The sequence below is a fragment of the Bacillus sp. AFS059628 genome, assembly GCF_002571225.1.
Taxonomy (GTDB): Bacteria; Bacillota; Bacilli; order Bacillales; family Bacillaceae_G; genus Bacillus_A.
In genome coordinates, this window is sequence record NZ_NVEC01000001.1 from 1 (window position 1) to 57,671 (window position 57,671).

Annotated in this window: 66 protein-coding genes and 1 pseudogene (1 of these 67 running past the window's edge); 10 read left to right on the top strand and 57 right to left on the bottom strand. The window is 34.6% G+C overall.

The annotated features are described in order from the left end of the window. The 5 genes from COL05_RS00010 to COL05_RS00030 all read right to left on the bottom strand — a co-directional run. On the bottom strand, positions 1–289 hold a 289-nt coding region (locus COL05_RS00010), incomplete at its 3' end, for a DUF3885 domain-containing protein (protein WP_483861161.1). 50 nt (positions 290–339) lie between these two features. After that, entirely contained in the window at positions 340–1,431 is a 1,092-nt protein-coding gene (locus tag COL05_RS00015) for a serine hydrolase (RefSeq protein WP_098667146.1), read from the bottom strand. Positions 1,432–1,528: 97 nt separating this feature from the next. Further along, the gene (locus COL05_RS00020) at positions 1,529–2,164 is read right to left on the bottom strand and encodes a cupin domain-containing protein (protein WP_098667147.1); all 636 of its coding nucleotides are present in this window, start codon (positions 2,162–2,164) and stop codon (positions 1,529–1,531) included. Positions 2,165–2,325: 161 nt separating this feature from the next. Beyond that, positions 2,326–2,487: a hypothetical protein gene (locus COL05_RS00025; protein WP_000108701.1), complete on the bottom strand. Its 162-nt coding sequence runs from the start codon at positions 2,485–2,487 to the stop codon at positions 2,326–2,328. 65 nt (positions 2,488–2,552) lie between these two features. Next, positions 2,553–2,669 (bottom strand): hypothetical protein, encoded by a 117-nt coding sequence (locus tag COL05_RS00030; protein ID WP_033671625.1) that lies wholly within the window; start codon positions 2,667–2,669, stop codon positions 2,553–2,555. A 41-nt stretch (positions 2,670–2,710) separates the two neighbouring features. Between COL05_RS00030 and COL05_RS00035 the strand changes: the two genes are divergently transcribed. Continuing rightward, on the top strand, positions 2,711–3,133 hold the full coding sequence (locus tag COL05_RS00035; RefSeq protein ID WP_098667148.1) for a YfmQ family protein: 423 nt from the start codon (positions 2,711–2,713) through the stop codon (positions 3,131–3,133). Between the two features lie 48 nt (positions 3,134–3,181). On the opposite strand, the gene COL05_RS00040 is transcribed toward COL05_RS00035, so the two are convergent. Genes COL05_RS00040 through COL05_RS00060 form a run of 5 tightly spaced genes read right to left on the bottom strand, consistent with a single transcriptional unit; the run spans position 3,182 to position 8,973 of the window. Beyond that, complete coding sequence (locus tag COL05_RS00040) at positions 3,182–4,015, bottom strand: hypothetical protein (RefSeq protein WP_098667149.1); 834 nt, start codon at positions 4,013–4,015, stop codon at positions 3,182–3,184. A 20-nt stretch (positions 4,016–4,035) separates the two neighbouring features. Next, positions 4,036–5,298: an MBL fold metallo-hydrolase gene (locus tag COL05_RS00045; RefSeq protein WP_142337292.1), complete on the bottom strand. Its 1,263-nt coding sequence runs from the start codon at positions 5,296–5,298 to the stop codon at positions 4,036–4,038. Further along, the gene (locus tag COL05_RS00050; protein WP_098667151.1) at positions 5,295–6,965 is read right to left on the bottom strand and encodes an ABC transporter permease; all 1,671 of its coding nucleotides are present in this window, start codon (positions 6,963–6,965) and stop codon (positions 5,295–5,297) included. Before COL05_RS00050 ends, COL05_RS00045 begins: the two co-directional genes overlap by 4 nt. A gap of 12 nt (positions 6,966–6,977) precedes the next feature. Next, on the bottom strand, positions 6,978–8,003 hold the full coding sequence (locus COL05_RS00055; protein ID WP_098667152.1) for an ABC transporter substrate-binding protein: 1,026 nt from the start codon (positions 8,001–8,003) through the stop codon (positions 6,978–6,980). After that, positions 7,981–8,973, bottom strand: coding sequence for an ABC transporter ATP-binding protein (locus COL05_RS00060; protein ID WP_098667153.1), 993 nt, complete (start codon positions 8,971–8,973; stop codon positions 7,981–7,983). Before COL05_RS00060 ends, COL05_RS00055 begins: the two co-directional genes overlap by 23 nt. Before the next feature lie 162 nt (positions 8,974–9,135). Between COL05_RS00060 and COL05_RS00065 the strand changes: the two genes are divergently transcribed. After that, entirely contained in the window at positions 9,136–10,029 is an 894-nt protein-coding gene (locus COL05_RS00065) for a LysR family transcriptional regulator (protein WP_098667154.1), read from the top strand. Positions 10,030–10,069: 40 nt separating this feature from the next. Here COL05_RS00065 and COL05_RS00070 read toward each other — a convergent pair whose 3' ends face one another. Both COL05_RS00070 and COL05_RS00075 read right to left on the bottom strand, forming a co-directional pair. Continuing rightward, on the bottom strand, positions 10,070–10,594 hold the full coding sequence (locus COL05_RS00070) for a COG3014 family protein (protein ID WP_098667155.1): 525 nt from the start codon (positions 10,592–10,594) through the stop codon (positions 10,070–10,072). A 97-nt stretch (positions 10,595–10,691) separates the two neighbouring features. Further along, a complete protein-coding gene (locus COL05_RS00075) occupies positions 10,692–11,960 on the bottom strand; it encodes an MFS transporter (protein ID WP_098667156.1) in 1,269 nt (422 codons plus the stop codon). A gap of 118 nt (positions 11,961–12,078) precedes the next feature. Here COL05_RS00075 and COL05_RS00080 point away from each other — a divergent pair, with 118 nt between their 5' ends. Further along, complete coding sequence (locus tag COL05_RS00080; RefSeq protein ID WP_098667157.1) at positions 12,079–13,293, top strand: helix-turn-helix domain-containing protein; 1,215 nt, start codon at positions 12,079–12,081, stop codon at positions 13,291–13,293. A 66-nt stretch (positions 13,294–13,359) separates the two neighbouring features. After that, entirely contained in the window at positions 13,360–13,539 is a 180-nt protein-coding gene (locus COL05_RS00085; RefSeq protein ID WP_098667158.1) for an H-type small acid-soluble spore protein, read from the top strand. Positions 13,540–13,593: 54 nt separating this feature from the next. Here the strand turns inward: COL05_RS00085 and COL05_RS00090 are convergent, their stop codons facing one another. The 4 genes from COL05_RS00090 to COL05_RS00105 all read right to left on the bottom strand — a co-directional run bounded on the left by COL05_RS00090 (position 13,594) and on the right by COL05_RS00105 (position 20,365). Further along, positions 13,594–14,415, bottom strand: coding sequence for a class C sortase (locus COL05_RS00090; RefSeq protein WP_098667159.1), 822 nt, complete (start codon positions 14,413–14,415; stop codon positions 13,594–13,596). Positions 14,416–14,436: 21 nt separating this feature from the next. After that, complete coding sequence (locus COL05_RS00095) at positions 14,437–15,237, bottom strand: class C sortase (RefSeq protein WP_098667160.1); 801 nt, start codon at positions 15,235–15,237, stop codon at positions 14,437–14,439. A gap of 90 nt (positions 15,238–15,327) precedes the next feature. Then, entirely contained in the window at positions 15,328–16,989 is a 1,662-nt protein-coding gene (locus COL05_RS00100) for a SpaH/EbpB family LPXTG-anchored major pilin (protein WP_098667161.1), read from the bottom strand. Between the two features lie 40 nt (positions 16,990–17,029). Continuing rightward, entirely contained in the window at positions 17,030–20,365 is a 3,336-nt protein-coding gene (locus COL05_RS00105; RefSeq protein ID WP_098667162.1) for an isopeptide-forming domain-containing fimbrial protein, read from the bottom strand. A gap of 282 nt (positions 20,366–20,647) precedes the next feature. Here COL05_RS00105 and COL05_RS00110 point away from each other — a divergent pair, with 282 nt between their 5' ends. The 3 genes and pseudogenes from COL05_RS00110 (at position 20,648) to COL05_RS00120 (ending at position 21,950) form a co-directional block, all read left to right on the top strand. After that, the gene (locus tag COL05_RS00110; RefSeq protein WP_098667163.1) at positions 20,648–20,983 is read left to right on the top strand and encodes an antibiotic biosynthesis monooxygenase family protein; all 336 of its coding nucleotides are present in this window, start codon (positions 20,648–20,650) and stop codon (positions 20,981–20,983) included. Between the two features lie 2 nt (positions 20,984–20,985). After that, a complete protein-coding gene (locus COL05_RS00115) occupies positions 20,986–21,591 on the top strand; it encodes a dienelactone hydrolase family protein (RefSeq protein ID WP_098667164.1) in 606 nt (201 codons plus the stop codon). Beyond that, a pseudogene (locus COL05_RS00120) lies at positions 21,592–21,950 on the top strand (hypothetical protein). Positions 21,951–21,977: 27 nt separating this feature from the next. On the opposite strand, the gene COL05_RS00125 reads toward COL05_RS00120, so the two are convergent. The 19 genes from COL05_RS00125 to COL05_RS00215 all read right to left on the bottom strand — a co-directional run bounded on the left by COL05_RS00125 (position 21,978) and on the right by COL05_RS00215 (position 35,905). Next, entirely contained in the window at positions 21,978–22,376 is a 399-nt protein-coding gene (locus COL05_RS00125; protein WP_142337293.1) for a DUF5367 family protein, read from the bottom strand. Further along, positions 22,369–22,953 carry a TetR/AcrR family transcriptional regulator gene (locus COL05_RS00130; protein WP_098667166.1) on the bottom strand — a complete coding sequence of 195 codons (585 nt, stop codon included), beginning with the start codon at positions 22,951–22,953 and terminating at the stop codon, positions 22,369–22,371. Before COL05_RS00130 ends, COL05_RS00125 begins: the two co-directional genes overlap by 8 nt. Before the next feature lie 87 nt (positions 22,954–23,040). Beyond that, positions 23,041–23,211, bottom strand: coding sequence for a DUF3951 domain-containing protein (locus COL05_RS00135; RefSeq protein ID WP_098667167.1), 171 nt, complete (start codon positions 23,209–23,211; stop codon positions 23,041–23,043). A gap of 62 nt (positions 23,212–23,273) precedes the next feature. Then, positions 23,274–23,585, bottom strand: coding sequence for an AzlD domain-containing protein (locus COL05_RS00140; RefSeq protein ID WP_000425935.1), 312 nt, complete (start codon positions 23,583–23,585; stop codon positions 23,274–23,276). Then, on the bottom strand, positions 23,576–24,301 hold the full coding sequence (locus COL05_RS00145) for an AzlC family ABC transporter permease (protein ID WP_098667168.1): 726 nt from the start codon (positions 24,299–24,301) through the stop codon (positions 23,576–23,578). The genes COL05_RS00140 and COL05_RS00145 overlap by 10 nt, the downstream gene beginning before the upstream one ends. Continuing rightward, a complete protein-coding gene (locus tag COL05_RS00150; protein WP_098667169.1) occupies positions 24,294–25,130 on the bottom strand; it encodes a TrmB family transcriptional regulator in 837 nt (278 codons plus the stop codon). The genes COL05_RS00145 and COL05_RS00150 overlap by 8 nt, the downstream gene beginning before the upstream one ends. A gap of 17 nt (positions 25,131–25,147) precedes the next feature. Then, positions 25,148–25,858 carry an alanyl-tRNA editing protein gene (locus COL05_RS00155; RefSeq protein WP_098667170.1) on the bottom strand — a complete coding sequence of 237 codons (711 nt, stop codon included), beginning with the start codon at positions 25,856–25,858 and terminating at the stop codon, positions 25,148–25,150. Between the two features lie 142 nt (positions 25,859–26,000). Further along, positions 26,001–26,774 (bottom strand): flagellar basal-body rod protein FlgG, encoded by a 774-nt coding sequence (locus tag COL05_RS00160; RefSeq protein WP_098667171.1) that lies wholly within the window; start codon positions 26,772–26,774, stop codon positions 26,001–26,003. A gap of 42 nt (positions 26,775–26,816) precedes the next feature. Continuing rightward, on the bottom strand, positions 26,817–28,127 hold the full coding sequence (gene flhF / locus COL05_RS00165) for a flagellar biosynthesis GTPase FlhF (protein WP_098667172.1): 1,311 nt from the start codon (positions 28,125–28,127) through the stop codon (positions 26,817–26,819). A gap of 14 nt (positions 28,128–28,141) precedes the next feature. Then, complete coding sequence (flhA, locus tag COL05_RS00170; RefSeq protein WP_098667173.1) at positions 28,142–30,208, bottom strand: flagellar biosynthesis protein FlhA; 2,067 nt, start codon at positions 30,206–30,208, stop codon at positions 28,142–28,144. Positions 30,209–30,231: 23 nt separating this feature from the next. Then, on the bottom strand, positions 30,232–31,278 hold the full coding sequence (flhB, locus tag COL05_RS00175) for a flagellar type III secretion system protein FlhB (protein ID WP_001971997.1): 1,047 nt from the start codon (positions 31,276–31,278) through the stop codon (positions 30,232–30,234). Positions 31,279–31,288: 10 nt separating this feature from the next. Further along, complete coding sequence (locus COL05_RS00180; RefSeq protein WP_001055697.1) at positions 31,289–32,050, bottom strand: flagellar biosynthetic protein FliR; 762 nt, start codon at positions 32,048–32,050, stop codon at positions 31,289–31,291. 15 nt (positions 32,051–32,065) lie between these two features. Then, entirely contained in the window at positions 32,066–32,341 is a 276-nt protein-coding gene (locus tag COL05_RS00185; protein ID WP_001098085.1) for a flagellar biosynthetic protein FliQ, read from the bottom strand. Positions 32,342–32,374: 33 nt separating this feature from the next. After that, the gene (locus tag COL05_RS00190) at positions 32,375–33,133 is read right to left on the bottom strand and encodes a flagellar type III secretion system pore protein FliP (protein WP_001220586.1); all 759 of its coding nucleotides are present in this window, start codon (positions 33,131–33,133) and stop codon (positions 32,375–32,377) included. After that, the gene (locus COL05_RS00195) at positions 33,130–33,450 is read right to left on the bottom strand and encodes a hypothetical protein (RefSeq protein ID WP_000121176.1); all 321 of its coding nucleotides are present in this window, start codon (positions 33,448–33,450) and stop codon (positions 33,130–33,132) included. The genes COL05_RS00190 and COL05_RS00195 overlap by 4 nt, the downstream gene beginning before the upstream one ends. A gap of 12 nt (positions 33,451–33,462) precedes the next feature. Then, on the bottom strand, positions 33,463–33,822 hold the full coding sequence (locus tag COL05_RS00200) for a flagellar motor switch protein FliN (protein ID WP_098667174.1): 360 nt from the start codon (positions 33,820–33,822) through the stop codon (positions 33,463–33,465). A gap of 10 nt (positions 33,823–33,832) precedes the next feature. Beyond that, positions 33,833–34,819 carry a flagellar motor switch protein FliM gene (fliM, locus tag COL05_RS00205; protein WP_098667175.1) on the bottom strand — a complete coding sequence of 329 codons (987 nt, stop codon included), beginning with the start codon at positions 34,817–34,819 and terminating at the stop codon, positions 33,833–33,835. Positions 34,820–34,833: 14 nt separating this feature from the next. Continuing rightward, positions 34,834–35,058, bottom strand: a complete 225-nt coding sequence (locus tag COL05_RS00210) for a flagellar motor switch protein FliN (protein ID WP_000775712.1) — start codon at positions 35,056–35,058, stop codon at positions 34,834–34,836. Positions 35,059–35,119: 61 nt separating this feature from the next. Next, on the bottom strand, positions 35,120–35,905 hold the full coding sequence (locus tag COL05_RS00215) for a lytic transglycosylase domain-containing protein (RefSeq protein ID WP_098667176.1): 786 nt from the start codon (positions 35,903–35,905) through the stop codon (positions 35,120–35,122). A 256-nt stretch (positions 35,906–36,161) separates the two neighbouring features. On the opposite strand from COL05_RS00215, the gene COL05_RS00220 reads away from it, so the two are divergent. After that, positions 36,162–37,250 carry a flagellin N-terminal helical domain-containing protein gene (locus tag COL05_RS00220; RefSeq protein ID WP_098667177.1) on the top strand — a complete coding sequence of 363 codons (1,089 nt, stop codon included), beginning with the start codon at positions 36,162–36,164 and terminating at the stop codon, positions 37,248–37,250. A 240-nt stretch (positions 37,251–37,490) separates the two neighbouring features. Further along, positions 37,491–38,291 carry a flagellin N-terminal helical domain-containing protein gene (locus COL05_RS00225; RefSeq protein WP_098667178.1) on the top strand — a complete coding sequence of 267 codons (801 nt, stop codon included), beginning with the start codon at positions 37,491–37,493 and terminating at the stop codon, positions 38,289–38,291. A gap of 96 nt (positions 38,292–38,387) precedes the next feature. On the opposite strand, the gene COL05_RS00230 is transcribed toward COL05_RS00225, so the two are convergent. From COL05_RS00230 to COL05_RS00335, 22 genes are all read right to left on the bottom strand, one after another. Continuing rightward, entirely contained in the window at positions 38,388–39,335 is a 948-nt protein-coding gene (locus tag COL05_RS00230; RefSeq protein WP_142337296.1) for a DNA-binding domain-containing protein, read from the bottom strand. Positions 39,336–39,983: 648 nt separating this feature from the next. Beyond that, the gene (locus COL05_RS00235; RefSeq protein WP_000075958.1) at positions 39,984–40,892 is read right to left on the bottom strand and encodes a chemotaxis protein; all 909 of its coding nucleotides are present in this window, start codon (positions 40,890–40,892) and stop codon (positions 39,984–39,986) included. 120 nt (positions 40,893–41,012) lie between these two features. Further along, complete coding sequence (locus COL05_RS00240; RefSeq protein WP_000068317.1) at positions 41,013–41,498, bottom strand: hypothetical protein; 486 nt, start codon at positions 41,496–41,498, stop codon at positions 41,013–41,015. A 263-nt stretch (positions 41,499–41,761) separates the two neighbouring features. Further along, positions 41,762–42,097, bottom strand: a complete 336-nt coding sequence (locus tag COL05_RS00245; RefSeq protein ID WP_061680551.1) for a DUF3964 family protein — start codon at positions 42,095–42,097, stop codon at positions 41,762–41,764. Between the two features lie 51 nt (positions 42,098–42,148). Then, positions 42,149–43,462: a flagellar hook protein FlgE gene (flgE, locus tag COL05_RS00250; RefSeq protein ID WP_098667181.1), complete on the bottom strand. Its 1,314-nt coding sequence runs from the start codon at positions 43,460–43,462 to the stop codon at positions 42,149–42,151. A 21-nt stretch (positions 43,463–43,483) separates the two neighbouring features. Further along, on the bottom strand, positions 43,484–44,056 hold the full coding sequence (locus tag COL05_RS00255; RefSeq protein ID WP_001143481.1) for a flagellar hook assembly protein FlgD: 573 nt from the start codon (positions 44,054–44,056) through the stop codon (positions 43,484–43,486). Between the two features lie 3 nt (positions 44,057–44,059). Continuing rightward, on the bottom strand, positions 44,060–45,190 hold the full coding sequence (locus tag COL05_RS00260) for a flagellar hook-length control protein FliK (RefSeq protein WP_098667182.1): 1,131 nt from the start codon (positions 45,188–45,190) through the stop codon (positions 44,060–44,062). Beyond that, positions 45,183–45,593, bottom strand: a complete 411-nt coding sequence (locus COL05_RS00265) for a hypothetical protein (RefSeq protein ID WP_014893159.1) — start codon at positions 45,591–45,593, stop codon at positions 45,183–45,185. Before COL05_RS00265 ends, COL05_RS00260 begins: the two co-directional genes overlap by 8 nt. A 116-nt stretch (positions 45,594–45,709) precedes the next feature. Next, positions 45,710–47,014: a flagellar protein export ATPase FliI gene (gene fliI, locus COL05_RS00270; protein WP_098667183.1), complete on the bottom strand. Its 1,305-nt coding sequence runs from the start codon at positions 47,012–47,014 to the stop codon at positions 45,710–45,712. Beyond that, complete coding sequence (locus COL05_RS00275; RefSeq protein WP_098667184.1) at positions 47,011–47,697, bottom strand: FliH/SctL family protein; 687 nt, start codon at positions 47,695–47,697, stop codon at positions 47,011–47,013. The genes fliI and COL05_RS00275 overlap by 4 nt, the downstream gene beginning before the upstream one ends. After that, positions 47,684–48,688: a flagellar motor switch protein FliG gene (locus COL05_RS00280; RefSeq protein WP_000883361.1), complete on the bottom strand. Its 1,005-nt coding sequence runs from the start codon at positions 48,686–48,688 to the stop codon at positions 47,684–47,686. Before COL05_RS00280 ends, COL05_RS00275 begins: the two co-directional genes overlap by 14 nt. A 13-nt stretch (positions 48,689–48,701) precedes the next feature. Then, positions 48,702–50,276 carry a flagellar M-ring protein FliF C-terminal domain-containing protein gene (locus tag COL05_RS00285; protein WP_098667185.1) on the bottom strand — a complete coding sequence of 525 codons (1,575 nt, stop codon included), beginning with the start codon at positions 50,274–50,276 and terminating at the stop codon, positions 48,702–48,704. Positions 50,277–50,298: 22 nt separating this feature from the next. Next, complete coding sequence (gene fliE, locus COL05_RS00290) at positions 50,299–50,598, bottom strand: flagellar hook-basal body complex protein FliE (RefSeq protein ID WP_000701682.1); 300 nt, start codon at positions 50,596–50,598, stop codon at positions 50,299–50,301. A gap of 15 nt (positions 50,599–50,613) precedes the next feature. After that, a complete protein-coding gene (flgC, locus tag COL05_RS00295) occupies positions 50,614–51,027 on the bottom strand; it encodes a flagellar basal body rod protein FlgC (protein ID WP_000484673.1) in 414 nt (137 codons plus the stop codon). A gap of 20 nt (positions 51,028–51,047) precedes the next feature. Then, complete coding sequence (flgB, locus tag COL05_RS00300) at positions 51,048–51,518, bottom strand: flagellar basal body rod protein FlgB (RefSeq protein ID WP_142337297.1); 471 nt, start codon at positions 51,516–51,518, stop codon at positions 51,048–51,050. Positions 51,519–51,823: 305 nt separating this feature from the next. Next, positions 51,824–52,096 carry a flagellar biosynthesis protein FlgG gene (locus COL05_RS00305; RefSeq protein ID WP_142313467.1) on the bottom strand — a complete coding sequence of 91 codons (273 nt, stop codon included), beginning with the start codon at positions 52,094–52,096 and terminating at the stop codon, positions 51,824–51,826. Further along, positions 52,086–52,454, bottom strand: a complete 369-nt coding sequence (locus COL05_RS00310) for a flagellar export chaperone FliS (protein WP_001149509.1) — start codon at positions 52,452–52,454, stop codon at positions 52,086–52,088. The genes COL05_RS00305 and COL05_RS00310 overlap by 11 nt, the downstream gene beginning before the upstream one ends. Positions 52,455–52,476: 22 nt before the next feature. After that, the gene (locus COL05_RS00315) at positions 52,477–53,853 is read right to left on the bottom strand and encodes a flagellar hook-associated protein 2 (RefSeq protein ID WP_098667186.1); all 1,377 of its coding nucleotides are present in this window, start codon (positions 53,851–53,853) and stop codon (positions 52,477–52,479) included. Between the two features lie 20 nt (positions 53,854–53,873). Beyond that, positions 53,874–54,737 (bottom strand): flagellar hook-associated protein 3, encoded by an 864-nt coding sequence (locus tag COL05_RS00320; RefSeq protein WP_098667187.1) that lies wholly within the window; start codon positions 54,735–54,737, stop codon positions 53,874–53,876. Positions 54,738–54,778: 41 nt separating this feature from the next. Further along, positions 54,779–56,077 carry a flagellar hook-associated protein FlgK gene (gene flgK, locus COL05_RS00325; protein WP_098667188.1) on the bottom strand — a complete coding sequence of 433 codons (1,299 nt, stop codon included), beginning with the start codon at positions 56,075–56,077 and terminating at the stop codon, positions 54,779–54,781. 17 nt (positions 56,078–56,094) lie between these two features. After that, positions 56,095–56,547: a hypothetical protein gene (locus COL05_RS00330; RefSeq protein WP_098667189.1), complete on the bottom strand. Its 453-nt coding sequence runs from the start codon at positions 56,545–56,547 to the stop codon at positions 56,095–56,097. Between the two features lie 16 nt (positions 56,548–56,563). Continuing rightward, on the bottom strand, positions 56,564–57,028 hold the full coding sequence (locus tag COL05_RS00335) for a YaaR family protein (RefSeq protein ID WP_000946323.1): 465 nt from the start codon (positions 57,026–57,028) through the stop codon (positions 56,564–56,566). 147 nt (positions 57,029–57,175) lie between these two features. On the opposite strand from COL05_RS00335, the gene COL05_RS00340 reads away from it, so the two are divergent. After that, positions 57,176–57,671 carry the 5' portion of a hypothetical protein gene (locus COL05_RS00340; RefSeq protein WP_001020094.1) on the top strand. It continues 2 nt past the right edge of the window, so the window shows 496 of its 498 coding nt (coding positions 1–496); the start codon lies at positions 57,176–57,178; only part of the stop codon is in view: it crosses the right edge, with 1 base visible at position 57,671.

The following is a 57,671-nucleotide window of genomic DNA, read 5'->3' on the forward strand; positions in this document are numbered from 1 at the left end:
ATGGGCAGTTAATCCCCCACCTAACTTCTTTGCTTTCGCTTAATTTTGAGATGGGGGTCTTACTGCCCATTAAAGTGGGATAAATATCATCTTCTGTTGCATGTAAAGACTGAAATAAAGTAATGACTCTATTATAAACGCCTTCTAAATATGGGCAGTTTTCATAAATGTTATTGCAATCATAGTTCACACCTAATCTAAAGCGAATACCAATATCCCCATTATAAAATAGAGGTGGTCTAAGTTCTAAATTTGGAAACGTTTTAAGCATATACTCGTTCACCCTCATCTCAACACCTACCTTTAATAGCATCTTGTTTACATAATAAAATTATTCTATTATAATTTATTTTTGAATTCCTCACTTGTTATAATGTCTCGAATAAAATAATCTACATTATTTCTCAGCTTTTGATATGCAACTTGATCTTCTATCTCGTTAAACATAATGACAACTTCTACTTTATTCCCTTTCTTATCTGTAGTATACAAGCTTTTTGTCAATACGAATGCGGTAGAACCACCTTTTTGACCAGCATATTCGAACTTACTATTTTTAACTGTTCCTTTGAAAATGTTCTCGATTTCTTCTTGCATTGGTTTTGGAAAATGCTTTCTACTATTTATCTTTTCCATTATACTCATATAATCTTTAGCGTTTGCACCTACTAATCGATCTGACCAAATTCGCTGAAATTCCATATCTACCTTTAATGGGATATCCCGTTTTTTCCATTCTTCTTCGTCTTTCATCCATTCATGAATTTGTAACACATGTTTATTATACTCATCCTTTGACATGTTACGTATCATTTCTAACGATTGATTTTCTGGCTCATGAAGCTCTTTTTCTACATACCCTCTCATATATAGTGAAGCAGTATATGAAGTGAACTTGTCATGACTAGTAAGTTCTAATTCTTTTAAACTGTCATTTACCCTTTCTATTCCAAGCTTATCTAGCAAATATGTTGTATTTGCATTAGAACTATAATGAATCATTCCTTTAGCGACTTCTTCTAAAGCAATTTGTCCATTTTTCACTAATTCTCTCGTTTTGGCATCTTCTAACCAATCAGGATGCGCTCCACCGTCAGTGTTTTTAACATAATATTTTTCTAGCTCCTGCAATGAAATTTGTTCATCACGACTTATTTTTCCTTCTGACACTTGCTTAGCAAACTCAACTGCTATTACGATTTTTGCCATACTCGCTAATGGCAATTTTTTATTTTCATTTATAGAAGTTATTACTTCTCCATTTCTTTTAATAAATAATGAACATGTTTCATCGTCTTTATGTTCTTTTATGTACTTTAATACGTAATTCGGATCTTCTTTTGACAAATAGTACTTCATAATAACAAAGAAAGCTATAACGGCTACTATAATGACTCCTGCAACAATTCCTATAATCTTTAATATGTTCACAATATGCCCCCTTTACTAAATTCCCTTCTATATGATTATAATGAATATAATTACAAAATTATACAAAACAGAGTAACTCTTCCTAAAAAAGAAAGAGTTACTCTATTTCACATGATGTTATATGTCCATTTAACGTAACGACTATATTTGAGTCGCCACTTTCTTTAGCACCTTTTAGTCGATTTAAGTTAGGGGGACCAATGACAACTGACTCCTTAATTGGCGAAAGGTCCTTTCCTAATTTTTCTGCACTCACACCGTATGCAGCTTGAAATACTTCTGACGGTGTTAATCTAAGTATGTCTGATCCTTCTGCTGTTTCAAACTGATCGTTATTGAAGAACAAATGTAAGTGTACTTCTTCTGTTACCGCTGTGATCCAATGCCACCATCCCATTGGAATAAAGACAGTTTGCCCCGCTTTTACATGATAATTTTGCAATTGATTCGTTTCGGGATTTAAAATGGATGTAATTGCTTCTCCTGATACAACAACATCTAATTCCCACGCATTCGGGTGCCAATGTGGTTCCCGCATATGCCCTTTTGTCATAAACAAATCAACAAATGCTCCTCCTATCATCGCTGGTAACTGTGTTGACGTAACTTCATATGCAACGTTTTTCTCATCCCTTTTGAAAAAGACATTTTTTCTCGAATCAAAGAAAAGATTTGGAGTTCCTGAGCTTTTCTTTAAATTTTTATTATCTGGAACATAACCTGAACTACTCATTTTATCCCTCTTTTCCACTCCGAACATTTCTACTTTCACACTGTATCGTATGAAAAAAACGTATGAATGTGCCTAATCATTCACATAACAAAAAAACATGCCTTCATGATGAGAGCATGTTTTGTGATATTCTTCACATTATTTAGCTAAAAATAAACTTTTTACTTACCATGATGTAACATTAAATCACTAAGTTCTTCTTCAATGTGATTTAATTTCGCAACGCCTTCTTTCCATTTATGAATATAACGTGAAACCCCAACGAAAAACAAAACAATAATTGTGGAAAGAATAATACCATACACGATTGCTACAGTACTCATAGTTACACTTCCTTATAATTAGTAATGTGGTTATTAGTTATATTTTTATTATAAACCTTTTTCTTTTAAAATACTTCGATTTCAACTTTTTGTAACAAAATTGATTTTTCTAATATTTCGTTCGTAAAAACGGCATATTTTTCACAAATTATACAAAACTTCACCATATGTACTATTACCATATGAGTTATATTATTAAATAGAATAAAGGGGATGATATACTATGACGACTTGGTTTATTGTTATGTTAGTTGTATTTGGAGCATTTAAAATTATCGTTTCGAGCCTTCCTAACACTGTTATTGAATCCATTATTAGTAAGTACGAAACACACCCACAGCTTGAAGAAGGGAATGCGACTGTTACAATCAATGGAAATAACTTAGAAGGCGAACAAAAATCCAAAATTATTCATGATTTTAACGAAGGTTTATTTTTAGATCGCTATTACGCACCACCACACAATGAGGGTACGCCTTTAATTATCAATGCAAAACGTGGCAAAAAAGATTTTACATTTTATATTTATAGTCATGAAGAGCATGTTGATGTTGTAAAGCAACATAAAAAGAAGGTCGTTGCTTATAGTTTACGCTCTAAAAACCTCCAAAACAATGATATGTTCGTATCAGCTGATTTAGCTTAGTGCTCATATATAAAAGGAATCCATGGCATATGGATTCCTTTTTACGATTCACTGAAAAATAAGCTCTGTCTTCAAACTATCTTTCGGTAACAGCCATCCTTTTTGATCCAAGCTCTGTATTAATAATTCTCTTTGTTCTTTTGCAATACTTTCCTCCTTTGTTTTAAACGACACTTCTATTACGAAATCATCTTCGATTTTCCCTGTATGACTTAATGGCCAAACTTCAATATTCGTTTTAATATTTTCAAATTCAGCTGTATACCTTTTCATTAATACAGGCCCATAAATACAAGAATTTTTGAGCATTTCTTCTCCCCAATTCGTATACAACCATTTGTTCATTTTCCCTGGCAACTTTTCTATTAACATGTTTTGAGCAGCTCGTTCGTTTGGTAAATCAAGTACTCCATATCCTTTCGCACTGTAGCTTTTCTTATTTGAAATACTTAACGTTTTCTTCTCAAATCCCCAATCTATTTCCGCATCATAGTTATCGGTTTTACTATCAAATCCATCATTTTTAGCTACTTCTAGTGCATCTTGAATTACACCGTTTGGAATAGGATATCTTTTTTTATATGTTAGCTCAAAATCTTTACTAAATTCTTTCTTTCGAATTCTGGCAAACCAACCTTCCTTACTTAAATTTTTATTTACCGTATCTAAAAATTGCACTTGTATTCTTTCAGAATTGGTACCAGCCTGGAAATATTCTAGTACCTCTTGATTTATCTCTTTGTTATAACCTAATACTTGTTCTGGTTTTAATAATAACTTCACTTCAAAACTAGGTGTCATTGGACTGGCAGCAAACCCTTCCTTAACGTTATAAAGGAAACAACAAAAGAAAATGCTTACGAATACAAATACTTTTTTCATATACCTATCCCCTTTACATTTCAAATGACTTCTATACGTTCCATAGTAAGTGAATATACATTTTCATACCCTGCCGTGCTAAGCTTTTTCTGTAATCGATCCGTATCCTCTTTCAAAGCGTGTACTAACACCGTATGTTCTGGTAATAATGTATTTAACATCTCTTTCACATCTCTTATACTTTGGTGAACTTTATACGGTACTCGCTTCACCCTACATTCCTTATCTACACGTTCTTTCAAAACTTTTTCTGCAAAACTCCCTTTCGCAATTTGTCCAGTAAAGATAATGGAATTTCGCTTTTCATACCGGAGTTGTTCATAATATAACTGCGCTCGCTTCGTTTGCATATTCGCATCACTCATTACAACTATTCCATAACTATTTTGCGTACGGCTGTCATGATCCATAACTATTATGTTTCTTTTTAAACTCTCCATAAGCTCTTCAAGTTCTTCATTATTTTTGATCCAATCTTTATATACGAACATCTGTTGAAATCCATCCAAAATTTCTTGATCTACTATAATGGGAAATGCTTTATATTTTTCATATAAATACAATACGATATCTTGCGCCCTACCAAGGGGTGGCAATGGTAGTAATGCTATCCCTTTATTCCCCACAGCTCGTTCAATTTCTGTACATAGTTCATTTACTCGTTCATGTTGCGAAACATCATCAGTATGATAAGCGGCATCTACAATTGCAACTTTTATATCGCCACGCAATTTCTCAGGTAAATTAGCTCGCAATATGTTAGACTCTGCTGAATAATCGCCAGAATAAAATACATATGTATGACTCATATCCACTAAAAACCAAACAGCGCCTAATACATGCCCACTATACCCCCATTGAAAACGCAATGTAGGGGTAATCTGTATCCATTCATTCGGATTGCTAATCTCATCAATATATACATAATTTAAATCTTTAACATTTTGGTCGGTATAAGGTACATGCCATCCTTGCGCCAAATTGTAGTTTCTCCATTTTTCATAATAAGCAGGAAGTTGCTCCTTCGTATAACGAGTCGTCCAAATTTTTTTCTTATATCCATACTTCGCTAATAAAGGTAACCCCATCGTATGATCTTCATGAATATGTGATAAAAATACTGCATCTAAAAACGGTACAACTTCCCTATCTATTTTCGGATAACTATCCTCATATGATCGATTAATGCCACAATCAAATACTATTTTCGTCTCTTTATTTTTTACAAAGTAGCAGGAACGACCATATTCCCCCGCTCCTCCCCATACCTCTATCCTCATCATGCTACCCCTTTTCGTTTTTGCTCCATATGTTGTAGAAGTAATAAACATATTGTTGTAAGTCCAACTGAAACGACAGCCATCGCCATTCCAATAGATACTTCTCCTTGTTCAAATTGAGCAAAAATAAATGTTGCTGACGTTTCTACTGATGGAGGTAGTACGAGAAGTGATGCTACTAACTCTCTTATCGAGATTGTAAATGTCATCGCCCATCCAGCAAGAATACCCGGGATAATAAGAGGTAATATTATTTTTCTAAAAATATAAATATAATTTCCAGAAAAAATACTTCCTGCCTGCACGAGAGAATCATCAATTTGCCCGAGCGATGCTTTTACATACTGCACTGTATAAGGTAAAAAAAGAACGACGTACGTTACGATAACCATGACTGGTGTATTGTAAATTGACAGGGGCATATAGGGTGAATTCCAAAATAAAATAAGCCCCACAACCATTACGATTCCTGGTACCATGTTCGGTAACATCCCGCACATATCCAGCCATTTTTCAGAGGACTTTTTCCCCTTTCGAATCATAAGCGCCAAAAAGACGCCAATCATAACAGCAATAATCGCTGTTATAAGTGAAAAAAGAAAACTGTTCCATAAAGCTTCTAATCCTGGAGAGCCAATTGTAAACAATGCTTCATAATGGCTCGTTGTAAAGTTGTTAAACTGAAGACCCCCGCCTCTTAATTTCGATAATGATGCAATAAGTATAGAAAAATAAGGGATTCCAATTGATACAATTAATAAACCAATTACATAAACCCATGCTACAATGCGCGTAAATATAGACAATGTATATCTTTTAGATTTCACACCTTTTCCACTAACCATTGCATATGAATACCTTCGATTTAATACATTTTGCATATACCAAATGAGCATACATGCACTAAGCAATAAAGAAGATAATGCTGTTGCACTACTAAAATCAATCGGCCAACTCGAAATAAATTTATGAATCTCTGATGTTAACACATGAAATCCGATTCTCCGTCCGAATGTAGCCGGTGTTCCAAATTCAGCAATCGTCTTTACGAAAATAAGTAAAGCACCCATTACATAACTTGATACTAATAACGGCAATATTATTTTTCTTAAACGATAGGAAAAGCTTCCACCATGGACTGCTGCAGCTTCTTCTTTACTACTCCCAATTTGAAGTAATGTATTCTTCAACATGAAGTAAAGGAATGGGAATAAATGAAGACTCATAATTAAAACCATGCCACCTAAACTAAAAAATGAAGATGAAATCGTCTTTAGCATCGGGAAAAACTGTTCGAAATACCCGTTCGGTTGCATGAACAAAATCCAGCCCATCGATCCAATATATGGAGGTGTCATAAATGGAATCATAAAAATAATATCTAACTTACTATACTTTCCAACATCTGTTTTGCTCATAATGAACGCTAATGGAAATGCAAATATGGTTGCTCCTATTACAACGAGTACGCCTAAAAGCATTGAGTTTAGAAAAATCCCAGCTAATCCACCGCCCTGCATCACTTCAAAAGGCTTTAAAAAATTCCAACTACTATTTTCATATATACTAGAAAATAAAATGAGGAAAAGCGGAATAACGATTAACATCGCCACAAGTAACAACGCTACTGTCATTCCAACTTGTCTTACTGATACGAATCGATTTACCATGTAATCACCATCTTATTGAAATACTTTCTTAAATTGTTTTCCTATTTCATCTTGTTCTTTTTCAACTGTTTTCCAATCAATATGTAATACCGGAATCTCTTCAACATTTGGTCTATTTTCCGCTTTTATATCTGTTCTGCCTGGTAATAAGTACGCTTTAGCAACTTGTTTTTGCACATCATCTGATAATAAATAATCAATAAACTCTTTTGCACCTTCTACATTTTTACTATCCTTCATAATACCTGCTGCACGCGGGCTAATAACTGTTCCGCTTTTTGGATAAACAATATCAACCGGTTCACCCTTTGCTTTTGCACTGTACGTCATATAATCAACGCCCGCAATGACCATGTCTTTTGCACCTGTTACAACCGGATCTAACGCTTCTTGATTTGCCCCTGCTACTGTAACTTCATTTTTCTTAAGCTGTTCGAATAAATTCCATCCATCTTTTCCATTCTTTTTCACATATCCTGTTACAAAGTCTAAAGCTGATCCTGAAAGCGCTGGATCTGGAAGGTTCACTTTTCCTTTCCATTCCCCTTTTGTTATATCACTCCAATCTTCAGGCGCTGTCTTCACATTTTTTGTGTTATACACAATCCCTAACGCTGAAGCACTATATCCAAAATAATGTCCTTTATCGTCCGACCATTCAGAACGAAGCTTATCAGCTTGTTTCGCTTCTTTATACGCTAACGTTTGTCCATCCTTTTTTAACCCTTCCATCGCTGGTAAAGATGCAAGTACGACTACATCCACGACTGGCTTTTTCTTTTCGGCTTCCATTCGCGCTAAAATCTTACCAGTTGTTCCTTGAAACATTTCCACCTTTATACCCGTTTTCTTTTCAAAGTCCTTTTGAATTTTTTCTGCTAATCCTTTTGGTCCTGCACTATATACAACAATTTTCTTCTCATTTGTGTTTTTATTTTTGGCATCTGCACTACCTGTCTTTGAACTACACCCTGTTACTACAGCAGAAAATAATAAAGTACATACAAATAAAGACTTAAGCGAACAGAATTTCTTCATACGATTCTCCCCCTATATGATGAATACATTTTTTTGGCACATATAACGATACTGGTTTACCGATGCTGAATTTACTATTGTGATAAGCTGTCCATATCCCGAGTGCACCCATGTTTACTTTCATTTCATACCGTTCTCCTACATATGTAACGTGTTGTATTTCACCTGTATACATTTCGCACACTTCATTTTTTGTCCAGCTCACATGCTCTGGACGAACCATTTGTTTCCCCTCTACAAGCCAATTTGCCTTACCAACAAATTTTGCAACAAATTCATGAGATGGCTTCACATAAATGTCTTCTGGTTTTCCTTTTTGTAATACTTCTCCTTGTTTCATAACAATAATTTGATCTGACATTGACATCGCTTCTGTTTGATCATGAGTGACATACAATGCCGTTAAACCAATTGAATGAACGATATCCATAAGCTCTAATCGCATTTCTTCTCGCAAAATTGCATCGAGTGCACTCAGCGGTTCATCAAACAAAATAAAATTCGGTTTGGTTACAATTGCTCTCGCAAATGCGACACGTTGCTGCTGTCCACCAGAGAGTTCATGCGGATATCTTTTCTCCATCCCTTGCAAGCGAACTCGCTTTATTGCATCTTCTACTTTTTCCCGTAATTGATTCGTTTGCTTTGTAGCTCTTAAACTAAATGCAACATTTTCAAATACAGTCATATGCGGCCATAAAGCAAAATCTTGAAATACCATGCCGATATTACGTTCATGAGGAGATGTTTTAATTCTTTTAGTAGAAGAATACATGCACTTATCCCCAAAATATATTTCACCTTTATCTGGCTCTTCAAGTCCTGCAATCATTCTAAGTAAAGTCGTTTTCCCGCATCCCGAAGGTCCTAAAAGTGTGGTGAATTCACCTTGTTTCATAACAATTTGTAACGGTTTTAACGCCTTTGTTTTTCCAAAGTTCTTTTCTAATCCATGAATTTTAATATCCATCGTATCACCTCTCTCCCCTCACTCTTAACCTGCTTTCATTCTATCTGGAAGACTTATACTGAATGTTAATGTACTGTAAAGATTAAATTAAAAAACTTCTAATAAACTATTTATTTCTATAGATTTTTTCTATAGTTAAAATAAAAAAGGCGGCAACTCCTAATGAATCTCTTAAAATTAGAAATTGTAGTGCTTATTAAGAAATACAAAAAACTTACGATTGTTGCAGAAAAACTTGGTGTTAAACAACCTACTATTACATTCCATATAAAAAGCTTAGAAGAGGAACTAGGTGTACCTTTATTTGAATTACGTTCTGGAAGATATTTCTTAACGGAGGCTGGAGAGGCACTGCATCATTATGCCTGTAAAATAGATGCACTTATGAAAGAGGCTAGACGGGTCACGCAAGAGTTTAAAGATTTTCATAAAGGCGCTATAACAATTGGCGCTAGCTATGTACCAGCGACTTATCTTTTACCAGAAATCGTTTATCAATTTCAATGTAAATTTCCAAATATAAAAATAACACTTATGGTAAAAACAGCTCCTGAAATTCGAACGATGCTACAAAATCATGAAATTGATCTCGGTGTAATTTCCGCAGCACCGTTTGATGAATCACTTTTAAAACAGACGAATGTAATGCCTGATACACTTGTTCTTGCTTTCTCCAAAGAACATCATTTTTCAAAAAAAGAAAATGTATCATTACAAGATATCGAAAAGGAACGAATATTACTACATCGTAATCCATCTACTACGAGAGATTTACTTACAAAATGGATGTTAGCTCATAACATTACATTCCAATCTGAAATTGAATTAGATTCATTAGAAACGATGAAACAAATTTTAAAATATGGTAATGGAGTGGCTTTTATTTCTAAACTCGCTATTGAACAAGAAGTACACCGAAATGAACTATGCTATATACCCATCCCTGGATTTGAGTTTCAACGTAACATTTATACGATTCATCATGAAGACAGATGGAATTCTAAAATTATTTCTTTCTTACTTCATAACATCACTTCTTATGCAACAAAAAATTAAAAGGCTGTCGTTATATACGACAGCCTTTTAAACTATAACTCTATTTATTTTTCTTCGCTTCAATTTTTGCTTGCGCCTCTTCAGCCTTATCTAATGCTTCTGAAACTTTTTTCTCTTTTTCTTTCACATCATCTATACTATCGACAGCTTTAATAAGTTTATCGATTCCTTCTTCTTCTACTTTTCTCCGCTTGGCTACTCTTTCATTCACTTTCTTTTCTACATCTTTTGCTTTTTGAAGCATATTCTCTGCATTTGATGTTACAGCTGTTGCAAGCGCATCGTCTTTTTTCATTTGTAACACTTCATTTGCAATGTCTTTCGCTTCTAAATACTTACCGTCTTTTAATGCAGTTGCTCCATGATCCATTTTCTCGGCCATTTCTTTATATGATTTCGCTTCATTTCCTGATTTTTCTTTTTCCGCTTTTTCAAACCACATTGTTGCATCACTATATTTTTCATCTTTCAATGATTGCATACCTGTTTCAATATATGTGTCATAATTACTACACCCAGCCATCACGACTAACAGAAAAAGCATAATAAAACTTAATTTTTTCATGATGTTTTCTCCTTTTCTTTGCCTGCTCACTTTACTGTAACATACATGAAAAAGAGTTTCAAAAACTAAAATACTAATTTGGTCATTTTTATTATTTTCAAACCGACACATCTACTTGTTTTTTCGACATATGTTGCTTTACTCCAACTAATACAACTAACAATAATCCTCCGCCTATCGTCATCATCACAATGCTAGTTGGCAACATATCTAATAATAACCCATATACAATCATACCGAGTGGCGCGATTGCAGTAGCAATTGTTTCAAGTAGGCCAAACACACGCCCTAAGTAGCTCGGCTCTGTCGTTTTTTGCATATGTACTTGCATCGGAATATTTACAATCATAATTGCTATACCAGTTAACATCATAAAAGCAATATAGTAAATAAAACTTGCTACTTTTGGAATGTTAACTAACAATGGAAAGACTGTACATAAACTTAAACCCGCAAACAAAAACAGTCCTGTATAAATAGAACGAAACGGATTATTCACTTCTTTACGTACTGATAAAGCAATCGCACCTATTAACATCCCGACCGCTAACATTCCTTCTACAGTACCGAGTTGCTTTGAAGATAAATGCAATGTATGAACGATAATGTATGGAAGCGCAACGGTTAACCCACACGCAAAAAAGTTTACCCACAGTGCTATTTTCATTAAACCATATATTTCATGTTGTCGTTTTACATATGAAAAACCTTCTTTTATACTCGTCAAGAAATGCTCTTTACTTTCAACCATTTCTTTTTTATATAAATCAAATACGATAAATAATTGCAAAACAACCGCTAAAAAGAACGTAATACTATTTAATAAAAAGAACGACTGAATAGAAAAGAATCCAAATACAACTCCGCCAATAATCGGCCCTAAAATATTTGATAAAGAAGCTGCCGTTTGATTTAAAGCACTCGCTTTTTGAATACGTTCCTCATTTACTAAACTCGGAATAGACGAAGTTAATGCAACTGAATAAAAACTGGCACAAATTGATAATAATGCTGCTGAAACATAAATAAAAAGAAGTGATGGTCCAAACATAGTAGCAAGAATAAACATAATAAGCATCGTTAAACTACTTAATAAATCAGTGCCAATAACAAGCCACTTTCGATTCACACGGTCAGCTACAGCACCAGCAATTGGTCCACAGATCATCCTTGGAAGTGATCCGCAAACGAGCGTAGTTGCAAAACCCATTCCTGAACCAGTTGTCTTTAATACGTATAACCCCATTGCGAATGTATAAATACCTGCGCCCAATAAAGACGTCATTTTTCCAATCATCATTAAAATAATATTTCTCGTTGCAATTTTCATTCTTGTATCATGTTGCCCTATACTTATATCTCCCATAGCGAATTTCTCCCCTTAAAAGTTAAATTGTGTTAAACTTATTATATAATCAACTTTCCAATTTTTACAACAAAAAGTTAAATATAATTTAACTTTTCAATTATAAAGGAGCAATAATATGGCAACTCTCGGCGAAAAAATTAAAGCGTTACGTAAGGAAAAAAAGCTTACGCAAACTGAACTGGCAGGTTCTGAACTAACAAAAAGCATGCTTAGTCAAATTGAAAATGGAAAAGCTACACCTTCCATGAAAACATTGCAATATATCGCTGAAAAACTAGAATGTGAAGCGAGTTTTTTATTAGAAGATGATGATAGAGAAATTGTTGAACTCATTACAAAAATGGAGCAACTCATAAAGGAAAACAAATGTGATGAAGTGTATGAGACTTTACTTCCTATCGTTCAAAAAGAGCTCCCTTCTACTTTAAATACAGCTCGTATATACAAACAATTCGTAACTGCTGCGGCGATTATGAAAGATTACAACATTGAATCTTACGTAGAAAAAGCTGTTTCTATTTTCGAAAAATATAAGTTATACCGCGACAGTACGGAAACAAAATTAAAATTATCTTTTGCGATATTCACACGTAAAAAATATGCAGAATGTTTACAACTTATATCTAATATTAGAAATGATTATGAAAAGAAACATTTAGAAATGGATCTTATTATACATATTGAATTATGTTTATATGAAGCCATCATATTACTAGCATGTGGCGATTATGAAAAATGTGAAGAAACGATATTAGAAGCACTCGCATTTTCAAAAAAACATCAAGTGTATTATAAAACAGATGAATTTTACCGTATTTTATCTTACCAAAAAGTGATTACAGTTGATAAAGAGCGTTATTTATATTACATAAAAAAATCTGAGCAATTTGCCATTTTTACAGAAGATACTCTATCCATTGCGATAATTGACATTTTAAAAGCTTACTACTACAACACGATTACTAATGAATATACAATCGCATTAAAACATCTAGAACAATTTCGAGAAAAACTAAAAGATCAGCCCATTTTTCAAGACGACGGATTGTATTATCTTGAAAAAGGAAAAGCTTTATACGGATTAAAACGTTACGAAGAAGCTTTACAAGCGTTGCAACGTGCTTTTATACCGGATTATATGAACCATCCACTGGATCAAGCGTGGCTTACAACAGCTGGTGCATATCGTGCACTTTGTTACGTTAAACTGAATGATAAAAAAAGAGCTCTTGAAGAAGCAACAAAAGCAAACGAAACGATACAATCGTATCCTGACTCTATTTTCTCTTCTTTTATTAAAGAAACATTACAAATAATACAAAAACTTTAAGAATGTCTCGAAATGGTATATTATTCCTCTTTTTTAGCAAAGATAATAATGATGGGAGGAATATAAATGAATATTCAACGTGCAAAAGAGCTTTCTGTGTCATCTGAACAAGCGAATGTCAGTTTTCAAGGCATGCCTGTTACCATTCAACACGTCGATGAAAGCAACGAAACCGCCCGCATATATGAAGTAAAAAATCCAGAACGCGAATTAACGGTTCCAGTTAATAGCTTAGAGGAAATATAAAAAATGCCACTTCGATTTTGAAGTGGCATTTTTCTTACATTATATATTTCATCACTAGTTTTTCTTTTTTAATAAACCGTACAATCCTATACAAATTACAATGAGACCCACTATACCAAATGCCAATTCCTCAAATAAATTCCTTGTTTCATGCCCTCTAACTTCTACTACACTTTTGGCATCATGTTCAGTTTGATTTGTTTCTACCCTCTCGCCATATATTAACAACCGATATTTATTAGATGTATATGGCTCACATGTGAGTAATGTAACTCTATCTTGTCCTTTTGTTACACTCAATTTCTCAACTTGATTTGGATTAATGATTTCACGTCCACTTACTTTATAAACAAGTTGCTCTCCAAGTACATTGACATAGAATATATCGCCATCAGCCAATTGATCCAGGTGCCGAAACATCTTCGCACCATGATAACCTCGGTGCCCTGCCAATACAGTATGTGTATCTTTCCCACCAATTGGTAAAGAAGTCCCTTCAATTTGGCCTATTCCTTTACTTAAGTTTTCTTGATTTGCACCTAAGTAAATTGGCAACTCCTCATTTATTTTTGGAATTGAAATTGTACCAAACATCTCGTTTTTGTTTACAAAGTCTAACTGCTCATTATCTACTTCAGTATCATGAACAAATGGATCATTCATTTTGAAAGTAGTTTTTCCTAACAAACGATTATATGTTTCCATCTTCCGAAATTTCTCATTAACATCTTCTACTTTTAAATTATCGACCATCTTTTCATAATGAATTACTCTTGTTTTATATACATAATTATTTATATAATTAGCAACCAATGGATATAGAAATAGAGATAACCCTGTAAGGAACAATATTAAACTTATTAAGCCCCTTCTCACACACTCACCACACAATACATATTATTTTCGTTTTTTTAAGTAAATGATTAGAAGGATCATACAAATCAGAACAATAGGGACAACAATCATCCAATCTTCTAAAATGAAAGGTTTTGTAATCATTTCTTTTTCTCCAGCATCATATGGTACACGGTGTCCTCTCACTAATAGTCTATGCGTATTTACTCCATAAGGGGTGCATGTAATTAACGTTGCATAATCTTCTCCTTGTACAACTAATAAATCTTCCGTTTCATTTGGTAATACAACTTTTATTTGATCTACTTGATAGGCAAGTACTTTATCTAATGTATGAATATAAAATATATCTTCCTTTACCATTTTATCTAAATGAGTAAACATGAGTGATGAAGGTAAACCGCGATGCCCCGTTAAAACTGTATGCGTACTTTCTCCCCCTACTGGTAATGAAGTTTCATCCAACTGTCCAATTCCACGGCTTAACACTTCTTCTGTCGTCCCTTGATAAATTGGAAGGTTCACATCTATTTTCGGAATTTCTATATGTCCCATAACATCACCAATATTTAACATATCTACGGTCGAACCTTTATGTTCACCATCCTGTTCACGAAAAGGATCTGAAAATGTTTGCGTCGTATTTTGAATCTTCTTATTATACTCGCTTGCTTCTGTTTCTTTACGATCAATCTCTTCCTGCTCCAACCTCTTTACCGCTTCATCATACGTACTTACTTCTGAATAGTGAGTTCTTGTCGCAAACCAATTACTTACAGTTGGATAGAGAAATATACTTAATCCTAGTAAAAAAATACTTCCAAAAATTATATTTCGTTTCATAACAGCCTCTTTCACTATGGATAAAATGTGGAAAAGAGGAAAGCATATCCCTTTCCTCTTTTCCATACTAAAATATTATGAATATATTCATTAAGAATTCTTTTCAGGTTTCTTTCTAAAGAAAATAAACATTGCTGTCATCATTAGCATAAGACCTACTACTGTAAAGAGAATTGTCCCCATACCACCTGTTGCTGGGATAATCCATCCGCTCTTATTGTTCTCAACTTGTAAATCAATTACTTTATGATCTTTATCAATTTTAATATCAATTGGATCTCTTAATTTTTGATATTGCTCTACTGCACCGTCTTCATCTTTATACTTTGGTGCTACCGTTTCAACAATTTGATATTCACCATATGGGATTTCATTCCATGTAATCATACCATTTGCATCCGTGATATCATCCATTTTCTTTTTGTTTACTACTACAACATTTCCCTTTTTATCTCGTAATTCGAATCTTGCACCTTCTAATTTCAAATTCTTATTCTTGCCATCTACTTTTTCAATTTTAATATTTCCCATAGTTGGTGTAACCACTACTTCATTAGATGGCTTTCCATCTTTTTCTGATGAAACATCATCTTTGTTTACAAAATCTAGTACTGCTTTATTTGGAATTTCTATTCCAGCTTGAGTATCTCCTTTAATTTGTGCAGTAATTTGCAAATGAAGCTCTTTTCCATTAATTTTTGAAAAATCTTCAATTGTAGCGGTTACTTTTTGACCTTCTACAACTACTTTTACACTACCATCTTCCACTTTCTTTCCATCAACCATAACAATTGGTTGGCCTTTTATTTCCAAACGATCATCTAAAATATCTGTTACGACATATTTTTTATATAATTTAATATCTTCTGGAAGTAATGTTTTGATATCATACGTATAATCTGTCTCTTTATTTATTCCAGCTACTTTTGAACCGTTATTTATACTTTTAGTAATAGTAGGTTCTTTATAGTTCTTTATATCTTCTAACTTAACTACTTCACCAGACTCCTTAATAGAGAAAGGACGCTCTTCTTTACTAGTTATATAACCGTTTGGAGCCTTATGCTCAATAAAATAATAATAATCCCCGTATTCTAGAGAATCTACACGAACTTTACCATCTTCCCCTGTTACTAATGAACTCGGTGTCTTCACTTGTGTGCTTGTTCCATCTTTATTCTTTTTAAATAAATGGAATTCTGCATCTTTTAACACTTTACCAGCTTCACCTATTTTTACGAATTCTACTGAACCTCTTTTTGTTTCATTTTTAGGGTAAATATGAACATCGTAATTTAAATCTTTACCGTCTGTACTTGTCATTGGAATATCGACAATAAAAGTAGTCGTATCCAAAGCAATATGTTCTGGACCTTTAATAGCTTTTACTTCATAACGTCCTAGTGGAAGATCTGTAAAAACAGCTTCCCCTTTTGCATTTGTTACCTTTGTAATTGCAGCATTTTTTACTGGCTTTGCTTCTTCTTTTATAACAGTTCCATCATTTGAATTTTTTTCAAATGACTCAATCCGTTTAATTTCAAAAGTTACACCTTCTAAAGGTTTTGCATCTTCTGGAACAGTTTGTCCTTCTTTTCCATTGCCTTCTGTAGTTGTTTTAGAACCTTTACTTTGCTCATACTTATGAATCGTTAACGTACCTGTACTTCTAGATTCCGCACTAACAGCCATGTTAGATAACGTTGAAAAAGCTAACATACAGATTAAAAATAAACTAAAAACCCTTTTCATTGTTGTCCACTCCCTATTGTTTGTGTTACTTTTGTTATTTCTATCTCTCATTATTTCTCTTTCTAACAAAGAGAAACAATGTAACAAACATCAATATTCCACCAATTACATAATAAATTATTGTCCCTATTCCACCAGTCTCTGGAATAACAAATTCACTCTTTTTATTTACTACTCTTATTTTTTGTGAATCCATTCCAGATTTCACTTCTATTTCTACTGGCTCTCTCATCAACATATATCCTTTTGGTGCTTGTACTTCTTTTAATGTATATTTGCCAACGATTAATGGAATAGAAGTTGCCAAACCATCTTTATCAGTTGTTAATTTACATACTATACTTCCATCTTTACTAATCACTTCAAATACTGCGCCTTCCAATTTGAGATTTTCATCATTCGCATCTACTTTTTCAATCTCAAATTTCCCTAATGCTGGCGGTACTACAAACACTTCATTTGATACGAATTTCTTCTGGTCAAACAGTAACTCTGCTTTATTTGGAATACCATCATTCGCATTGTATTTCGTTAGTATATCTGCATTTACATTAGCGCTTAATCTTGACTTAATATGCATTGTATACAATTGATTCGCAAGATAAGCATAATTTCCGTCCGGCTTCGGTAACTCAATACTTACTTTCTTTAATTGTTCATCAATTTGCGGTTTAACTTCTATTTCTTCTCCATAACTGTTTACAAGTTTTACTTGCAAGATAGTTAAAATATCTTCTAAGTCATCCTGCAATACTACTTTTTCAAGGTTCATAACATCATTACCAAAATGATAGTTTACATGCCATGTAAACTCTTCATCTATACTTTGTAATGTCGCTTTTTCCACTTCTTTTTCATCAGCGTCCGAAACCATCTTTCTTACTTGTGGTTCCTTTGCTTCTACATTTGTTTTTACATTCGGTTTTTGTGGTGGTAAATCCTCATTATCTGGTGTTTTCCCCTCAACAACCGCTATGTTCTCAATTTCTTTCGTTTTTAATGCGTCTTGCGTAACTTTCACTTTAAAAGTTACAATTCTTTCTTCTGTATCAAGCACGTCCCCAAAGTTTACTTTGATCGTGTTATCCTCATACGATCCTTCATCTTCGTCAACTGCATCTGTCAATACATTCCCATTCAATTTCATACTACCAGCTATATACTCAATACCTTCAGGAAGTTTATCCGTTAGACGCATATCTTTAATAAGCCCATTTTCCACTTTATTTCGGGCTTTAATTTGATACTCAAATTCATCATTAACATGAAATTTTTCTTGCTTTATACCAACAATCTCTTTTTTCGACTCTAGTTGTCCAGACAACGGGTCAACCAGTGTTTCAACTTCTGGTTTCTCCTTATCTTTCGAACTATCGGTCTCAACTATTGCTATGTTTTTTATTTTCTTATTTGCCAGCTCTGGTTTTACAACAACTTCAAACGTGATTGCTTTCTCTTCCTCACCTTTAAGATCGCCGAAATGAGCATAAATCGTTCCATCTTTTATATGTGCATAATGTGCATAATCTTCATCTTCAACATCCGTTTGTTCCTTTCCGTTTATCTTTAACGTGTTCGGAACATACTCTACTCCTTCAGGAAGGTTATCCGTAATTTTAACTGCCTTTAAGATAGAATCTGGCACACTATTTTTAGCATGAATTGTATATTCTAGTCTGTCGCCAACTTTCAGCGTACCACCGTTTATATCTTTAGCTAGTTTAGTAGCTACTAGCTTCCCGGGTTTCTCTTCTCGTTCGGGTAATACTTTAACTACTACTTTATTAGAATCGTTAGCCTCAACCTGACTTCCTGTTAACTCATCAACCCCTTGAACAACAGCGATATTAGGGACTTCTGTTTCTACCTTTTCTCCCCTTAATTTTGCTTTAAATTCAATTGTTGTCTCAGGTGTTTTATCCGTATAGATTCCACCTTTTGTAGCATTTGCTCCTTCACCAATTCTTATTGTTAACTTTCTTGTCTTTGCATCATAGTCAACTTGTTCTGTTTCATTTCCAGCATTAGGACCAGAAATGATTTTTACCGAATTTGGTACAAATTCTAGACGCGAATCTAAAACATCTTCAATTTTTGTATCAACAGAACTCGAATTCGGTTCAATGTTTTTCACCCTTAAACGATATGTAACTTCATCACCTGGCTCATACTTTTCTTTTGCATCTACTACTTCCTTATCGATGACAAGCTCTGGCGCTGTTGCATTTACTGCAAAAGCTAATGTGTTTAATACGTAGTCATCACCAGCTGTCGCAGCTTTTAAGCGTATTTCCTTTTGCGCTGGTTTAATATATCCTGCTGGTAACTTGATTAAATCCGCATCAACCCCCAAATTATTTTTATAATCTGGGTTAAATGTACCCGGATACTTATCTCGCATATGTTCCTCATATTCAGAAATAGTGGAATTGAATATATTACCAGTTGGATTGAGCTTATCATTAATTTCTTTCCAAGCATTATCTGTGTGAACAAACAGTTTATCACCTTGCCAATATCTATCACCTTGGACAGCGAAAACAGAAACTTTCGGATCTAAATCTCCAGTTTTCGAAGCAATAAAGTTTTTCACTTTAAATTCTTTTTCACCAGATCCAGTAGCTCTTTTCAATCCACCATCATAAACAGTAAATGCTTTTCTTGTTTTTGACTTATCTTTTGTAATAACTAACATGTACCAACCAGCAAATGAATAATATCCATAATTATAGGCAAGTTTTGTATTTGGATAAGGAATATTTGCTAAGGTATAGCTTCCTCCTTTTGAATTAGAGGACTGTAAAAGCTTTGTAACATCTGCATAGTTAGAATAATAGGTACCATCAATACCAAAACCATAAAGTAAGCCACTTCCGTAATACGTATTACTTGGTTTTACTTGAAAGCTCTTGCCTGTTGGAGTAGTAAACTTAATTGGTGATACATACTGTTGCTGCGTTAATTCATAACGTGTCGAACTCCAATATAATCCGGCCCATTCAATTTCAGCATCTTCTGGAACGGGAATATATGCCTTAGATGAATTTGTAGTTGTTGGATCATCATCTATATCAATGAGTTCACGGGTATAGCCATTCGGTGCTGTAGACGCAATATTCGTTATATCTGAATACAATGCTGTTTTCTTCTGAGCTTCAGTAGCTTTAATACCTAAATTCACATTACCGGTCGAATACATCTCACCTTTATGAATAGATTGATAGGTTGGTTTATCAAAACCTTCTTCATCTGTAACTGCTGCCGTTGCTGTATTAATTGGACTTAAAAATTGCAATTGAGATAATAGCAAGAATAAACTCATAACAACTACAAATACGTTTAATACTTTTTCATTTTCTTTGATCCTACTGTGCAAAGAGGTCACCTCCTTCAATAAAATTCATTAACATATTATATTAATATATATTATACGTATTATTCTAATATAAATCACATATTTCGTTAACAAAATATGTGATTTTTTTCTATTTTAAACATTTATATATAAAGATGTTTATATTTAATTAAATTTCTAACATCAATATAGAAACCTTCGTACTTCATTCAAGTAATAATAAAAAAAACGAAATATTAATAAGAAGCCATGACTTCTTTTCTATTTATTACATGCTAAACTATATTAAAAGGGGGATTGTATATGAAAAATACTTCACAAAAAATGAGTCATTATTATGCAGTTATTTTCACTTCTCATTTATCAAATGATACGACAGATTATAGTGCCGCCTCTGACAAAATGGAGGAACTTGCAAAGCAGCAACCTGGATTTCTAGGCGTAGAAAGTGCACGAGATCATTCAGGGCTCGGAATTACAGTTTCTTATTGGGAGTCACTTGAGGCAATTGACAATTGGAAACAGAACACCTTACATAAAAAAGCGAAAAAAAGAGGCCGTGAGCAATGGTATGAAAACTTCCATCTGCGTATATGCCTCGTTGAGAAAGAATTTAAGTTTCATAGAGGTACATTGTAACGATGAAGAAAAAATTAGCTCTCGTTGTTGTTCATGAAATATATGGTGTGAACGACCATATGCATCACGTTACCCATCACTTTAGTTCATCCCATATAGATGTATTCTGCCCGAATCTTCTACAATCGCAACATCCATTTCATTATAGTGATGAAGAAAAAGCATATCATTTTTTTATGAATCATATTGGATTTGATAGTGGAAAAAAGCAAATTGAAGAATTCATTACGCATCTTTCTAGTCGTTACACACATATTGGACTTATCGGCTTTAGTGTCGGCGCTACCATTTCATGGCTATGTAGTAACAATCCAAAAATAGATTTTATTATTGGATGTTACGGTTCCCGTATACGCGACTATGTTCACATAAAGCCTACATGCGCTACATTACTTATATTCCCTGAAAAAGAAGCTAGTTTTTCAGTATCCTCTTTCATTCAATCGTTGCAGCAACAAAAAAATCCTTTATTAGAAATAAAACAACTACATGGTGAACATGGGTTTCTAAATCCGTACACTAAAAAATATAACGAGCACTCTACAAAGCAAGCATATAATGTAATAGATGCATTTCTTGTAAAAAACACTTTTATAAAGGAAATCTAAATGACGCTTACATTATTCTTACTTATTTTCATATTCATTGCCTTTTTCTCAGCACTAACTATCATTATTGTAACCGTAAAAAAAAGGGAGTTTTCCAAACGCCCCTACTTACAATCTATTATCGTTTGCATTTTATTTTTACAAATTGGTTCTTATATGTAACATCTTTTTATACGTTACTCCCAGAGAAAGTTAGCGAGTTTATATTCTTGCCAATTTGGTTTTCCCTTTGTATGTTAGGGTTTATCGTTTTCTGGCGCGAATGGAGAAACAATCGTGTGTTCTCAATATGTATCTGTTTTCTTTCTTTTATTAGTTTTCTATTTGGGTTATTGTTGTTAGTTCTTTCGGGGATGTAGTTGTTGTAAAGAGGATAACATACCTCTTTACAACAACTTTTTTCGTTCTATGGCGAAAGGGATTAGTAAATATAAAGCATAAGCAATAACCATCCAAATAGTAAATGATATAATTTGCTGTGAGGAGAATTGTGAGAATAGATTAGAAGAATTATATAAAATGTAAGTATCTAAAATTAAACCGATTGCTGTACCGCATATACCTAACTTAATAACTGCATATTTTGTAGTATCTAGTTTTTTGTATAACCACATTACAAAGTATAAAGCTATAGCCGTTCCTAATTCAAGAAACGTCAATTGTAGAAAAAATCTATTTGAAGTATATTCTAATAAAACGGAAGAACCAAAAATAATGAAAAATGCTGAAGCAAAAAACCAAACGCCAATCGAAAATAAAATGGTGAGCCAAAGTCTATTATTCACTGACATTACCTCCCTTTTGTAGCACTGTAAGCTTTTCCAAGAGCATATATAAATCACCATATACTTTGTCTGTAGAAAAAGATGGATTGAATAACGCTTGCAATGCCAATCCATCAATTAATGCATTACATAAAATGCTCCATGTTTCCGTTGAAATTTGAGTTTTCATTGTATCTCCTATTTTTTTATTTAACACACCTTTTAATTCTTGATTTTCATAATGTAACAATCCACCAATTTTATCTTTCATCGCATCATTTTGTAATCCACTAGCTACTAATTGAAAGAACAAATGATGATACATTGAATCATTCACACATCTACTTTCCGCAGACTGTAAAGCCTTCTCTAACTGTACATCCTTTCCTATTTGTTCCCACGATGCTTTACAAAACGATTCCGTTACTTCAAGTAATAATTGATCCTTCGTTTTAAAATGATAATATACGGTACCTTGTGTAACTTGAGCACTTTCTGCAACTGCTTTTAATGTCAACTTTTCCATCCCGTGCTCTGCAATAATTACTTTTGCTGCTTCTAGTAACTTCTCTTTATTAACAACATTCGGTTTTGCCACTTCTACGACCTCCTTTTAAGTTAGTTGTATAACTAACTTAAATCATACAGAAAAATCAGATAAAATAAAAGGAAGAAAAGCCAACATTCAACTTTTCTTCCTTTTATTTTTACCTTTAGCTTTCACTGTCACTGATTCACAAGGTGTATAATATATTTGAGGTGTCGCCTTATCAACAAACATCATAAACGTAATAAAGCCGATAATAAAGAAAATAAGCACCGTTAACAAAATTGCTCCTATCGTTAAAAGTATCATAACACCACCCCTATATTTTTCATGTTATTACACTTTTCGCTATTATATGAGCGTAATCCTTTTTAGAAAAAGAAACGTAACAAAATAATCACAATTACTCCCGTTAATACTGTACCTAATAAACTACGAGTATATATTGCAACAAGAAATGTCGGGATTGCTGCGATAAGGTAATCCCACTGCATCGTCTCATGCATAAATAATACTTGAGCTAAAAGTGCTGCTAATATCGCAATTGGTATGTAATTTAACCATTTTAAACCCCAGTCCGGAATTTGAAGTTTGCTAAATACGAGTAGAGGTAAAATACGTGGCACGAGTGTAACAGCTCCTGCTGCTAATAAAAGTAGTATTACGTCCAATCTCATTTCCATTTTTCAACCACAACTCCAATCGTCGCAGCTAGTAATGTTGCGATAATAACCGCTATACTATCTGGCATAAATAAGTGTGAAACGTATGCAATCATAATTGCTACAATTGCAACAGTAAGATGAATTGCTAGTTTCGGTTTACTACTTATGAGCTGAAGTACAAATAACCCGATAAACATTGCCGGTAATGCATAATCCATGCCGTACGTATGCGGATCTGGTATCCACTCACCAAACAACCCGCCAATAATAGTAGCAAGAATCCAATTTAAATATGCTGTGACATTTAAACCGATCATCCATCTTTCACCTAAATGTCCTTTTTGCGCTGCGTGTTGCACAGCAACACCGAACGTTTCATCTGTAATTTGAGAACCGATTATTACGTTTTTTAGTAGAGGAAGTTTCGTAAAGTACGGCGCGAGTGCAGCACTCATTAGAAGGTGGCGTAAATTAACAAAAAAGACGGTGAAAATGATTGCTGAAGCAGGAGCACCGGCTGCATACATACCAGCTAATATAAATTGGGCAGAACCTGCATAAATTAAAGTGGACATAAACGCAATTTCAATGATGGAGAAACCTGCTGTTTTTGCAATTACACCGGCTGCTATACCGATGCTTAAATAACCAAATACAGTTGGTAAACAATCTTTTACTCCTTGCTGAAATGTATCATCGTTTTGCAAAGCTACATGTGCCTGAGCTTTATTCATCTCTATCATCCTCCATTCCTTTTAAAGTTCGCTTTCCTGTTACGACATGAACTAAATCTATATTTTCACGCCATAGCGTATCTAACTTATCCGCTCCAAATTCCTTCGTGATTTCTTCGACCATAATATCGTGCCGCACATACTCTGTAGCAACGAGAACTAAAGCGGGATCATACGTTGTAACGGCCCATGAAGTGCTATCATTTGAGAAGTTCGCAATTAATACTTCCTCTCCATCACGAGCAATAACAGTTAAATGACCACCCATTCTCTTTTCTACAACGTGGGGCGTCATATAATTATGGTGAAACGTTGCGCCTATTTTTGTATCGGGAGCACCAAATAAGATGGAAAATATATGTACACCTTCCTCTTTCTTTTGATGAATGTATGGCTCAATTTCATGCACTTGATCTTCCCATACAGAAATCCATAACTCTTCCTTTGCTCTATTAATTATATTGCAAATTTCTTTTAAAACACGATCATTTGAGCGAATATGCGAAATTACATCTATTTGTCTCTCTTGTTCTAAACCATTTAATTTCTGGTCTAAAAATTCAAAGGACTTTTCAAAATCTTTTCGCATTCGATTCATTAATTCGGTAGCTGGTACTGGTACATATTTAACTGGTTCAGAAGGTACAATATGTACTGCTCCTTTATCCATTAACTTACCGAGTACCTCGTAAATCATAGAACGAGGTACTCCTGTTTGTTTACTCACTTCATACCCAGTTACTGGGGAATGTTTTAGCAATCCAATATACGCTTTACATTCATACTGGGAAAATCCTAATTTTTGTAGTTCTTTTATAATTTCATCCATCGGTAACCCCTCACAATCTAAATCGTCCTAACTTCAAAACGACGATTTTGCTTTCCTTTACTTTTTACTTTATCAATAACAAGTGTTCCTATTTCACTCGTATTTTTCACATGTGTGCCTCCACAAGCTTGTTCGTCTAAATCTTCAATTGTAACTATGCGGATTTCTTGGATAGTAGTTGGCAGGAGGTTTATTGCTGTTTTAATCATTCCTACAGCATTTTCTGCTTCTTCCCGGCTCATATAACGAGTGGAAATTTCTTTATTTTGTTTAATAAGTTTATTCACTTCCTTAACAATTTCTTCTACTTCCACGCTCGATAACTCTTGTAACTCATTAAAATCAATACGTGCTTTGTCAGGATAAATTTGATTTCCAGTGCATAGAGCTCCATACTTTTCATAAACGACAGCTCCGATAAGATGCAGTAAAGAATGATGACGCATTAAATTATGACGTCTTTCCCAATTCATCTCTAATTTAACTGGCCCTAATTTTACTTGAGCTCCTTCTTTTATATAGTGAACTATTTCTCCCTGCTCCTTCTTTACCTTTTCAACTTCAAATACAGACCCATCTTGTACAATGACACCCGTATCACATTCCTGCCCCCCACCAGTTGGATAAAAAACTGTTTCTTTTACAAATACTTTATTCCCTTCTACTTTTATCACTTCTGTTTCGCAACTCGTTTTGTATGCATCTTCTAAATATAATGCCGTTGTCATACTCTCACCTCTTTAGTAGTTATAGTTATACCTACTAATATAAAAAAGAAGCTCCGCAAAGTCAATTGATAATTCTGAATTTTAAACCTAAAACCTAAAACCTAAAACCTAAAACAAAAAGACTCCCGCTAACGGAAGTCTCCTATCTCAAGATTTCATTCGCTTCTTTTTCATAAATTTTATCAAATGAAGTCATAACGCGTTGTGATGCTGAAATCATTCTTTGATCCGTCATAAGATCTGCCATCTCTTTCGTCATATCTACATTTGAATTTTCTAGCATATGGTTTTTTACTAAGCCTGTTCCGTTCGGTAAATCAGCAATGTTTCCTTCTGCTAGTGTAAAGCTTTTATTCTCTCTTTGTATTAGACGAGCATTTGCTTCTGCATCTACTGTTTTAGTTTGCAGGCGTGCAATATTATTTTGTGTTACTTCATCATATAATGTACCATCTGCTTGTACAGCTACCTTTGCTCCTTCAGGAATACGAATACGTTCATTATTCTCTCCCATAACAAAAGCACCAGATGATGTTTGCAAGTAACGATCACTATTTATTGTAAAACTACCATCTCTCGTTAAAAACGTTTCATCGTTTTTAGATGTAACGAAAAATGATGTTGTACCGGCTGCGCCATCGTCTAAAAAGAAATCTGTAGCACTATTTGTCATTTGTATATTTCCTTGTACTAAGTTCACATGCGTAGCGGCTGGAACTACTGCGTAATCGACCGAACCGATATTTGTCACAGCCCCGTCACCACGGCGATATGTGTCTTGTACATCAAATACTTTAGAAGTCATATTTTCTGCTTTAAATCCTGTCGTTTGGGCATTTGCAACGTTATTCGAATGAACATTAATACGCTGCATGTAATTCATCATACCCATTGAACCTATATAAAGACCGTTCATATTCGATTGAATAAGGCAATTGCCTTATTCTTCACCTCTTTTCTATGATGTTTGTAACATTTGTTTTGCTAAATGTTCAGCTGTAGCGATATGTATGTTTTTCTTTACATCTTGTCCGTCTGTCATTAATACAATGGGAGCAGATGACACTGCTGGAATTTTCAATAACTCACCACTACTTGCTGTTTCATCAAATTTCGTAAATACGATACCATCAATATGAATATCTTTAAAGTTCGTAATGATTTCGATCATATCTTTACTTTTCATCGAAGCTGATAACGTTAAACAAATATAATCTGGCTCTACTTGTCCCATCGTTTCAATCATTTCTTCCACTGTTTCTGACGCACGATAATTTTTTCCAGCTGTATCAATTAAAATATAATCGACGCGCGCTTCTTCTTTAAAATACGTAAGCGCTCTTGTCATTGCAGCTTCATCACGTACAGCGATTACTTCAAATCCAATTGTCTTTACGTAATCTTGCAGCTGCTGTACCGTTCCAATGCGTGAATGATCTGTCGTAATAAAACCGACCGTTTTTTTCTTACCGTGGAACTGCCATGCCATTTTCGCAAGTGTCGTCGTTTTTCCAACTCCAGTTGGACCGATTAATGCAATTGTTTGTACTTCTTTTTCAAATACATTTTCCGTATTGAAATGAGATCTCATATCTTCCAATATATATTCGATCACTTCTTCTTCTGTAATCATCGTCGCATTCTCAAACTTCACTTTTAACTTTTCAGCATATGCATGAATGAAGTATTGTTCTACATCGTTTTGCTCTAGCATGCGAATTACTTTTTGAATAATAAATGGCACAGATTCTTGCTTTTCTTTCTTTACAACCACTTCTTCTTTTTTGACAGGAACGACTTTTTTCATAGCTTTTTGCTTTTTTGTTACTTTCGTTTCTTCCGTCTGTTTCACAACGACGATACCTTTTTCAAACAACTTTAATAGTTTCTCTTTCTTTCTTGCCCATTCTTCACTATTTCCTGTTTGCATCGCCGCATATGACATCGGAGTCGTCACGTTTTCTAAATTGTGCAGTACCGATTGAATTCCGTTCGCCTTCACAATTTGTTCTGAAGGCTCATTCACAACATCCATTAATTGTTCATGAAATTGAGCTGTGCCTTCGTTCACTTCTTCCTGTTTATCCTCTGGAAAAGCGACTAACATTTCATAATTCTTTTTCCAAAAAAACGGGATATTTCGTTTTACACTTTCATCGACAACGTAATAATAATCTGTACCATATTGGTCAAATAACTTTCGATACAATTCATTTTTCGAAGCTGCTTTTATTCGCATTAACGCTTCTTTCTTTTCTGTACTTTCCATTACTTCACCCCCTACTATTCAATATAGGCAATTTGATCTACAACAATCTCTGGTGCTAATTCGCTAATACAAAGTACTTGTGCTTCTACTTGATAGCGCTCAAGAAGTCTTACAATCGCAAATCTGAAATCTTTTCTGCGCGTTAATAATACTGGTTCTCTTCCCATTAACCTCGCTTGTTTAAATACGCGTTGTACTTGCTCAACTACGCGCGATTCTAAATCTAAATCCCAGTTTAATAAATAACCTTGATAAGAATTGTTCACAACGTCCGCATCTAATTCGATTGAATCTGAGAAGAGCGCCGCATAAATTTTACCGTCAGGATTTTTCGCATTTTCACAAATAACTTTTGAAATACATTCACGGACGAATGATGTTACACCGTCAACATGATTTTGATAAATTTCTTTTCCGTCAATAATACCTTCAATAATAGTTGGTAAATCACGAATAGAAATACCTTCTTTTAGCAGTTGTTTAATAACATTTTGAACGAGTGATAAGTCGATTTCTTTCTTCTTAATCTCTTCTAATAAAACGCCGTTATCATTTTCAAGCGAGTTAATTAAGTCTTTTACATGTTGACGCTGAATTAACTCATGAAGATTACGTCTAACGACAACATCTAAATGTGTAATTAATATGCTAAGCGGCTCTAATACTTGATAGCCTTTCATCTGCGCATCTTGTACCATATGCTCTAAAATCCAATATCCATCTTCACCGAAAATTGGATCTTTCGCTGGTTCTGCATCTAAATCGGCCATTACATTCGGTGTTTTCAGTGCTAATAAGTAACCTGATTTTAAAACACCTTCAGCTGCCTTCGCACCTTTAATACGAATAATGTATCGTCCGCGTGGTCTAAAACTCGTATTATCTTTAAAGTTAATTCCCGGAACGTTAATACCAAGGTCGGTAATAATCGATTTCCTCATAAGAACAACTTTATCACGAGCTGTTTCCCCATTAATTTTCTGCTTTACAAGTGCTGCTAAATCTAAACCGAGTTCGACAATAATTGGATATTTATCTGTAAATACTCCGAATGAATCTTCCACTTGTTGCAGTTGCTCGTCTTCGCCTTGAATCATTTCTATTTCTTTTTGAAGCTCGTCTTCTTTTTCTTTCTTTATTCGGTTTTTATTACGAATGCCTAAGAAGATAATTGTTCCACCAACGAGTGCGAATGGTAGAAATGGTAGCGGAGTGAAAATACCCATCGCGATAAATAAACCACCAAGCGCATATACAACGACTTCATGCGCTAATAACTCTTTAAAGATACCTTCCGTTACTGTATCCGGTGAGCCGTCAAATACACGCGTTACGATAATACCTGTTGAAATCGCAAGCATTAACGAACCAATTTGGTTTACGATTCCATCACCGACAGTTAACTGTGTATAATGAAGAGCTGCTTCAGCAAAGCTCATGCCTTGCTGCATCATGCCGACAATTAAACCGAAAATAATGTTTACGAATAAAATGACAATCCCGAAAATAACGTCCCCTTTAATGAACTTCCCGGCACCATCCATCGCTCCGTAAAACTCTGTTTCCATATTTAATTTCTTTCGTTTCGCCTGTGCATCTTTTTCCGTAATAATACGCTGGTTTAAATCCGCATCGATTGACATTTGTTTCCCTGGTAAAGAATCAAGTGTAAAACGTGCTGCAACTTCAGCTGTACGAGATGCACCGTTTGCAACGATAAACTGGAATATGATTAATACTGTAAAAATAACGATACCAATTAATAAGTTCCCGCCAATTACGAACTGGCCAAACTCTTCAATAACATGACCCGCATTTCCGTTTGTCAAAATTGCTCGCGTCGTCGATACGTTAATCGATACGCGGAAAATCCCGATTAATAACAACATCGTCGGAAATGATTTTAATTCATCCCACTCGTTAATACTTGTCGCTCGCATATAAATAAGCACTGACATACTTAGTAGAAAAACGATAATGATATCAAGTATAAATGGTGGAAGTGGAATTAAGAGCGCCACTACAAATGACGCTGCTAAAAAGATAGAAAAATAGGTTCTTGCAGAATCTATCTTAAACAAAGAGATCTCCTCCAAACGCGCTATTACACTTCAAGTTCATTCGTTTGAATTAAATAGCGCATAACTTCAATTACAGCTACGTATAAATCTTCTGGAATCGTCTCATCTTCCTCGACTTGATAATATAAAGAACGAGCAAGCGGACGGTTTTCCACCATTGGTATTTCTTGTTCACGGGCAAGAGTTCGTATATATAATGCGAGCTCATCTTCCCCTTTTGCAACGACAATCGGTGCTGCATCAACGTGTTTATTGTACCTGAGCACGACTGAAATATGAGTCGGGTTGTTTACAATAAACGTTGCGCCATCCATCTTCTTCGCAATTGTTCCTTGCAATATGGCGTGCATAAAGTTTTTTCGTTTCCCTTTTACTTGCGGGTCCCCTTCATTATCTTTATGCTCTTGTTTTACTTCTTCTTTTTTCATCTTAATATCTTGTTCGTACTCCCACTTTTGATAAATAAAATCAATAATAGAAAGAACGATTAATATAATTAAAATAGCTAAGAAGATAAATTTAATTTGTCTTATAATTTCAGTAAGTGACGCAGTCCAGTTAAATCCAATCATACTCACGATTTTCTCTAAATTCTTTTTAAATAGCACGTAAGCAACGTAACCGATTAATCCCATATAAAATAGTGATTTCAAAATATCCACTAAACTTTTACGACTAAATAGTCTTGTAAAATAGTTTTTCGGGTTAATACGTGATGCTTTCGGCTTAATGACTTTAGAAGAAAATAAGAAACCAACTTGAATCATATAATTGAATAAATGAAAAGCGTATACGAGTATTAAGATTGGAGCTGATACTTTTAGTAGTAAAATCCCCATTAAATAAAAATACTCGGTCGAATCTGTATTTTTTCCAATTTGATCAAACAGCACCGATACAGAATTGGCAATCTCAAACCCTAGCCAATCTCCGAAAAAGTAAACGACAACTGCTAATACAAGAATGGAAAATAAATTATTTAAATCTTTACTCCGGGCAATATTCCCTTCTTCACGCGATTTTTTACGCTTCTGCGGGGTGGCCTTTTCTGTTTTATTATCCTTTGCCATGCGCGTCCCCCTACTTCGTTAAGAAAAAGTTAAATAGTTTCGTATATTCTTCAAGCAATACATCCGTCATATTTTTAAACACATAACCGAGCATCGGTACACTCATCGCAATAAACAAAATACCACACGTAATTTTAATAACGTACGCATTCATAAAAACGTTTAATTGCGGAGCGTTTTTTGCGATTAAAATCAACACAAAGTTAATGATGAACAAACTTCCCATGAGCGGAAGAGCAATTTCAACCGCTGATGTGATCGCAAATAATAACGTTGCGAGTAGACTATCTAAAAAACTAGTCGTCAGCAATTTTGAAATCGCCTCTGTATATTGAAACGACTTTAAAATCGTGGCAACGAAATAATTAATGCCGCCAAGTGAAATAAAAATAATGAGAAAAAATATATCAAAAATGGTTGATAGTAACGTAGACTGTGAACCTGCGTTTACATCAAACAAACTTGCTTGTGATAAACCGATATCAAAATCTAAAATATGCCCGGCCATTTTCGGAATGTTCCACAGCATTTCTACAATTTTTGAAAGCGATAATCCAATTACAATTTGCGTACCTGCATAAGCTGCAACGTCCCAAACTGTCTTGATGTGAGAGACATCAACTTGATCGGCCACTGTTATAGAAAGAGCAAGTCCAAATGTAACTTTCGCCATCGCTGGAATGGATCGACCTGAGAAAAACGGTAAAAAGTATAAAAATGAAGTAATGCGACAAAACGCAAAAAACGTCGCCGCCCATAATTCCATATTCATTTCATTCCACCTATCTTAGTACGAACGCAATAGCGATGGGATTTTATCAAATAAATCTAAAATAAGCGTCGTTAACTCTTGAAACATCCACGGACCTAAAATGATAATAACGAGTACAATACTCGCCATTTTCGGTAAAAACGTCAGCGTTTGTTCTTGAATTTGCATCATCGCCATAATGACAGCGATGATAATAACGACAATCATACTTACACCGGCAACCGGCATTAAAATCATAACCCCTTTATAAAAAAAGGTTTGAAAAATATCTATAATTGGTGACGTATTCATTTATATGACTCCTATCACATAGCATCAAATGCTTCAGGCGACCGTTTTAAACATAATGTCGACGATTTTTGTATATCCACCTAAATATACGAAAACGAGTATTTTAAATGGTAAACTTAAAATCATCGGCGGTACCATCATCATCCCGAGGTACATTAAAAGTGTACTAATAATCAAATCTATAAATACAAACGCTAAATAAATGAACATCCCTGTTAACAATCCTTTTTGAATTTGCGTTAACGTAAAGGATGGTACGAGCGTAAATAAGGATAGATCCTTTAAATCCTTCGGCAACTCTTCCCCGCGTACTTTCAGCATCATCTTTAAATCATGCTTATACGTATGCTTTGACATATACTCTTTCATAATCGGAGCTGTCGTTTCCGCAGCTTGACTTACCGTTATTTTCTCTTTCGTCATCGGATCCCACACATCGCTCTTCAGTTGTCCTAGTACAGGCTGCATCGTAAAGAGTGATAAAAATAATGCAAGTCCAACAAGTACTTGGTTCGGTGGTAAATTCATTACCCCAAGTCCTTGACGTGTAATCCCAAGAACGATCATAAAATAAGTAAAATGTGTAAATAATAGAACGATAGAAGAAGATAATGATAAAAGGGTAACGAGCGCAAATAACTGTACACTTGAATTACTCGTAAACTCTTTTCCATTTTCGAAATTAATAAAACCGTTTTGGGCTGCATACGCTGGATTTACAAAAATAATTGAAAAAACGATAGAAAATACGAAAATAACGGCTAATAATGATAACTGTTTCTTTATTCTCATGATGGATCCTCTACTTTTTTCGTTTCACTCTTCACCGCGTCTTCTAGCGCTTGTTGAAACTGATTTCCTGTTCCTGTTAATTGCACAGATTGAACACCGTTATTACTAATAACAGTGAACACTTGCTTGCCGTCTACTTCAAATAAAAAGGCACTTGTTTGATGATTTAAATACACGCCGTCCTTCACTTGAATATGGCCATTTTCACCTTGCTTAAAAAACTGCTGTTTGCGCGTCTTTTTCGTCATATAATATGCACCGTAACCGAGCGCACCAAACAGTAAAACGACTTGAAATAAGGTCGTCATATACGACATATGACTCCTCCTCTACTCTTTATCTTGCATTTGACTTTGCGCTTTCATAAGCGCAGCTTGCTTCTTGTCAGCTTCAATTTCAGAAATGATAATACCGAACTTCTCGTCCATTACAATCGCTTCCCCAATGCCGACTTTCATATTACTTAAATACACATCTACTTTATGTCCTAAGTTTTTCTCTACTTCCAGAACATCGCCCACTTTTAACTCTTTCACATCACCAAGCGTAATAGATGCCTTTCCAAGCTTTACACCAAGTTCAATCGAAATATCTGAAACAGTATCAATATGTGCTTTACTTGCTTCATTTCTCTTTCCTGTAAATTCTTCTAATCCCATTAATGACACAGGAGATACTTCATGCTTCATATGGATCCTCCTACTCTACAAAACTTTTAAATAAGAGCGCCTTACGCGTTCCATCTTTTCCAATAAAACAATTAAATTTATGTTTTCCATCTACAAAACCAAGTAATTCATCCGAAACTTTCGTATGAAGCGGAATAATATCGCCTTCTTCAATTTGTTCAATTTCACCCATTGTCATCTTCTGCTCACCAATTGCAACGTGAACAGGTTTGTACACTTGATTTACTTTCACTTCCACTTCAGACGTATACTTCTTACGTTTATCTGAAGAATGTTCAACAATATTTTCAGACGTTAACTTATCCATAATTTCTTCAACAGATAAAAATGGAATTCCGATGCGCACCGTCGTATTCCAAAAATCCGTTTTCATATTTACGTTCAGTAATGAAATAATATCGCTTGCTGTCGTAATTTTAAGTGCATTCGGATCTGTCTCTGTCGTTACAAATTTCGGTTTAATTTCCACAACACTTTCAAATGATTGCTCTAAATTTTTACATAGAAGTGCAAAAATATTATCAAGTGTTAAAAACTCGAACGCCGTCAGTGGTCTACGCATCGTAAAGTTACGCTTACTATCTCCGCCGAGCCAGCACTCATGAATGTAAATAACAAATGCTAAATCAATCTCAATAACAATTTCTCCAAGCTCTGGAAGTCCGAGATCAATGACGCAATATAAATAGTAATCTTTCGGCATTTTCTCCACATACTCACTCGTAAATGGAACTTGCTCAACTGTCGAAGGCTCTAAATCGATTGGAATACGCATACGCGCTGACAACGTCTGTGACGTCTGTTTACCAAACGTAGAAGCAATCGCTTGCAAACTACGTAAATGCTCCACACCGAACTTCTCCGGTCTATTAAAATCATACTCTTGAAATTTATCTTGCTTCCCTGCTTCTTGTGCGAAAGCTGGCATTTCCTCGCCTTCATTTACCGCCTTCAGCAGGGCATCAATTTGCTCTTGGCTTAATTTTTCGCCACTCATGACAATCCCCTTCCCTACCTTTTCAATTCAACGATTTCAACGTACATCTTTCCATTCTTCGTCAAAATCTTTCCGGTTCCAATCTCTTCATTCTCAAGCATAAGACGCACCGTATTTTTCGTTGAATTTTCAAGACGATACAATGTACCTTTCGTAATATGAAGCAGATCTTCAATTTTCTTTTTCGTATTTCCGATTTCAAAATAAATTGTTAACGGAATATCATCTTGTAATTTCAATCTAGCCAACTCCCATATCATGTTCACGAAAATTTCATTTTCTCTCTATATATGAAACTTCTTATTTTGAAACGTCGATATTTAATATTTTTTTAATATATCCTTGCGTTTCTTTAAATGGCGGTACGCCTCCGTACTTTCTCACATTACCAGGGCCAGCATTATAAGAAGCAAGTGCCAATACTAAGTCGCCGTTATTTTTCTTTAAATAACCACTTAATTCTTTCACACCGCCCTCAATACTTTCAGCTGGTGAAAATGGATTTTTTATACCCATCTCTTTCACATTCGCTGGCATAAGCTGCATAAGCCCCATCGCACCTGCATGTGACACCGTTTTCGGATTAAAATCAGATTCTACTTCAATCATTTTTTGAATTAACGTTTTCGGAATTCCGTATGTACGACTTACTCTATCTATAATATCCTCATACTTCCCTTCATTTGAAGAACGTATTTTTTGAATATTATACTTCTTCGTTAATCCCCACGTATCAACAGCCTCATTTTTCGTTTCCGGGAAACGTCGTTCAAACTCTTTTTGCGCGACTTGCACTTCATCGACTTTCTTCGTTTCAGGCTTTTCTTCCGGCTTACTTACTTCCTCTACTTTATGAATAGATGCTTCCGGTTTATTCACAACCGCTTCTATTTTCGTAGATTGTACCGGCTGACTCATATCCTCTACTTTTGCCGGCTGCGTAGTACCCTTCGTCTCCTTCGCAGGTTCACTCTGCAACTTCTCTTGAAAACGACTACTAACGAATGCTTGTGGACTACTTAGCTTTTGCTGAATTTGTCCTTTCTTATATGCAAGCACTTCTTTTACTATATTTCCAACTATCATAATATCACCTTTTCGGTAAACAAAGATAATCTAATATTAGAGTTTTTTTTTAAAGTTTGCAATAATCCTTTTAATAATATTGTAATAAAAAAATGAATATATTGTTAAACTGTTATTTTTTTATATTTATTAATTCGAATTTTTAGTTGACACCCGCTATGACAGGGATTACAATAAATCTCGAAATTGATTTTTTCGCATATTACCGTTTTTCAATTTGCAGAAAAGTCAATATAAAAAAATGGGGGTTCTTAACATGAGAATTAATACAAACATTAACAGCATGCGTACGCAAGAGTACATGCGCCAAAACCAAGCTAAAATGAGCAACGCTATGGACCGTTTATCAAGCGGTAAACGTATCAACAACGCTTCTGACGATGCAGCAGGTCTTGCAATCGCAACTCGTATGCGTGCTCGTGAAAGTGGATTAGGAGTAGCAGCTAACAACACACAAGACGGTATGTCTTTAATCCGTACAGCTGACTCAGCAATGAACTCAGTATCTAACATCTTACTTCGTATGCGTGACCTTGCTAACCAATCTGCAAATGGTACAAATACTGATGGAAACCAAGCAGCTCTAAACAAAGAATTTGCTGCATTAAAAGATCAAATTGACTACATTTCTAAAAATACTGAATTCAATGATCAAAAATTACTAGATGGTTCTAAAGAATCTATCGCAATTCAAACATTAGATGATGCTGATACTGGAAAACAAATTAATATCAAATTATCAGATGTTTCTACTAATGAATTAAAACTTAATGGTTTACAAATTAACGGAAAAACGGAAAAAATAATTGATGCTACAGAGCGTACAGCTGCAACTACTGCGCAATCAGATCTAAATGGATTAAAAACTACCGATACAGATGCAGTAGCTAAAGTAGACGCATTTAAAAAAGCATTTGAAAAAGTAAAAGATTTTATGTCAAGTGATGATGTTAAGGCTGTTAACGCAAAAATTGAAGCTTTTGATAAAGACCAATCAATAGACAATGCTAAAGAAATTGGCGCTGCTTTCAAAGCACCTGCTGCTACTGCAAAATTTGAAACTTCAAATGCATCTAGTGCAATTGCAGCAATTGACGCTGCCCTTACAAAAGTTGCTGATAACCGTGCAACTCTAGGTGCTACATTAAACCGTCTTGACTTTAACGTAAACAACCTGAAGAGCCAATCTTCTTCTATGGCTTCAGCTGCTTCTCAAATCGAAGACGCTGACATGGCGAAAGAAATGTCTGAAATGACTAAGTTCAAAATCTTGAACGAAGCTGGAATCAGCATGCTTTCTCAAGCAAACCAAACTCCACAAATGGTTTCTAAATTATTACAATAAGCCATTTGAGTTAGTTTCCTGAATAAACCTCTCTGCTTGCGGAGAGGTTTATTTTTTGTAAAACCTTACTTTTTTTGATGGAAGAGAGCATCCGCGTGGCGTAGAAGCGGTCAGTGCCTATCTTTATCCCCTCTCATGTTAAAACACAACTAGAAGATAAGCATAAGTCTCTTTTTCTTTTTATAGCTGTTTATTGGCTTTAAGTCCATATATAAATCTATAGGATAAGGAGTGTCTATTATGCGTATTGGTACGAATGTTTTAAGTATGAATGCTAGGCAATCTCTATATGAGAATGAAAAACGTATGAATGTTGCAATGGAGCATCTGGCTACTGGTAAGAAGTTAAACCATGCTTCTGATAATCCAGCTAATATTACGATTGTGACTCGTATGCATGCGAGAGCGAGTGGTATGCGTGTGGCGATTCGAAATAATGAGGATGCGATATCGATGCTACGTACAGCGGAAGCTGCACTTCAAACTGTGACGAATATTTTACAGCGTATGCGTGATTTAGCTGTCCAATCTGCAAATGGTACAAATTCAAATAAAAACCGTGATTCACTAAATAAAGAGTTTCAATCTTTAACAGAACAAATTGGCTATATTGATGAGACGACTGAGTTTAATGATTTATCCGTATTTGATGGACAAAAACGGCCTGTTACGTTAGATGATATTTGTCATACAGTAAATATAACGAAACATATTCCTCCTTCCCCTACACAACATGACATCAAGATTTCAACAGAACAAGAAGCAAGAGCTGCCATTCGTAAAATTGAAGAGGCTTTACAAAATGTATCACTTCATCGTGCTGATCTCGGTTCTATGATGAATCGTTTACAGTTTAATATTGAAAATTTAAATAACCAAAGTATGGCCCTAACAGATGCTGCATCCCGAATTGAAGATGCGGATATGGCGCAGGAAATGAGCGATTTTTTAAAGTTTAAATTGTTAACTGAAGTTGCACTTAGTATGGTTTCACAAGCAAATCAAATACCGCAAATGGTTTCCAAGTTACTACAATCTTAAAAAAATCATCTTCCTTCTTTGAAACGATTCCATACAAAACAAAAGGGAAATACATATAAACTATGTATTTCCCTTTTATTTTGTACCCAAATTTTATTACTGCGTTACAGTCATAACCTGTCCACTACGATCAACCATAATTTTCATTTTACCGTCTTGTGCGTTATATAACCCTAATTTATGCAAATCTTGTTTACATTCTTTTACGAAGAAAGGTAATGTGCGAATTTGATCGATATCAGAGCTCGTAATGAAATGAATTAAATGATGCGTCATTTCTTTTATATCATGAACAAGCTCTTCCTTTTCTCGCTTGAGTCTGTCATTTTCAGCCCGTAACACATGCAATTCGCCTTCGAGACCACGTGCGTTCTTTTCATCTTTTGAACGCTCTGCAGCCATGCTAGAAAGCTTATAGATTCCTTCCATGAACTGATGTAGTTCATGCTCTTTTCTTTCACTACACTGGCTAATTGTTTCAAAATTATCAACAATACCAGATATAACTGTTACAAGATTTTTTTCGGTCTCTGTATTTGGAACTTCATTTCTTAATTCTTGTTTGTTTTCTTTTTTCATTTCAACAATTGGTTCTTTTACAGGCGTATATTTTCGTTTTCGTCCTGGTTTTTGTTTTTCAATATTTTCAAACGGTATTTCACATTTTTTTAATTTGTAATACGTATTTTGTAATTGACTTTCTGTTTTCGGAAAAAGATTTAATTCTTTTTTACTAACGTATTTTGAAATATTAATAATGTTTAAACCGTGACGTTGGGAAAATTGATACACTTCATACAGTAACTCTAGTTCAGACTTCAGCCATGTAATCGCTGATTTTTCATATGCTCGCATCCCGCCATGTTTTTCTATATCTATTTGAAATAATACCATTCTATTATATAAATCAACTAATTCTTCATATTTTACTTGGAATTGTTTTTCTATTTTTTTTAATTCCGCTTCTAGTTGCATATCGTTCATTTTATTATTTGACATGTTTTGTAAAAGACTTAATACATTGATTGCTGTGTGGTGATACATAATCTGTGTCACTCCCCCTCATCCTTTCACAATTCTCATCTGACTCCCATGTCTTCTCAGAAAATAGCAATTTTTTCATATCCATATTATAACATTTCAAAATTATCTGTCAAATATTAAACATACAAAAATGTATAGAAAGTATAGAAATAGAAAAATTATTTTTAATTAATATGCATAATTACATATTAATTATATTATATGGTATTTCGAATATATTTTCACCGAAAAAGTTTGCGTTACTACGCAACCTTACTAGCATATTCCAAACATACACTCTCTTATATTTTCAAATAAACAAGCCCGCTATTTATTCATTAAACGAATTGAAAATCTCGAAGTAGAGACTATTCATACAGCCACAAACACTCCAGAAACGTTTAATCTTTCTACCTGTACAGTAGAGTATAGAATGCAAAAAAGGAACTAGCCAATACTACTTACACGTGGCTAGTTCCCTCCTCCCTACTAAAAAAATAGAGTTGTATATCAGTTCTTCAAACCCTCAATTAAAGGCTCTTTTCTTCTACTAACCTAAAACCACTCCATATATCTGGTCTCACATCGCATAGGGCTCTATTAGGCACTGACCGCTCTACGCATGGTTAGAGCTTCTATTCCAGCTAAAAAAGCTTTTCAAAACGTTTTTTACAGCACTAACTTATCAACTAAACCAATTAACTCTTGAATATCTGGCTTACTTACTTGAGCATTTGCTCCTACAGCTTCGCCTTTATGGAATAATTCATTTGTAATTAATGAAGAGAAAATAATGACCGGTAAACGATTCATTACTTCACTATCCTTAACAACTTTCGTTAAATGGTGTCCGTCCATTTTCGGCATTTCAATATCCGTAATGAGCAAGTGAATATGCTCAAACATTTTTTCCCCTTGCTCTTTCGCTAGTTTTTCAATTTGTGCTAACGCTTCTGCACCATTGCTGAAGAAGTTCATTTTCGTATATCCAGCTGATGACAATGTTTCTTCTAATATTTGGCGAAGCATTGCTGAATCTTCTGCAATATAAATAACTTTTTCAGCTCGATCTGTTTTCTGTTCTAACCCTGCAAGTGATTTATTGTCATAACCAGTACCACTAATTTCACATACAATTTTCTCATAATCTAATAGCAAAATAATTTGTCCATCTAGTTTTACAATACCAGATGTCGTTTCTTCTAGTCCCATAGACAATGAAGCTGGTTCATCAATTTGTTCCCAAGAAATACGTTGAATGCGATGCACTTCATCAACACGGAAAATAACTTTCATTTGATTTAATTCAGAGATAATAAATTTCGTTTGATCAAGTGGCTTTGTCGATTTTAAATTAAGAGCTGTCGCTAAGTTAATAACAGGTAAAATTTCACCACGTACTTGAACAACACCTTCAACTGCATGATGAGATTCTGGCACAGTTGTAACAGGGAATGGATTAATGATTTCACGTACTTTCATTACGTTAATACTAAATAGGTTTTCACCAACAGTATATGTAACAATCTCTAATTCATTTGTTCCGCTTTCTAATAAAATACTTTGTGCTTGTGACATAAAGGTGTCGCTCCCCTTCCATTAATTCCGTATATCTAATTATTAAGCTTTATTAAAACGAAAAAGTCAACTACCTATATGAAAAATATAGATAGTCGAACGATTTATTTTAAAAGACGCTTAATCTTGTATAAACGAAGCAAGTGCCTCTAATAACACTTCTTGTGCTCCTACAATTTCTGTCGGCAGTGCTTCCCACTTTTTCGAAAGCTCCGTTTCTACTCTTATTCTTAGCTCCGAATCCATTTCTTCTAGCACATATTCTTTCGTCGCTATATCAACATCAAGTAGCGCGAGCGCATATAATTCTGGATCATTTATTTTTTTAAATAATTGTTTCAATATAGCTGGTGCTATATGTTTTAATTTTTCAATATGAATTTCCTTATCCGAAAATAGTAACTCATATTGAATAAATGTAACATTTTCTTTAATCACTTTAAAATAGCAATTATTTTTTTTATCATTTACAAAATAACCGTTCGGATCTGCAATAATACTCTCTACTTTACGAATTAAATCTGGCAAACTACTCGCCGCCATTACAGTCCGCTGCTCAACCTCACTTGGCGAAATGAATGTAACGCGATACTTATTCTGCGCCATCCTCCTCACCTCTCCTTTTATAAAAATCTATCATCACAAACTATCCAGAAGGCACTGGTCTGTTATAAAACAATTAACCCTCCCAGTAACCTTCCATAGATCCATTTTTGCAACTACACTTCACTTACAACTTCTCAAACTACTCTAGTAGCTCTCCATATCTCTGTCCTTACACATCGGTCGAGCACCCAAATAGGCACTGACCGCTACCACATACCGCCAGATCCTCTCTCAAAACCTAAAAAAGGGCTTTTAAAAGCTTTTTAAGAGCTTTTCAATAACTCGATGTTATTGAACCAAAACGCTATCTGCTGATCCGTTATCCCTGATAGTGTAATAAAAAACTCACGGCACTTCATCTCGTCCTTAAACAGTTGATACTTCCATTCTCCTTCGCTACCAACACTTACGAAATAAAACTCATGAATACGGCCAATGATTGATTGCTTTTCGCCAAATGAATATGGAGGTACTTGCTTAATTTCAAATTGATCAGGTAAATATATATGCTCTTCTCGTTCCATTTTTAACACTTGCTCAGCAAGTTCACGTTTATTTTCGAAAAAAGGCAATTGTAAAATTCGCTCTTGTCTTGTCATCATACGAATAAAAACCCTTTCTACTACATTACAATTTTACTTTATGATATATTATCGAATTAAGTTTACAACTTCATTTAATACTTCATCTGACACTTTAATTACTTTCGCATTTCCTTGGAATCCGCGTTGATAAAGCATTAAATCAACAAATTCTACAGATAAATCTACGTTTGAACTTTCTTTTGCTGACCCTCGTACATTACCTGCACCATTCTCACCAGCAACCCCTATTCCTGGAATACCCGCTGATGGTGTCGCAACGTAATTTCCATTCCCTGTTTTCATTAATCCACCTGAATTCGGGAATGTGGCTACAGCTAGTTGTCCTACAACTTTCATACTACCATCTGAATATTTCATCATAACGAAACCACCATCAGAAATAGAATAGTCATTTGCAATTGCAGCTGGGCGCCCCGTTACTTCTGTGGTAGAAATAGTTTTCCCTGTCGGATAATTTGTTAATCCGCTTAAATCAAGTGTTAGACCACTACCAAAAGGAATTTGAACAGATCCACCTTTAGTAATTTCTCCAGTTACTGGATCTTTTTGTACAGCCTCATCTGTCTCCTTTAAATTTCCTAATGTATCAAATTTAAGATTTTTTTCGCCCGTCATGCCTTCGACAGGCTTAAATTCTTTTTCGTTTTTAGAATCATTCCTTACAGAAACTGTATATGTATATTCGCCTGGCACTGGCTTTTCAACTTCTTTACCATCTACATTCTCTTTTGTAGTCTTTTGCTTAATATTTACACGTAACGTTAACAAGTTTCCTTCCGCATCAAAAACTGTGAATTCGTGAGATAATGCATTTTGGTTTCTAGGAAGGTTTCCACCTATTGTCGCTTTATCTGTTTGAATCCCACCAACAGCTGATCCCATCGGAATATGAATTGGGCTTGGTCGTGAAGAAAAATCTATTTCTTGTGTTCCTGTTTTCACACCATAACCTAGCACATACTGTCCACCTGTAGTTGTAACATAGTTATCTTTCGATACACCGAAAGACCCTTTTCTCGTATACTCTACATTTCCAGCATTACGATCACCAACTAAAAATAAACCGTTTCCTTCTATCGCTGTCTCCATCTTATCACTAGTTAAAGTAATAGAACCATCACTAAAATCTGTAGATGTCCCACTGAACTTTACACCGTTACCAATACTCTTTGGATTCGTACCAGCATAAGCACCATCACCACGTGAACCAACCGTATTATTATATAGCAAATCATCAAAAATAGCCTTTTGCTTTTTATATCCAACTGTTTGTGCATTTGCAATATTATTTGAAGTAACACTTAATGCATTTTGTGCTGCATTCATCCCTGTAATACTTGTATATAACGCTTTAATCATAACCTTTGTACACTCCTTTTATTAATCTGGCTTAACCTCTTCATTTTTTTCTATATCATCTTTCTTCTCATCTTCCGGGTTAGTTTCTGTTATCGGTTTATCAGAAACTCTTTCTATGAAACGAAGTGAGACAACTTGATTATCAACAATAAGTTGCACATCGTTATTTTCAGCAAGTCGAACTGTTTCTACTTGACCAGTCACTTGCTTTCCATTATTGCTTACACCTCTAACGTACTTCCCTAAAAACTTCATGCCTCCATCAAGAGCCGTCGAATACATCGTTGATTGCAATTTATCTACTGCTTTCGTCATATTCTGTACTTGCTCCATAAGCGATAGCTGTGCTGTTTGGTTCATCATTTGGTTCATATCCATCGCATTAAACGGGTCTTGATGTTGAAAGCTTGCTAAGAAAAGTTTCAGGAAATCATCTTTATCCATAATACCGGGTGTTTTTTGAGTACTTGCTGATACTCCATTTGCTTGTTGAGCTGTCGACTGTGCACCAGTAACAGATGCGTTTTTTGTTTGTGCTCCTGCTTGTAACGGAATATGATTTGTACTCGTTGTATTTAATCCAACTGTTGGCACACTTTATTCCTCCAATAATCCCGCAAATTCTTTTGCATGTTGTTTTTCATGTTTCGTACTTGCTAATTTTTGTTTTTGTCTTTGCTCTTGTTCTCGCTGCTCTTTACGATTTTCATCTTTATCTGCATAGCTAATTTGAATATTGATTTCTTTTTCTTTTAACTTCAATCTCAATTCATCAAAAATGATTTCCACACGTTTTTTCGCATCGTGTTTTTCCATTTCCACATGAACATCAATTTGATCTCCATGTTTTTTCATAAACACTGTTAATGTACCAAGTTTTTCTGGATTTAACTGGAATAAAACACGCTCTTGTTTCACTACAAACTTTTGTAGTGCCTCTACTTGTGCTTCCATTTTCTTTCCTAAGTCAGGCAATGAAACTTTCTCAGCACCACTATTAGATTTCCCTATTTGATTGGTACCCGTTGCTTTATTTAGTAACTCCGCACCCGTTGAACTCGAATCGTTTAACACATCACCTTCCGGCAACTCTATCTTTACATCATCGCTCTCAGCTTTCGGAAGATCTCCATCTAATTCTTTGGACTCTTCTTGTTTCTTTGCAATATTACAAGTTTCTGTTTCTACCACTTTCAATATTTGCATCGTTTGCTCTGGCATCGTCACTTTATCTAACACCATTTGCATTGTATCTTCTAAACATATAGCATTTTTGATATTCATATTTGAAAGGAGCTCTTGTAACTTTTGTAATTCTGCTGCGGGTAATTCGTTAAGTTTTACATTTCCATATTCTTTATATAGCTCTTGTATTTTTTGTATGTATTGATATAACAATTCTGGCTGCACACGTAATTGCTCAATTGCAACCATTTGCTCAGATACAGCTAACAATAACTGTTCTGTCTCTTTTTTTTCTTCTTTCTTTACATTAGGCTCTTCTTTCGTTACCGATTTTTTAGAAAGAATGTTTTCTTTTCTATCCTCTGGTGCATTTTCTTGCTTTGTTTTCTCCGTTTTCGGCTGCTTTTTGTTTTCCATTCTCATCGCACGATCGAATGAAGAATCTTCACTTTTAGATTGTACTTCTAGCCCTTTTTCTTTTTGCGGAGGTAAACTTTGTTGCACCGGTAATACAAACTGTATCACTACATTCACCTCATCCATTCATACACATTTTCAAATCAAGAAGCATTTTTTCTTCCTGCTTTTCTCGTACTTTCGCAAGCTTTCTACAATCTTCTTGATACATCTCATCAATGACACGTTCTTTTTCTTTTACTTGTTCTAAAAGGCTTTCATTTTTTTGAATAAAATCTTCTGTTTTTTTAATTTTCCGATTCCATTCTTCTATTCTTTCAGGTGAAAACGTATGTGAGGAAAGCATACCAGCCATAATACGTTGCCCAGTTTGTACGACTTTACTACGCGATTTTACAACATATAAATCATATTCTTTTTTTTGTTCTATTTTTCTTTTTTCAGCTGTTAATTCATACACTTCTTTCAAAATCTGTTCTTTTTCTTGATTTATTTGCAATTTTATCGTGTCGTACTGCTGCTTATCCACCTGTTTTTATAGCCCCTTCCTATTATAACGCTCTCTTTTTCTATTATATAGTTTTTTTCCAAAAAAATCTGTGAAATATTAAAAAACAAAAAAATAAGACCTCTTAAGCAGAGGTCTTATACGATATGGTGCATCGCTTCAACAATATCATCAAATCGGAAACGATCAGATCGACCTTGTTTTAAAAACGTATTTATACCTTCTACTTTGTTTTTACATTCAAAAATATAAGCATTTTCTGCATTTTCTTGAATCGTTCCTAATTTAAAATACAATTCATTTTCTTTATAAATAGATAAGATTTTTCTCATTTCATTTGCAAGTTGCCAGTGATTTGGCGACACGATTTCTTCCATAATCCTACTTACTGAATCTAGCACTGAAATAGCAGGGTAATGACTGAGCGTTGCAAGCTCACGCTTTAATACAATATGTCCATCTAAAATACCACGTGCTAAATCTGGTACAGGTCCGTTTAAATCATCCCCATCGACGAGTACTGTATATATACCTGTTATGGATCCCTTTTGTGTTTTTCCAGACCGCTCTAACAGCTTCTTCATATAACTTTCCATTAATAGTGTCTTACCACCAATCGGCAACTCTTTAACAGCAATATCAACACTTCTACGCGCGTCAGCAAAACGAGTAACAGAGTCCATCATAAGTAGTACGTTATTACCTTGATCACGGAAATATTCAGCAATAGATGTCGCAAGCTTCGCTGCACGAAGTTGCATTAGGTGACTTTCATCTGATGTCGCTACAACAACGACGCTTTTTCGCATTCCTTCTTCACCTAATTCTTTTCGAATAAAGTCTTTTACTTCTCGGCCACGTTCTCCTACTAAACTAATAACATTAATGTCAGCTTTTGCGTTTTTCGCAACCATTCCGAGTAAAGTAGATTTACCAACACCAGAGCCTGCAAAAATACCAATCTTTTGACCGATGCCAATTGTTAGCATAGAATCAATAGATTTGATTCCCGTTTCAAATACATCGGTAATTTCTTCACGTTCAAATGCATGAATAGGTGGGGAATCTAGTTTTATTTTCTGTAGTGGAATATTCTCTGCATCCTCATTTAGTACTTCGCCATTTGCACTTAACACTTTTCCGAGTAAATGATTGCCACGAGGTATAACAACATCTTCTGCAATTAATGTAACGGAATCTCCGTAGCATACTTTTTCTGTCTGTTCAAATGGTAATAACATATTGTTTTCTTTTTCAATCGCAATCACTTCACATAAAACATTATGTTCTCCAACGAGACAAACATCACCGATTTTCGCCTTTGGCCCTTTCGCTACAAAAAACTGCTCTTGCACACTATGAACTTTACCAACTTTCGTATAAAACGGCGTTTCAATAAATGTATTCCATTTTTGGTTTTCATTCATTAATAGTTGATTCATACATTTTGCTCCTCAAATAACTTCTCTTCTTCCCATTTCTCGCGAAGTTTCGCAAATATAGGTGCAAATTTAAATTCAAAGAACTCTTTCTCTTCTTCTAGAACAAATTCACCGAACTGTAAGGAGAAATCGTATTTCCATTCTACTAATTGTAGTAACCAATATTCTTTCGTATTTTCCTTCTCTTCTTGAATACGTTCAAATGTTTCTGGATGTACGGTAATAACTAGTTTTTCAAACGAAGTCGGCAACGTTTGAACGATGCCAGTTAAAATAGGTAACACATCAAGCAATCTAGCATCTACTGCTTGATTCACAATTTTTTCTGCTAGTTGAAAAGATTGATCCCATAATAATTCCATCCATTCGTATGCTGTTTCTTGTTGTTCTTTTTGAAACTGTATACGTGCCGATTCTATCTCTTTCATCTGCCGCTGTACATGTATTTGAAAGTGTTCTTGATCATGTAATAACTGCTGACGTTCTCGTTCTAACATTTGTTGTTCTTGCCTTAGTTGATTCAGTTCAGTATGTAATGATTGTTGCTGTGCAAGAAGCTCTTCATGGTTCACCTGTATTTCTTCTTCTACTTGAACTGGTATTGGTTTTGGAAATTGTAATTCATACGTTTCTTCAGAAAAAGAAACAGAATTCTTCGGAATTCTGTTTTTAAATAAGGACATCATCTTCACCTCTTTGAACGATAATTCTTCCTTCCTTCTCTAGCTTTTTCACTGTACCTGTAATTGTTTGCTGAGCTTTTTCAGCATCCGTCATCTTAAGCGGTCCTAAGCCATCTAATTCTTCTAGAATCATCTCTTTACGGTTTGAAGACATACATGTAAATAATTTTTCTTTAATCTCTTCTTTTGCAATTTTAAGTGCTTTCGCAATAACACCGTTATCTGTAATTTCTTCTAATACACGACGAAGTGCAAGATCTTCAAGTCCGAGTAAGTCTTCAAATACAAACATATTTTCTTTAATTTTCTCAGATAACTCATAATCCATTTCATCCAGCTTTTGAAAGACTGTTTTTTCAACACCTCGTGAAACGTTATTTAAAATGTTTACTATTGTTTTCAAGCCATCTGTTTTATTAATTGCATTAAACGCCATATTATTTAATTTTGATTTTAATAAATCCCCAATTTGATTTATTAATTCACCATCTACTTGCTCTAGCTTCGCAATCCCCATTACCGTTTCTACTCGCTTATGATCTGGTAATCTCTCAATTAATTGAGAAGCAAGCTGCGGTTTAATATAAGAAGCGATAATTGCAATCGTTTGTGGCGATTCATCATTAAGTACAGTAAGAAGTGGTTCTAAATCTGTAAGTGAATTTAAGAATTCAAACGGATTATCTTTGTTATACCAAAGATCTTCCAATAATTTTTCTAGTTCGTCTTCTGGCATATTTTTAAATATGCGACGAATATATTCTTTATCTGGAGTCACTAGGTTTAATTCTTTTACATTTAATTCATACAAGAACTCCCCTAGTACATTTTCTAACGTTTCCGGTTTATATACACGAAACTTCGCGATTTCACGAAGTAATACTTCTTTTTCCTCAGCCGTCATATATTCAATGACTTTTGCTGCCACCCCTTCTTCTAATGTACGAATAAGGATGGCAGCTTTTTCTTTGGAGGAGATTTCATCTAACATCGTTGTTCCTCCCTTACTGTCCATTTAACCATTTTTTAATGACTTTTGCAGTACCTTCTACATGTTCTTTCGTAGCATCCTGCACTTGTTCATCTAACGTTGGTTCTTTCGGTTCTTCTGGTTCAGGTTTTGGTTCTGGTACTATTTTTTCTTCAGGAATTTCCATAATACTTTCATTACTTGCAGCAATTTCCTCTTCTGCTAAGTATTCTTCATATTCCTCTTCTTCTTTCTTTCTCTTACGTCTTGCTAAGAAGAACCATACTAGACCACCAATCGCTAATAAACCAGCTGGAATCCCACCGAATAACCACCAGTTTATACCACTTTCTTCTGGTTCTTTCTTCTTCTCTTCTTTCGGCTGATCAAACTGAACAGTTACAACGTTAACTTGACCGTTTGTAAAGTTTCCATTGGGATCAGCTTGAAGCCCAGCAGCTGTGCCGATTGCTTCTTTGAAAGTAGTCATATCTATTTTTCGTTTTACTAACGTATCGTTGTCTACCCATACTACCACATTTGTTTTCGTTAATTCTGGGTGTTTCTTAATTGTTTCAACTGTTTTATCTATTTCATAGTTTTCAATTTTATTACCATTTTTATTATCGTAGACGATTTTACCATTTTGATTATTGTTCGTACCGTAGTTTGGCACTTCGCCGTTCGCTGTAATACCAGCGCCTTGCTTCGGCTCTGCTCCTTCTTGTGCAGTAGAGCTTTCTTCTTGCTCTTGTTTACTACGAAGTACACCTTTATCACCATACTTTTCTGACTGACGTGTAACTTCATCATAGTTTACAGATACTTTCGTATTCACTTTATATTCATTCGGTTTAAACATCGTCATTAACGTTGCATCAATATCTTGCTTTAATTTACCTTCAATTTGATGCTGCATCTCAACTTCTTTTTCATAAGAAGAGGAACTAGTAGAATGCGCTTCATCTGCCCCTTTTGAGATGACACCTTTTTTACTATCAATTACACTTACTTCTTCTGCTTTCACGCCAGGAACTGCTGCGCTAATCATTTGCTGTACACCCGCAACTTGATCAGCCGTTAATAGTTGACCACGTTTCACACCAACTGTAATTGCTGCTGTTCCCTTTGCTTTCTCTTCATCAAAAATTGTCTCTTTTTCAGGTAATGTAATTTGAACATTCGCCGTTTCAACTGTCGCAAAGTTTCTTACAATATCTTGCTCCAATTGCTTTTTCGTACCGACAATTTGCTTCATTTTTTTATCTTGCTCACTTGAACCGAGCGAGCTTTCTAATAAAATTTCCTCACCGCTTTTAGAATTAAACGGTAAGCCCATCCCATTCATTTCTTTTCGAACCCATGGAGCATCATTCTTTTGCACACGAATCGATCCATCGGCCGCTAACTGATAATCGACACCTAACTTTGATAATTCTGCTGTAATCTCTTGCTTATCTGCATCATTTAAATTTTGATATACAACAACATATTTATCTGGCAAGGTGAAGTATAAAAGTGCTCCTGTTACAATCGCTAAAAGCGCAGCACCGATTACTAACTTATGCCACGTTTTTAACGATTGGATAACATTTTTCATCTTTTCCATTTAAACACACCCGTCCACTTTCCTAAATTTGCATATTAATTAGTGACTTATAATTTTCAATAAGATTATCACGTACGAGAGCAGCCGTTTTCATTTGAGACTCAGCCTTCTTCTGCTGAATTAAAACGTCATGCGTTTCTCCTACCCCTTTAGTTAGTAAATCATATACCGCTGTTTGCGCATTGTTTTGTGTTTGATTCATATCTTCCAATAAATCAATAAACTTTTTCCCCTCAACTACAGATGTTTGGGAAGTTTTCGGTGCACCAATTGACTGAATTGCCCCAAATGGTTGCGTATTTAGCATTGGTTGGATTTTCATATACTATGTTCCCCCTTATCCTCGGCCGATTTCTAAATCTTTATCAAGCATTTTTTTATTCGCATTTAATACACTTGTATTTGCTTCGTACATTTTTTGGGCAACCATTACATTCGTCATTTCAGCAGTCACATCAATATTTGGATAACGTACATATCCTTCTTCATTTGCATGCGGATGTGTTGGGTCATACACTAAGTTTTCAGTTTTATCTGCTTCAATACTTTTTATTTTTACCCCATTAGTAGGAGACCCATCTAACATATTTGCAAAACTATTGTTTGATTCTAGCACTACACTACGACGCTCATATAAATCTGCCCCCGGAGCCGCCGTTGTATTTGCATTTACAATATTATTTGAAGTAACTTCCATCCACTTTCTCGCTGTCGTTAGTCCTGAGCCACTTGCATTAATCGCCTGAAACATCGTTGTCTCTCCTTCTACTTTTAACGTCCGCGTGCCGCTTGGTTAATTGCATATTGTGTATTTATCGCGTTAATTGAAATGCCGTATAACTGATTTGCTTTCATTAAATCTAGCATTTCTGTCGTTACATCCACACTATTTCCATCTTTATTCGTTTGCATTGATTTTGTTTGAATCTTTGCATATGTATTTTTCGTATTTACTGTCGGTAAGTGCATTTCATTCGTTTGATATAAATCTGGATTGCTCTTTAAGTCTGCAGCATTGTTCTTATATAATGCACTACTTTTATTCATTTGCTCAGCAAATGTTACATCTTGCGCTTTATAGCCGGGTGTATTCGCATTTGCAATATTACTAGAAACAGTATTTCGTTTCGTCACTAAATAATTCATATAATGGCCTACATCACTCACTAAATCTGGCATATTCCACACCCTTTCTTTTCTAATTTCATGATCCACTGATGGAAGTTTCACTTCATTATTCATTTCCTTATATGCGTTTATTAAAATATTAACAATCATGTACCCTTACATATTTTATTCCATTTTTCCATTGTTGTCTTTAGAAAAATACAAAAATATAAAAAAGAATACAAAAAAACTGTATACACGCAATAATCTATGAAACATTTAAAGTTATGATCTACAAACTAAAGTTCATTTTTACATTATTTAGATTACTACTATTTTTCATTACAGTCATAAAATGAAACCTCAATCAGCGGAAGTCTTTATTTAAACAAAGGAATGGATCCCCTCTTAAAAGGGGAATCCGTTTCTAAACTCTATCATTAAAATTTACCGTAAAACGAATTAGCTTTCATGCGTCCATCATTTGTCATAATCATTTCTTCCAAAATCTTTTGCTTATCTCGAATATGCTGTGCCGCCTTAATAATGAATGGACTTACTTCTGCAGCAACTCGCGCACGCGTTTCCTCATCCAATGTCATCATCCAGCGATTTAACATTTCACTCTTCTCAGCAAACTCTCCATCTGACACTTGCAATTCACCGATTTCATTAAAACAACCAACAAACGTCCGATAAATATCATTGTTCATTTTCAAGTGCTCCGCGGTAACCGTCTATTAAATCTTGTAACACTTTCACAATCGCATCAATGTCTTTTGCTTCACGTGTTACTTTCATCGTTTGAATTTGAATGCTAATCCAATCGTATAAGCCATATAAACTATCATATAAATCTTTCGTAATTTCAGGATTTAACTGAAGCTTTAATTCTTCAAAAATACGTTCTAACTTTTCAAGAAGTGCATCTCCTTCTTGTAGTTTAAAAGCATGTAACAGTTCTTCTAAATTACGAAACTCTACAATGCATCTTTCATAAATAAAAATTGTATTTTTAATTGGATTACTCGTCATAATATCATTTTGCATATAACGTTGCCATGCTTGCATACAATCACTTCCTTACTTTTCATTAATCATCACTTTTTTGTTTTGTCATTGCTTTAATTGTTTTCAGTTGGCTATCAAGCGCCGCCAATGTACTCTCTAGCTTTTGATACTTCTTCACAATTTCATTTTGTTTATCCAAATTTTGCTTTTCAATATCTTGAATCTTTTTATCTAGATCACTTACACGTGAGTCAATGTTTTTTACTCGTTCTCCAACTACACCTTTATCACCAAATAGCTTATCAAGTGGCTCTTCCATCATTTTTCCTAAACCGTTAGAACTAAAGAAAAATTGCTTCGCTGCATCCGGTTTTTCTTTTAACGCTTTCGTTAATGCTTCGTCATTAACTTCCATCGTTCCATCTTGCTTTAATTGAATACCAAATGAGAATAAGTAATTGCCATCTTGTGAAAATGTTACAACATTGTTCATCGCTTGACGCACACTTTGCATAATAGCTTGTCCTTGAAAGGCTCCACCTTTACCAGCAAAGATATCCACTGTAGAAACAGCTTTATTATAATCTGCAACCATCTTTTTAATAATATTTGATGCGTCTGTTACGTTTGAGTCACTTACTGTGAATTTTAGATCTATACCTTTTGCTTTTGGTTCTGTTGTACCTGCATCTGGTGTTCCTTCTACTTTCGGCTCAGTTACTTTTAGCAATTCAATTTTCACGCCTGGAAGAGCTTCAATTGTATTGGTAGAACTTTCAGCTTCAATACCATTAATACTATATTTAGCATTTTGCGCTTCATTAATTGTATTAAGCGCTGTGCCATCTGCCTTGGCTAAACCCATATCTTGAAATAGTGTAGATGTGTTCGCTTCAAACTTAATCTGTCCATCTGTTCCCTCTTTTTTCGAGGTCATGAAAATTTTATTTCCAAGTGTATAAGCCGATACACCATAATCTCCGTCATTAATTTTGTTAATTAAATCTTTATATGTCATATCAGTTGTTATTTTTAGATCTTTACCACCTAGTTTTAACGTTTCATTTCTTGGAAGCTTCGCATTTATATCAGTAATATCATTAGAAGCTATTTGATGACGCTGCGCAAGCTGTGTAATTGTCATATTAAAAGTTCCTGCAATCGCACCCCCATCAGCTTTTACATTTATATATCCATCTTGCGTTGTCGTTACTTTTTTCTCGTTGCCTTTAAAATCCGCTAAGTTTTTAAAAGTTTGTGTGAAAGAGCTAAATTCTGATTTTAAACTTGTATATAATAGTTTATCTTGCGAAAGTTGATTCTTTTCATTTGTATACGGTGTTTTTCTCATATCTAACGCATTCAGTTCTAATTCAACGAAGTTAGAAGTATCGATCATATTATTTCCGAGGTTCCATATTTGTTGTCTACCACCAATACCTGTTAACGTTCCTGCCATATTTCTCACTCCTTATTTATTTACATATAATCTAAAATACTCGTTTTACTCATCGTACTAACAGCTTTTAACGTAGCTTCATACGTTGCGTTTATATAAGCTAAATCAGAAATGGCTACCGCTAAATCAACATCTTCAATTTCTTTACGGTTTTCTTGAAGTGCTAAGTTTTGTTCGCTTAAAATTGTTTTAAACGTCTCCATTGTGTTCATTGTCGAACCAACTTCAGTTGTACGATTAATGATGCCATCTAAATTTTTCTTATTTTCTCCTAATAAAGGCTGTAACGCTTTTTGGTCACCTTTTTGCATCGCTTCACTTATCTGTTTTAACGTTTTTATAACAGGGGATAATAACGCTTCGCCGTTACGAAATGCTTTTAATTCATAACCGTCATTTAGCTGCCAGTTCACATCATTTTTTCCACCTTGATATGTACCATCTTCTGTAAATGGTGGATTTTCTGCACTATCACCACCGAAAATATAACGACCTTGCTCTTTCGTATTTGCTAAATATACAACTTGTTTTAAAATTTGATCGATCTCTGCACCGATAGCCTTTAATTCTTTTTCACCATTTTGCTCACTTAGTGCCTGCACCATTAATTGATCTGCTCTTGTTACAGACTTTAAAACACCTTGTAAAGTATTTTCAGTTTGTGTTAATACATTTTTCGAATCCGCTATATCTTTTTGCATTTGTTCAATATTCGCTAATGAATGTTGAATCGCAAATGATTTACTTGCCGCAAGTGGATCTTCACTCATAAGAAGGTTTTTCTTCCCTGAAGTTACTTGGTTTCGATGGTATTGCTGTTGCACATTCAAATCCATTAACTGATTCTTTGCCCAGCTTGCATTTTGAAATGTAGATACTCTCATTTCTATCTCCTCCTTATATATTTCCAATCAATTACTATCATTTATCGAATAATCGAAAACAGACTATCAAACACTTCATTCATCGTAGTAATAGCTTTAGAGTTTGCAACGAAATATTTTTGGAAGGCCATTAAATTAACCATTTCCTCTTCCATATTAACGCCTTCGACACCCATCTTTTCTTCCTGAATCCCCTCTAATAAATCCCCATGAATTTTTTGATATGCATTCACTGCACTTTTATCAGATGCAATACCAACTACGAATTGGTCTAATGCTTGTTTATAAGAAAGACCTTCTTTATAATCTCCATCTGTAATCGCTGCTAGTTTATTTGCTGTTTCAGCTGATATTTTCATTTTCGAAACATCTTTTGCAAATTCCGGGTTTAATTTCATATCTTTCGCTTGATCTCCAACGAAGAACTCTTTCCCCATTACTGTGTTCACTTCATTCTTTACAGAACCCATTAATTCTTCAAGGTTTTTCTTATAACTAACAATCTTTGCTTTCGTATCGATTGCTGATTGGATCGCTCCACTAGCTAAGGGAATTTCCGAACCATAAATCTCAACTGACATTGGTTCTTTTTCTTTATTTAATTGAAGTGGATATGTATCTTGTCCATTTACTGTTAAAACACCATTCATTCTAACACTCGTGATATTAGGATTCATAGATTCATAAGACACTTCTATATTTGCATACTTAGACATTTCTGTAATGATACGATCACGTTCATCTAAAAGCTGATTTGGTACTTGTGTACCTGCTTGTCCAATTTTTTTATTCGCTTCCGCTAAACTAGCAGCAAGACGATTAAATTCATTGACATGCGCTCCAATATCTTCTGTCGTTTGTGCTTCTGCTGTATCTAAGCTTTTCGCCAGACGATTTACCTGACTTGTAAACTTCCCAGTTTCAGAAATTAATGTATCGTAGTAATTTGGTTGTTCTGGATTCTTTGCAACTTCACGAAAGGCATTGAAGAAGCCATCCATTAAACTAGATAATGAATTCTTTCCTGTCGTTCCAGCCATAGACTCTACACGTGATAAAGTCGAATTCATGTAGTTGTAGTAAGAGAGTTGAGATAATTGATCGTTAAACTGTTTCGTCTTCACTTCATCTGTAATACGATCAACGCCTAACGTTTGTACACCGTAACCTATTTTTTGTTCCGGTGAATAGCCATGACTTGCTCCAGCCGATCCGTAATTCACCATTTGACGCACATAACCAGGCGTATGAATGTTTGATAAATTTTGTTTCGTCGTTTGTAATCCCATTTGTGCCGCTAACAAACCCGATAGCGGCGTATTATAATCAGATAGTCTCATAATGTTTCACTTCCCCTTTACAATAGTTCGTTCATAAAGATTTGTGAATTATTGTTTCGTTCTAAATTATATTCAGAAACGGAATCCACAATACTTTCTGTAGTTTTTAATAGTACGTTTAAGTAATATTGATTTTTCAAAAGAATCATTTTTACATTCTCTTCTAATTTAGCTACATTTTTTTGTAATTCTTCCATTTTTTCAATTTCTTCGTTAGAAAAATGCGAAAATAATGCACTTACGCGAAACGGTTCAATTCCCTTTTCTTTACAAAACTGAACAACCATTTCTTCAAACGAGCTTGATAACTTTTTTAAACCATCAATGTACTGCAATTGCTCTACTTGTAACTTTTGAACTGCATTTACATTTTTATGTTTTAAATTCTCATATATTTGTTCTCCAAGCGTTTGAATGTTTTCATATGCTTTTTGAATAATAACGAGCTTTTCATATAATTGTATGTACATATCGTTTCCTTTCCTTTTACAAGACTAAATTTACAATTAAACCGTGGATTTCTCCAATCTGATTTAACATTTCTAAATGTCCCGTTTTCGTATTAATTAAATTCATAACATCTTCTAACTCATTTAATCCCATTTCCGCCTGTTTCACAATCGTCATTTTCTGTGAATAGCCATAACGTGGATGACGCGACATGACATCTTTATATTGCAATACATTATCTACGTAAAAATTCAAAAATGATTTTACTGTATTTTTGTATTCCATTACGTTATCAAGCGTTAATTCCATTTCAATTTTCTCTTTAATTTCTCCAATGTTATCGACAAATGCTTCCATTTGTTCTAGCAATTTATCTTTTTTCGGATCTGCATGCAAATTATCCGAAAATGCAAGTCCTGTCCTGACATTTGCTTCTTTCGGCATTTGAGTAGCAGGCGGTATATGCGATAAAATTGGATTATGCGAGATCGAACGCAGCATATATATCACCTATTTATTTATTTTTTTATTTCTCCCTAAACTTAATCGTAAAATCCAGTTATTTATAATTATACTCTGAACACTAACATTTTGCAGTTATTTTTTATAAAAGATATGTTACAATTTAGCATGAGGTGGCACAAATCTATGAATATTTTTCTTTGTGGTTCAAATCAATTAACAGCATTAGATCAGGAAGAAATAAAAAAATTTTTAACTGACTATGCTCACAAACATAAAATTTACATATTATGTTATAAATCTATTGAAAATGAGATTCTTCGTTTTTTCATCGAAAACGAAAGACTCGCTCAAAATTTATGCCTTTACACGCTACAGCCGTTACAAGCATTAACAGATGAATTTCAAGAGGTCGTTGATTACTTAAAAAAACACGGAGCCGAGTATGTCGCTTTTGATCATCCTTCCGACTCCATTTACCGATCAGATTATATGTTTTTTGTAAAACAAATAATCGAAGATACCGATTTAGTTCTCTGTTTTTATAATGGGGACAAGCATACATCTGTCATTCCCGTTGACGTTGCAAAAGAAGCAGGAATTGATGCTGTTATTTATGATTTACCAGGTTTACATGAAAAACAGATGAAAAAAAACTTTGAACAAAAAATCCGTATGATGT

Excerpts from the sequence above, each read along its gene's own strand:
- COL05_RS00075 (WP_098667156.1), bottom strand. The coding sequence starts at position 11,960 with ATGGGAGATATAAGTATAGGGCAACATGATACAAGAATGAAAATTGCA.
- COL05_RS00260 (WP_098667182.1), bottom strand. The coding sequence starts at position 45,190 with ATGGATGAGGTGAATGTAGTGATACAGTTTGTATTACCGGTGCAACAA.
- COL05_RS00140 (WP_000425935.1), bottom strand. The coding sequence starts at position 23,585 with ATGGAAATGAGATTGGACGTAATACTACTTTTATTAGCAGCAGGAGCT.
- COL05_RS00035 (WP_098667148.1), top strand. The coding sequence starts at position 2,711 with ATGACGACTTGGTTTATTGTTATGTTAGTTGTATTTGGAGCATTTAAA.
- COL05_RS00060 (WP_098667153.1), bottom strand. The coding sequence starts at position 8,973 with ATGGATATTAAAATTCATGGATTAGAAAAGAACTTTGGAAAAACAAAG.
- COL05_RS00220 (WP_098667177.1), top strand. The coding sequence starts at position 36,162 with ATGAGAATTAATACAAACATTAACAGCATGCGTACGCAAGAGTACATG.
- COL05_RS00055 (WP_098667152.1), bottom strand. The coding sequence starts at position 8,003 with ATGAAGAAATTCTGTTCGCTTAAGTCTTTATTTGTATGTACTTTATTA.
- COL05_RS00280 (WP_000883361.1), bottom strand. The coding sequence starts at position 48,688 with ATGTTAGATGAAATCTCCTCCAAAGAAAAAGCTGCCATCCTTATTCGT.
- COL05_RS00085 (WP_098667158.1), top strand. The coding sequence starts at position 13,360 with ATGAATATTCAACGTGCAAAAGAGCTTTCTGTGTCATCTGAACAAGCG.
- COL05_RS00115 (WP_098667164.1), top strand. The coding sequence starts at position 20,986 with ATGAAGAAAAAATTAGCTCTCGTTGTTGTTCATGAAATATATGGTGTG.
- COL05_RS00110 (WP_098667163.1), top strand. The coding sequence starts at position 20,648 with ATGAAAAATACTTCACAAAAAATGAGTCATTATTATGCAGTTATTTTC.
- COL05_RS00235 (WP_000075958.1), bottom strand. The coding sequence starts at position 40,892 with ATGTCACAAGCACAAAGTATTTTATTAGAAAGCGGAACAAATGAATTA.
- COL05_RS00305 (WP_142313467.1), bottom strand. The coding sequence starts at position 52,096 with ATGAACAATGATATTTATCGGACGTTTGTTGGTTGTTTTAATGAAATC.
- flhB (WP_001971997.1), bottom strand. The coding sequence starts at position 31,278 with ATGGCAAAGGATAATAAAACAGAAAAGGCCACCCCGCAGAAGCGTAAA.
- COL05_RS00225 (WP_098667178.1), top strand. The coding sequence starts at position 37,491 with ATGCGTATTGGTACGAATGTTTTAAGTATGAATGCTAGGCAATCTCTA.
- COL05_RS00330 (WP_098667189.1), bottom strand. The coding sequence starts at position 56,547 with ATGTACATACAATTATATGAAAAGCTCGTTATTATTCAAAAAGCATAT.
- flgB (WP_142337297.1), bottom strand. The coding sequence starts at position 51,518 with ATGAATAATGAAGTGAAACTTCCATCAGTGGATCATGAAATTAGAAAA.
- COL05_RS00185 (WP_001098085.1), bottom strand. The coding sequence starts at position 32,341 with ATGAATACGTCACCAATTATAGATATTTTTCAAACCTTTTTTTATAAA.
- COL05_RS00320 (WP_098667187.1), bottom strand. The coding sequence starts at position 54,737 with ATGAGAGTATCTACATTTCAAAATGCAAGCTGGGCAAAGAATCAGTTA.
- fliE (WP_000701682.1), bottom strand. The coding sequence starts at position 50,598 with ATGAAAATCCAACCAATGCTAAATACGCAACCATTTGGGGCAATTCAG.
- COL05_RS00200 (WP_098667174.1), bottom strand. The coding sequence starts at position 33,822 with ATGAAGCATGAAGTATCTCCTGTGTCATTAATGGGATTAGAAGAATTT.
- COL05_RS00095 (WP_098667160.1), bottom strand. The coding sequence starts at position 15,237 with ATGAAACGAAATATAATTTTTGGAAGTATTTTTTTACTAGGATTAAGT.
- COL05_RS00040 (WP_098667149.1), bottom strand. The coding sequence starts at position 4,015 with ATGAAAAAAGTATTTGTATTCGTAAGCATTTTCTTTTGTTGTTTCCTT.
- COL05_RS00315 (WP_098667186.1), bottom strand. The coding sequence starts at position 53,853 with ATGGCAGGAACGTTAACAGGTATTGGTGGTAGACAACAAATATGGAAC.
- COL05_RS00150 (WP_098667169.1), bottom strand. The coding sequence starts at position 25,130 with ATGGATGAAATTATAAAAGAACTACAAAAATTAGGATTTTCCCAGTAT.
- COL05_RS00145 (WP_098667168.1), bottom strand. The coding sequence starts at position 24,301 with ATGAATAAAGCTCAGGCACATGTAGCTTTGCAAAACGATGATACATTT.
- flgE (WP_098667181.1), bottom strand. The coding sequence starts at position 43,462 with ATGATTAAAGCGTTATATACAAGTATTACAGGGATGAATGCAGCACAA.
- COL05_RS00190 (WP_001220586.1), bottom strand. The coding sequence starts at position 33,133 with ATGAGAATAAAGAAACAGTTATCATTATTAGCCGTTATTTTCGTATTT.
- COL05_RS00025 (WP_000108701.1), bottom strand. The coding sequence starts at position 2,487 with ATGAGTACTGTAGCAATCGTGTATGGTATTATTCTTTCCACAATTATT.
- flgK (WP_098667188.1), bottom strand. The coding sequence starts at position 56,077 with ATGAGACTATCTGATTATAATACGCCGCTATCGGGTTTGTTAGCGGCA.
- COL05_RS00285 (WP_098667185.1), bottom strand. The coding sequence starts at position 50,276 with ATGGAAAAGATGAAAAATGTTATCCAATCGTTAAAAACGTGGCATAAG.
- COL05_RS00100 (WP_098667161.1), bottom strand. The coding sequence starts at position 16,989 with ATGAAAAGGGTTTTTAGTTTATTTTTAATCTGTATGTTAGCTTTTTCA.
- COL05_RS00045 (WP_142337292.1), bottom strand. The coding sequence starts at position 5,298 with ATGATGAGGATAGAGGTATGGGGAGGAGCGGGGGAATATGGTCGTTCC.
- COL05_RS00135 (WP_098667167.1), bottom strand. The coding sequence starts at position 23,211 with ATGATACTTTTAACGATAGGAGCAATTTTGTTAACGGTGCTTATTTTC.
- COL05_RS00070 (WP_098667155.1), bottom strand. The coding sequence starts at position 10,594 with ATGAAAAAATTAAGTTTTATTATGCTTTTTCTGTTAGTCGTGATGGCT.
- COL05_RS00230 (WP_142337296.1), bottom strand. The coding sequence starts at position 39,335 with ATGTATCACCACACAGCAATCAATGTATTAAGTCTTTTACAAAACATG.
- COL05_RS00155 (WP_098667170.1), bottom strand. The coding sequence starts at position 25,858 with ATGACAACGGCATTATATTTAGAAGATGCATACAAAACGAGTTGCGAA.
- COL05_RS00030 (WP_033671625.1), bottom strand. The coding sequence starts at position 2,669 with ATGGTAATAGTACATATGGTGAAGTTTTGTATAATTTGTGAAAAATAT.
- COL05_RS00050 (WP_098667151.1), bottom strand. The coding sequence starts at position 6,965 with ATGGTAAATCGATTCGTATCAGTAAGACAAGTTGGAATGACAGTAGCG.
- COL05_RS00080 (WP_098667157.1), top strand. The coding sequence starts at position 12,079 with ATGGCAACTCTCGGCGAAAAAATTAAAGCGTTACGTAAGGAAAAAAAG.
- COL05_RS00215 (WP_098667176.1), bottom strand. The coding sequence starts at position 35,905 with ATGATAGTTGGAAATATAGTAAAAGAAGTGCTTGCATATAAGAAAGGA.
- flhF (WP_098667172.1), bottom strand. The coding sequence starts at position 28,127 with ATGGAAAGTACAGAAAAGAAAGAAGCGTTAATGCGAATAAAAGCAGCT.
- fliI (WP_098667183.1), bottom strand. The coding sequence starts at position 47,014 with ATGAATCAACTATTAATGAATGAAAACCAAAAATGGAATACATTTATT.
- COL05_RS00240 (WP_000068317.1), bottom strand. The coding sequence starts at position 41,498 with ATGGCGCAGAATAAGTATCGCGTTACATTCATTTCGCCAAGTGAGGTT.
- fliM (WP_098667175.1), bottom strand. The coding sequence starts at position 34,819 with ATGAGTGGCGAAAAATTAAGCCAAGAGCAAATTGATGCCCTGCTGAAG.
- COL05_RS00065 (WP_098667154.1), top strand. The coding sequence starts at position 9,136 with ATGAATCTCTTAAAATTAGAAATTGTAGTGCTTATTAAGAAATACAAA.
- flgC (WP_000484673.1), bottom strand. The coding sequence starts at position 51,027 with ATGTTTCAGGCGATTAATGCAAGTGGCTCAGGACTAACGACAGCGAGA.
- COL05_RS00335 (WP_000946323.1), bottom strand. The coding sequence starts at position 57,028 with ATGCTGCGTTCGATCTCGCATAATCCAATTTTATCGCATATACCGCCT.
- COL05_RS00310 (WP_001149509.1), bottom strand. The coding sequence starts at position 52,454 with ATGCAAGCATGGCAACGTTATATGCAAAATGATATTATGACGAGTAAT.
- COL05_RS00180 (WP_001055697.1), bottom strand. The coding sequence starts at position 32,050 with ATGAATATGGAATTATGGGCGGCGACGTTTTTTGCGTTTTGTCGCATT.
- COL05_RS00160 (WP_098667171.1), bottom strand. The coding sequence starts at position 26,774 with ATGAACGGTCTTTATATAGGTTCAATGGGTATGATGAATTACATGCAG.
- COL05_RS00275 (WP_098667184.1), bottom strand. The coding sequence starts at position 47,697 with ATGTCCTTATTTAAAAACAGAATTCCGAAGAATTCTGTTTCTTTTTCT.
- COL05_RS00195 (WP_000121176.1), bottom strand. The coding sequence starts at position 33,450 with ATGTCGTATATGACGACCTTATTTCAAGTCGTTTTACTGTTTGGTGCG.
- COL05_RS00020 (WP_098667147.1), bottom strand. The coding sequence starts at position 2,164 with ATGAGTAGTTCAGGTTATGTTCCAGATAATAAAAATTTAAAGAAAAGC.
- COL05_RS00245 (WP_061680551.1), bottom strand. The coding sequence starts at position 42,097 with ATGACAAGACAAGAGCGAATTTTACAATTGCCTTTTTTCGAAAATAAA.